48 protein-coding genes (2 of these 48 cut by a window edge) are annotated in these 56,785 nt (G+C 70.4%); 22 read left to right on the plus strand and 26 right to left on the minus strand.

The genetic code is table 11. The features are described from left to right. From ABZX61_RS21550 to ABZX61_RS21560, 3 genes are all read right to left on the minus strand, one after another. Window positions 1-833, minus strand: the 5' portion of a protein-coding gene (locus ABZX61_RS21550) for a cytochrome P450 (protein WP_355196966.1). 379 nt of this gene lie to the left of the window's left edge; only the first 833 of its 1,212 coding nucleotides appear in the window; it begins with the start codon at window positions 831-833; the stop codon falls past the left edge of the window. A 30-nt stretch (window positions 834-863) separates the two neighbouring features. Beyond that, window positions 864-1,511: a helix-turn-helix domain-containing protein gene (locus ABZX61_RS21555; protein WP_355196967.1), complete on the minus strand. Its 648-nt coding sequence runs from the start codon at window positions 1,509-1,511 to the stop codon at window positions 864-866. 111 nt (window positions 1,512-1,622) lie between these two features. Continuing rightward, window positions 1,623-2,273, minus strand: a complete 651-nt coding sequence (locus tag ABZX61_RS21560; protein ID WP_355196969.1) for a helix-turn-helix domain-containing protein — start codon at window positions 2,271-2,273, stop codon at window positions 1,623-1,625. A gap of 193 nt (window positions 2,274-2,466) precedes the next feature. Here ABZX61_RS21560 and ABZX61_RS21565 point away from each other — a divergent pair, with 193 nt between their 5' ends. Both ABZX61_RS21565 and ABZX61_RS21570 read left to right on the plus strand, forming a co-directional pair. After that, window positions 2,467-2,667 (plus strand): ferredoxin, encoded by a 201-nt coding sequence (locus ABZX61_RS21565; protein WP_355196971.1) that lies wholly within the window; start codon window positions 2,467-2,469, stop codon window positions 2,665-2,667. Next, window positions 2,664-3,848, plus strand: coding sequence for an FAD-dependent oxidoreductase (locus ABZX61_RS21570; RefSeq protein ID WP_355196973.1), 1,185 nt, complete (start codon window positions 2,664-2,666; stop codon window positions 3,846-3,848). Before ABZX61_RS21565 ends, ABZX61_RS21570 begins: the two co-directional genes overlap by 4 nt. 60 nt (window positions 3,849-3,908) lie before the next feature. Here ABZX61_RS21570 and ABZX61_RS21575 read toward each other — a convergent pair whose 3' ends face one another. Genes ABZX61_RS21575 through ABZX61_RS21585 form a run of 3 tightly spaced genes read right to left on the minus strand, consistent with a single transcriptional unit; the run spans window position 3,909 to window position 7,192 of the window. Continuing rightward, window positions 3,909-4,736, minus strand: a complete 828-nt coding sequence (locus ABZX61_RS21575; protein ID WP_355196975.1) for an alpha/beta hydrolase — start codon at window positions 4,734-4,736, stop codon at window positions 3,909-3,911. A gap of 37 nt (window positions 4,737-4,773) precedes the next feature. Continuing rightward, window positions 4,774-5,448, minus strand: a complete 675-nt coding sequence (locus ABZX61_RS21580; protein ID WP_350741239.1) for a response regulator transcription factor — start codon at window positions 5,446-5,448, stop codon at window positions 4,774-4,776. Further along, window positions 5,441-7,192: an ATP-binding protein gene (locus tag ABZX61_RS21585; RefSeq protein ID WP_355196977.1), complete on the minus strand. Its 1,752-nt coding sequence runs from the start codon at window positions 7,190-7,192 to the stop codon at window positions 5,441-5,443. Before ABZX61_RS21585 ends, ABZX61_RS21580 begins: the two co-directional genes overlap by 8 nt. A 134-nt stretch (window positions 7,193-7,326) precedes the next feature. Between ABZX61_RS21585 and ABZX61_RS21590 the strand changes: the two genes are divergently transcribed. Then, window positions 7,327-8,667 carry a serine hydrolase gene (locus ABZX61_RS21590; protein WP_355196979.1) on the plus strand — a complete coding sequence of 447 codons (1,341 nt, stop codon included), beginning with the start codon at window positions 7,327-7,329 and terminating at the stop codon, window positions 8,665-8,667. 9 nt (window positions 8,668-8,676) lie between these two features. On the opposite strand, the gene ABZX61_RS21595 is transcribed toward ABZX61_RS21590, so the two are convergent. After that, window positions 8,677-9,519 carry an NAD(P)H-binding protein gene (locus ABZX61_RS21595; protein WP_355196981.1) on the minus strand — a complete coding sequence of 281 codons (843 nt, stop codon included), beginning with the start codon at window positions 9,517-9,519 and terminating at the stop codon, window positions 8,677-8,679. A gap of 84 nt (window positions 9,520-9,603) precedes the next feature. On the opposite strand from ABZX61_RS21595, the gene ABZX61_RS21600 reads away from it, so the two are divergent. Next, window positions 9,604-10,461 (plus strand): helix-turn-helix transcriptional regulator, encoded by an 858-nt coding sequence (locus ABZX61_RS21600; RefSeq protein WP_355196983.1) that lies wholly within the window; start codon window positions 9,604-9,606, stop codon window positions 10,459-10,461. A gap of 6 nt (window positions 10,462-10,467) precedes the next feature. Here the strand turns inward: ABZX61_RS21600 and ABZX61_RS21605 are convergent, their stop codons facing one another. The 5 genes from ABZX61_RS21605 to ABZX61_RS21625 form a co-directional block, all read right to left on the minus strand. Continuing rightward, complete coding sequence (locus ABZX61_RS21605; RefSeq protein ID WP_355196985.1) at window positions 10,468-13,728, minus strand: DUF2961 domain-containing protein; 3,261 nt, start codon at window positions 13,726-13,728, stop codon at window positions 10,468-10,470. 11 nt (window positions 13,729-13,739) lie between these two features. Further along, a complete protein-coding gene (locus ABZX61_RS21610; protein ID WP_355196987.1) occupies window positions 13,740-15,773 on the minus strand; it encodes an N-acetylmuramoyl-L-alanine amidase in 2,034 nt (677 codons plus the stop codon). Between the two features lie 14 nt (window positions 15,774-15,787). Further along, the gene (locus tag ABZX61_RS21615; protein ID WP_355196989.1) at window positions 15,788-17,260 is read right to left on the minus strand and encodes a VCBS repeat-containing protein; all 1,473 of its coding nucleotides are present in this window, start codon (window positions 17,258-17,260) and stop codon (window positions 15,788-15,790) included. Window positions 17,261-17,273: 13 nt separating this feature from the next. Next, entirely contained in the window at window positions 17,274-18,746 is a 1,473-nt protein-coding gene (locus ABZX61_RS21620) for an FG-GAP-like repeat-containing protein (protein WP_355196991.1), read from the minus strand. 75 nt (window positions 18,747-18,821) lie between these two features. After that, a complete protein-coding gene (locus ABZX61_RS21625; RefSeq protein ID WP_355196993.1) occupies window positions 18,822-21,422 on the minus strand; it encodes an FG-GAP-like repeat-containing protein in 2,601 nt (866 codons plus the stop codon). Window positions 21,423-21,728: 306 nt separating this feature from the next. Between ABZX61_RS21625 and ABZX61_RS21630 the strand changes: the two genes are divergently transcribed. Continuing rightward, entirely contained in the window at window positions 21,729-22,706 is a 978-nt protein-coding gene (locus ABZX61_RS21630; protein WP_350741225.1) for a LacI family DNA-binding transcriptional regulator, read from the plus strand. Here the strand turns inward: ABZX61_RS21630 and ABZX61_RS21635 are convergent. The 6 genes from ABZX61_RS21635 to ABZX61_RS21660 are packed head-to-tail and all read right to left on the minus strand — an operon-like array spanning window position 22,703 to window position 31,543. Further along, window positions 22,703-24,142 (minus strand): FGGY-family carbohydrate kinase, encoded by a 1,440-nt coding sequence (locus ABZX61_RS21635; protein ID WP_355196995.1) that lies wholly within the window; start codon window positions 24,140-24,142, stop codon window positions 22,703-22,705. The two genes, ABZX61_RS21630 and ABZX61_RS21635, sit on opposite strands and share 4 nt — an antisense overlap. Beyond that, window positions 24,142-25,113, minus strand: a complete 972-nt coding sequence (locus ABZX61_RS21640) for a substrate-binding domain-containing protein (protein WP_355196997.1) — start codon at window positions 25,111-25,113, stop codon at window positions 24,142-24,144. Before ABZX61_RS21640 ends, ABZX61_RS21635 begins: the two co-directional genes overlap by 1 nt. Further along, window positions 25,110-26,165, minus strand: coding sequence for an ABC transporter permease (locus ABZX61_RS21645; RefSeq protein ID WP_355196999.1), 1,056 nt, complete (start codon window positions 26,163-26,165; stop codon window positions 25,110-25,112). The genes ABZX61_RS21640 and ABZX61_RS21645 overlap by 4 nt, the downstream gene beginning before the upstream one ends. Next, the gene (locus tag ABZX61_RS21650) at window positions 26,162-27,667 is read right to left on the minus strand and encodes a sugar ABC transporter ATP-binding protein (RefSeq protein WP_355197001.1); all 1,506 of its coding nucleotides are present in this window, start codon (window positions 27,665-27,667) and stop codon (window positions 26,162-26,164) included. The genes ABZX61_RS21645 and ABZX61_RS21650 overlap by 4 nt, the downstream gene beginning before the upstream one ends. Beyond that, a complete protein-coding gene (locus tag ABZX61_RS21655) occupies window positions 27,664-30,138 on the minus strand; it encodes a glycoside hydrolase family 172 protein (protein WP_355197003.1) in 2,475 nt (824 codons plus the stop codon). Before ABZX61_RS21655 ends, ABZX61_RS21650 begins: the two co-directional genes overlap by 4 nt. Next, the gene (locus ABZX61_RS21660; protein ID WP_350741214.1) at window positions 30,128-31,543 is read right to left on the minus strand and encodes an L-fucose/L-arabinose isomerase family protein; all 1,416 of its coding nucleotides are present in this window, start codon (window positions 31,541-31,543) and stop codon (window positions 30,128-30,130) included. Before ABZX61_RS21660 ends, ABZX61_RS21655 begins: the two co-directional genes overlap by 11 nt. Before the next feature lie 1,420 nt (window positions 31,544-32,963). On the opposite strand from ABZX61_RS21660, the gene ABZX61_RS21665 reads away from it, so the two are divergent. The 5 genes from ABZX61_RS21665 (at window position 32,964) to ABZX61_RS21685 (ending at window position 38,597) form a co-directional block, all read left to right on the plus strand. Next, window positions 32,964-34,313, plus strand: coding sequence for a sugar ABC transporter substrate-binding protein (locus ABZX61_RS21665; protein ID WP_355197005.1), 1,350 nt, complete (start codon window positions 32,964-32,966; stop codon window positions 34,311-34,313). 406 nt (window positions 34,314-34,719) lie between these two features. Continuing rightward, entirely contained in the window at window positions 34,720-35,667 is a 948-nt protein-coding gene (locus ABZX61_RS21670; RefSeq protein WP_355197007.1) for a sugar ABC transporter permease, read from the plus strand. Next, complete coding sequence (locus tag ABZX61_RS21675; protein WP_355197009.1) at window positions 35,657-36,454, plus strand: carbohydrate ABC transporter permease; 798 nt, start codon at window positions 35,657-35,659, stop codon at window positions 36,452-36,454. Before ABZX61_RS21670 ends, ABZX61_RS21675 begins: the two co-directional genes overlap by 11 nt. Before the next feature lie 11 nt (window positions 36,455-36,465). Continuing rightward, window positions 36,466-37,557 carry a glycoside hydrolase family 172 protein gene (locus ABZX61_RS21680; RefSeq protein WP_355197011.1) on the plus strand — a complete coding sequence of 364 codons (1,092 nt, stop codon included), beginning with the start codon at window positions 36,466-36,468 and terminating at the stop codon, window positions 37,555-37,557. A 38-nt stretch (window positions 37,558-37,595) separates the two neighbouring features. Beyond that, complete coding sequence (locus ABZX61_RS21685) at window positions 37,596-38,597, plus strand: LacI family DNA-binding transcriptional regulator (protein WP_355197013.1); 1,002 nt, start codon at window positions 37,596-37,598, stop codon at window positions 38,595-38,597. A 4-nt stretch (window positions 38,598-38,601) separates the two neighbouring features. Here ABZX61_RS21685 and ABZX61_RS21690 read toward each other — a convergent pair whose 3' ends face one another. The 4 genes from ABZX61_RS21690 to ABZX61_RS21705 form a co-directional block, all read right to left on the minus strand. Next, entirely contained in the window at window positions 38,602-39,027 is a 426-nt protein-coding gene (locus tag ABZX61_RS21690) for a nuclear transport factor 2 family protein (protein WP_355197015.1), read from the minus strand. Window positions 39,028-39,112: 85 nt separating this feature from the next. After that, a complete protein-coding gene (locus ABZX61_RS21695) occupies window positions 39,113-39,250 on the minus strand; it encodes a hypothetical protein (RefSeq protein WP_355197016.1) in 138 nt (45 codons plus the stop codon). A gap of 13 nt (window positions 39,251-39,263) precedes the next feature. Beyond that, entirely contained in the window at window positions 39,264-40,019 is a 756-nt protein-coding gene (locus ABZX61_RS21700; protein WP_355197018.1) for an SDR family oxidoreductase, read from the minus strand. Between the two features lie 143 nt (window positions 40,020-40,162). Next, window positions 40,163-40,804: a TetR family transcriptional regulator gene (locus ABZX61_RS21705; RefSeq protein WP_350741196.1), complete on the minus strand. Its 642-nt coding sequence runs from the start codon at window positions 40,802-40,804 to the stop codon at window positions 40,163-40,165. 300 nt (window positions 40,805-41,104) lie between these two features. On the opposite strand from ABZX61_RS21705, the gene ABZX61_RS21710 reads away from it, so the two are divergent. The 4 genes from ABZX61_RS21710 (at window position 41,105) to ABZX61_RS21725 (ending at window position 43,872) form a co-directional block, all read left to right on the plus strand. After that, window positions 41,105-42,325, plus strand: coding sequence for a cytochrome P450 (locus ABZX61_RS21710; protein ID WP_355197020.1), 1,221 nt, complete (start codon window positions 41,105-41,107; stop codon window positions 42,323-42,325). A 14-nt stretch (window positions 42,326-42,339) separates the two neighbouring features. Further along, the gene (locus ABZX61_RS21715; RefSeq protein WP_350741192.1) at window positions 42,340-42,534 is read left to right on the plus strand and encodes a ferredoxin; all 195 of its coding nucleotides are present in this window, start codon (window positions 42,340-42,342) and stop codon (window positions 42,532-42,534) included. 57 nt (window positions 42,535-42,591) lie between these two features. Next, complete coding sequence (locus ABZX61_RS21720) at window positions 42,592-42,798, plus strand: aldehyde dehydrogenase family protein (RefSeq protein ID WP_355197022.1); 207 nt, start codon at window positions 42,592-42,594, stop codon at window positions 42,796-42,798. 108 nt (window positions 42,799-42,906) lie between these two features. Then, complete coding sequence (locus tag ABZX61_RS21725) at window positions 42,907-43,872, plus strand: metallophosphoesterase (RefSeq protein WP_355197024.1); 966 nt, start codon at window positions 42,907-42,909, stop codon at window positions 43,870-43,872. Between the two features lie 38 nt (window positions 43,873-43,910). Here ABZX61_RS21725 and ABZX61_RS21730 read toward each other — a convergent pair whose 3' ends face one another. After that, a complete protein-coding gene (locus tag ABZX61_RS21730) occupies window positions 43,911-44,909 on the minus strand; it encodes an oligopeptide/dipeptide ABC transporter ATP-binding protein (protein WP_355197025.1) in 999 nt (332 codons plus the stop codon). Further along, window positions 44,893-45,894, minus strand: coding sequence for an ABC transporter ATP-binding protein (locus tag ABZX61_RS21735; RefSeq protein WP_355197027.1), 1,002 nt, complete (start codon window positions 45,892-45,894; stop codon window positions 44,893-44,895). Before ABZX61_RS21735 ends, ABZX61_RS21730 begins: the two co-directional genes overlap by 17 nt. 129 nt (window positions 45,895-46,023) lie before the next feature. Here ABZX61_RS21735 and ABZX61_RS21740 point away from each other — a divergent pair, with 129 nt between their 5' ends. Genes ABZX61_RS21740 through ABZX61_RS21770 form a run of 7 tightly spaced genes read left to right on the plus strand, consistent with a single transcriptional unit; the run spans window position 46,024 to window position 53,639 of the window. Next, window positions 46,024-47,232 (plus strand): membrane dipeptidase, encoded by a 1,209-nt coding sequence (locus ABZX61_RS21740; protein WP_355197029.1) that lies wholly within the window; start codon window positions 46,024-46,026, stop codon window positions 47,230-47,232. Then, on the plus strand, window positions 47,232-48,800 hold the full coding sequence (locus ABZX61_RS21745; protein WP_355197030.1) for an ABC transporter substrate-binding protein: 1,569 nt from the start codon (window positions 47,232-47,234) through the stop codon (window positions 48,798-48,800). The genes ABZX61_RS21740 and ABZX61_RS21745 overlap by 1 nt, the downstream gene beginning before the upstream one ends. A 5-nt stretch (window positions 48,801-48,805) precedes the next feature. Then, entirely contained in the window at window positions 48,806-49,759 is a 954-nt protein-coding gene (locus ABZX61_RS21750) for an ABC transporter permease (RefSeq protein ID WP_355197032.1), read from the plus strand. After that, window positions 49,756-50,610 carry an ABC transporter permease gene (locus ABZX61_RS21755; protein ID WP_350741179.1) on the plus strand — a complete coding sequence of 285 codons (855 nt, stop codon included), beginning with the start codon at window positions 49,756-49,758 and terminating at the stop codon, window positions 50,608-50,610. The genes ABZX61_RS21750 and ABZX61_RS21755 overlap by 4 nt, the downstream gene beginning before the upstream one ends. Next, a complete protein-coding gene (locus ABZX61_RS21760) occupies window positions 50,607-51,776 on the plus strand; it encodes a Xaa-Pro peptidase family protein (RefSeq protein WP_355197034.1) in 1,170 nt (389 codons plus the stop codon). The genes ABZX61_RS21755 and ABZX61_RS21760 overlap by 4 nt, the downstream gene beginning before the upstream one ends. An 11-nt stretch (window positions 51,777-51,787) precedes the next feature. Beyond that, window positions 51,788-52,627, plus strand: a complete 840-nt coding sequence (locus ABZX61_RS21765; protein ID WP_355197036.1) for an alpha/beta hydrolase — start codon at window positions 51,788-51,790, stop codon at window positions 52,625-52,627. A gap of 19 nt (window positions 52,628-52,646) precedes the next feature. Beyond that, the gene (locus tag ABZX61_RS21770; protein ID WP_355197038.1) at window positions 52,647-53,639 is read left to right on the plus strand and encodes an Lrp/AsnC family transcriptional regulator; all 993 of its coding nucleotides are present in this window, start codon (window positions 52,647-52,649) and stop codon (window positions 53,637-53,639) included. 92 nt (window positions 53,640-53,731) lie between these two features. Here ABZX61_RS21770 and ABZX61_RS21775 read toward each other — a convergent pair whose 3' ends face one another. After that, on the minus strand, window positions 53,732-54,715 hold the full coding sequence (locus tag ABZX61_RS21775) for a hydroxyacid dehydrogenase (RefSeq protein WP_350741171.1): 984 nt from the start codon (window positions 54,713-54,715) through the stop codon (window positions 53,732-53,734). A 37-nt stretch (window positions 54,716-54,752) separates the two neighbouring features. Next, a complete protein-coding gene (locus ABZX61_RS21780) occupies window positions 54,753-55,790 on the minus strand; it encodes a LacI family DNA-binding transcriptional regulator (RefSeq protein ID WP_355197040.1) in 1,038 nt (345 codons plus the stop codon). A gap of 197 nt (window positions 55,791-55,987) precedes the next feature. Between ABZX61_RS21780 and ABZX61_RS21785 the strand changes: the two genes are divergently transcribed. Then, window positions 55,988-56,785, plus strand: the 5' portion of a protein-coding gene (locus tag ABZX61_RS21785) for an ABC transporter permease subunit (protein ID WP_350741167.1). Its footprint extends 177 nt past the window's final position; the window shows 798 of its 975 coding nt (coding positions 1-798); it begins with the start codon at window positions 55,988-55,990; its stop codon lies off the right edge, out of view.

The following is a 56,785-nucleotide window of genomic DNA, read 5'->3' on the forward strand; positions in this document are numbered from 1 at the left end:
ACGGTGGAGGCGACGAGCTTCGGGTCGTCGCCGTCGCACAGCAGGGCCAGCTGGCCGGGGTGCCGCAGCAGCGTGAGAGTGCCCAGGGCGATCATGTTGGCGGTGGTCTCGTGGCCGGCGATCAGCATCAGCGCGCCCATCCGGGCGGCCTCGTCCTGGGCCAGCTCGCCGGCCTTGACCCGCTCGGCCAGCCCGGACAGCAGGTCGTCGCCGGGATTGGCGAGCTTCTCGCCGACCAGGCCGTCCAGGTACGCGTGCAGCGCCTGGTGGCCCGCCTGCCGCTCCTCGGGGGTCGAGGTCCGGTTGATGATGGTCTTGCTGGTGTCCTGGAAGAAGTCGTGGTCGGCGTACGGGACTCCGAGCAGCTCGCAGATCACCAGCGACGGCACCGGCAGGGCGAACGCCTCCACCAGGTCCACCGGCTTCGGGCCGGCCAGCAGGTCATCGATGAGGTCGTCCACGATCTTCTGCACGGACGGGCGCATGGCCTCGATGCGCTTGATGGCGAACGGCGCGGTGACCATCCGGCGCAGCCGGGCGTGCTCCGGGTCGTCCATCCCGATGAAGCTGCGCTTCACGCCACCGGCGGGCAGCGGCACCGTGGCGGGGTAGCCGGGGTTGCTGAGATCGGCGCTGACTCTGGGGTCCGCCAGCACGGCGCGCTGTTCGGCGTAGCCGGTGACCAGCCAGGGGGTGCTGCCGTCCCAGAGCCGGACCCTGGTCAGCGGGCCCTGCTCGCGCTGGGCGTACAGGCCCGGGGCCGGGTCGAACGGGCAGCGGGCCTCCCGCGCCATCGGGAACTCCGGCACCTCGGCCAGGCTTTCGGTCGTCATAGGAGTCGGTCCTTTCCATGAATCTTTCGCTTATGGCAGGCCGGTCACGCGGGCCCGCCAGAGTCCGGCGATCGCGTCGATCAGGCTGGAGGCGAGGTCGTCCCAGCTCGGATGGAGGGTGGGAGTGCCCTCGGCGAGGGCGCGTTCCCGCTTGACGCACATCTGCGCGATCAGGTGACGTGCCATGACGGATCGTTCGTCACGCACGAAGGGCGGCAGGCCGGGCACGCACCGGTGCAGGCCGCCCACGAGCATCCGCAGCGAGGCGGACGTGAGCGCCTCTTCCATCATGATCTGGTGGAGGGCGGGGTCGCTGGTCACCTGGACGCAGAACCGCGCGTACCAGGTGGGGCTGCCCAGGGCGGCCAGATGCCCGGTGAACGGGCGCACCAGGCAGGCCACCCAGTCACGCACGTCCGTCGAGCCGGCGGCGTCGGCGACCATGGTCACCCGCAGCCGCTCCATCTCGCCGGTGTGCCTGCGCGCGATGGCGCGTACCAGGTCGGCTTTGGCGCCGAAGTGGTAGCCCACCGCGGCGCTGTTGCCCTGACCCGCCGTCTCGCTGATGTGCCGGTTGGACACCGCGTGGATCCCGCGTTCGGCGAACAACCGCTCCGCCGTGGCCAGGATCACGTCACGCGTCCCACTGCCGCGTTCCTGCCGCATCGCCTTGCCCACGACCGTTCCTCTGCTCGGCGGCCTGTCCGTGCCACATAGTGAATCACATGATTTAATCTGGTCAATCACGTGATTCACTATGTGACACAGAACGACGGCGAGGCCCCGGGCTTACGGGCGAGGCGTCACCGGGGCCTGCCACAGGCCGACGATCGCGTCGATCAGACTGGAGGCGAGGTCGTCCCAGCTGGACTGGAGAGTGGTGGCGCCCTCGGCGAGGGCGCGTTCCCGTTCGACGCACATGTGCACGATCACGTGACGCGCCATGGCCCAGCGCTCCTTCTGCACGGTGGCCGGCAGGTCGCTCAGACACCGGTTCAGGCCGTCCACGAGCAGCCGCAGCGAGGGCGACGGCAGCGATTCCTCGACCGTGATCTGGTAGAGCGCCGGATCGGCCATCACCTGCGCGCGGAACCGGGCGTACCAGGTGGGGCTGCCCTGCGCTTCCAGATGCCGGGTGAACGGGCGCACCAGGCAGGCCACCCAGTCACGCACGTCCGTCGAGCCGGCGGCGTCGGCGACCATCCACACCCGCAGCTGCTCCATCTCGTCGGCGTGCCTGCGCGCGATGGCGCGTACCAGGTCGGCCTTCGTGCCGAAGTGGTAGCCCACCGCGGCGCTGTTGCCCTGACCCGCGGCCTCGCTGATCTGGCGGTTGGACACCGCGTGCACCCCGTGCTCGGCGAACAGCCGCTCCGCGGTGGCCAGGATCACCTCCCGCGTCGCGCTCCCCCGCTCGGGCCGCGCACTCCCGCCCGCCATCACCCTCTCCTCCCCGTGGCCTTCACCGCATCGTAGGGAACCTCACATCCACCCAACTCAATCATATGATTTAATTAAATCAAGCGACTGACTTACCCATCTCGCGGCGAAGGCTCCTGCAGCGCCGTCCTGGCGCCACCGATGACCCAACCCAAAGGCCGCCTGACCCATCCCCCTAAAGGAAGACGAAACCATGAAAGTCACCATTGACCGGGACAAGTGCTGCGGCGCCGGCACGTGCGTGCTCGTCGCGCCGGACGTGTTCGACCAGCGAGACGACGACGGGATCGTGATCCTGCTCAACGAGCGGCCGCCCGCGGAGCTCCACCCCGTCGTCCGCGAGGCCGCCGACGTCTGCCCCGGAGCGGCGATCTTCGTGAGCGAGGACGCATGAGCACCCCCGGCCACGTGCTCGTGGCCGGCGCCTCCGCCGCCGGCCTGGCCACCGTGGAAGCCCTGCGCCGCAAGGGATACGAAGGCCGGGCGACCGTGCTGGGAGCCGAACCCCACCTGCCCTACGACCGGCCACCGCTGTCCAAGCAGATCCTGTCCGGCAGCTGGGAACCCGAGCGAGCCCAGCTGCGGCCCCCGGCCACGCTGGCCGCGCTGAACGCGGAGTTCGTGCTCGGCGACCCGGCGACCGGGCTGGACGTCTCCTCCCGTACCGTGCGCACGGCATCGGGACGCGTTCTGAGCGCGGACGCGGTGGTGGTCGCCACCGGACTGCGCCCCCGCACACTGCCGGACCAGGCCGGGCTGGCCGGCGTCCACGTGCTGCGCACCCTCGACGACGCGCTGGCGCTGCGGGCCGACCTGCTGTCCTGCACGCGCCTGGTGGTCGTCGGGGACGGCGTGCTCGGCGCCGAGATCGCCGCCACCGCGTGCGGCATGGGCGTGAACGTCACCCTGGCCGGCCCTCAACCGGCGCCGCTGGCCTGCCAGCTCGGCCAACCGGCCGCCGGGCTGCTCGCCGACCTGCACACCGAGCACGGGGTCGAGCTGCGGCTCGGCGCCGCCGTCAGCGGCCTGACCGAACGGCACGGCCACGTCACCGGGGTACGCCTGGAGACCGGCGACGTGCTGCCGGCCGACGTCGTCGTGGTCGCCTTCGGCGCCGCCCCGGCCACGGACTGGCTCGCCGGCAGCGGGCTCGACCTGGACAACGGACTGGTGTGCGACTCCCGCTGCCGCGCCGCGGAAGGCGTCTACGCGGTCGGCGACGTGGCCCGCTGGCACCACGAGACCCTGGGCAGGTCGCTCCGGCTGGAGAACCGGACCAACGCCACCGAACAGGCGATCGCCGTCGCCGGCAACCTCCTCGGCGACGACCGCCCCTACACCCCGATCCCCTACTTCTGGACCGACCAGTTCGACGCCAAGATCCACGTACACGGGATGCCGTCACCCGACGCCGAGGTGTCCATCGCGGAAGGCTCGGTGGCCGAACGCCGCTTCGTCGCCGTCTACCGCCACGACGGCCGGGCCACCGCCGTACTCGGCTGGAACATGCCCAAACAGGCGCGTCAGCACCGGCAGGAGCTCACGGCGACTTCCCTCCTCGCTGGATCGGCCTGACCGGCAGGCCGCGGCCACTTTGAGAGACCGGCGTGGCCGCGGCTTCCGACCCCGGCGCCTTTACATTGTAGATTCATGCCGGGTGAGCCAGGCGCGGATCTCGTCCATGAGCGGGACGGGCGCGTCGTGGTGGACCAGGTGACCGGCGGCGTCGATCAGCGAGAGCTCCGCGGCGGGGATCAGGCCCTGCAACCGCCGGCCGATCTCGGTGGGGATCCACGCGTCACAGGAGCCCCACAGGATCCGTACGGGGATGCTGATGCGGCCCAACTGTTCCTCGTTCTCTTCGAGGAAGCGCTCGTCATAGTGGGCGATCTGCCGGTAGAAGGCGGGCTGGCCGTCCTCGCCCGTCCACGGCCGCACGAGGGCGTCGAGATCGTCGTCGCGCAGGCCGCGATGGCTCGCGCCCTGAATGTAGGCGCGCACGATGGCGGTGTGGATGTACGCCGGCAGCTGCCCCAGGACGTCAGGATGGTCCTGCACGAACCTGAAGAAGGGTGAGCCGCTGGGCGGGATGGCCACGACGTCGACGAGCATGAGCGAGGCGTAGCCGACGCCCAGGATCAGGTGCGTGCGCAGCGACACCGCACCGCCGAAGTCGTGGGCGATCACGTGCGGCCGCTCCAGCCCCCAGTGCGCGAGCAGCGCCGCGAACGCATCGGCCTGCGCGCCGAAGTCCACGGGATGCTCGGCATGCTTGGACGAACGGCCGTATCCGGGCATGTCCCACAGGTAGACGGTGAAGTCGCGGCTCAGGGCCTCCGCGAACGGCTGCCACAACGCCGACGAGAACGGCGTGCCATGACAGAACACCACCGCCGGCCCGGCGCCCGCGCGCCCCCAGGCGATCTGCCTCCCACGCCACTCGAATCGCTCCGTCAACTCCATGACCACCCATGGTAGTCAGCGGTCGAGCATGTAGCGCCTATCGATCGGGGCCGAGGTAGGCGAGGACCGCCGCGACCCTCCGGTGCACGTCCCCGCTGTTCTCCAGCCCCAGTTTCGTGAAAATGGCGTTGACGTTCTTCTCCACCGACGAGATCGACAGATGAAGCGCCCTGGCGATGGCCGAGTTGGAGCGGCCGCGTGCCATCTCCCGGAGCACGTCGCGTTCGCGGCCGGTCAGCGCCTCCTGCTGGCCGCGGACGTCGCGCCTGGCCAGCAGGCCCTCCACGACCTTCGGGTCGATGACGGAGCCGCCGCAGGCCACCGCCCTGATGGCCCCCAGCAGCTCGTCCAGGTCCCCGACCCGGTCCTTGAGCAGGTAGGCGTAGCCTTCGGTGCCGTGCTTGAACAGCTCGAACGCGAACAACGCGTCCGCGAACTGCGACAGCACCACGACCCCCACCCCTGGATGCGCGGTCCTGATGCGGTGGGCGGCGTCGATGCCCTCGAAGCCGGGCCGCCAGTCGCCGCCCGGCATCCGGATGTCGGTGACCACGACGTCGGGGCCGAGGCGGCGGACGGCGTCGAGGAGTTCGTCGGCGTTGCCGACCGCGCCGACGACCGTGATCTCGCCCGACATGTCGAGCAATTGGCGGGTTCCTTCGCGTACGAGGTAGTGGTCGTCGGCGACCACCGTACGGATCAGCTCACCCATCGACCGGCACCCACGCCTTCACCCGTGTCCCCTTTCCCGGCGAGCTGTCGAGGTCGAGCCCGCCGCCGAGCGCGTCCAGCCGGTCGGACAGCGTGGCCAGCCCCCTGCGGGCGGCGGCCTCCGGGTCGAAGCCCTTGCCGTCATCGGCGACCGTGGCGCGCAGGCGGCCGCCCGCGTGCGACAGGCCCACCTCTATGGTGGCGGCACCCGCGTGTTTGAGCGCGTTGGCGAGGGCCTCGTTGACGGTGAAGTACATCGCGCCCTCGACCTCGTCCTTGAACCGCCTGGTTCGCAGCCCGGGGTCCGAGGCCACCGTCGTGTGCACGGGCAGGCGGGAGCAGCGTTCCTCCACCGCCTCCACCAGGCCGCCCTGGCTGAGGGCCGACGGATGGATGCCGGCCGCCAGCTCGCGCAGGTCGGCGAGCGTCTGACGGGCCTGTTCGCGCAGGTGGGCGAGCATGTCGGGGCTCGCGCCGGTGGAGCGGGCCAGCTCCAGACCCGCGATGAGCGCGACGAGCTGCTGCTGAACGCCGTCGTGGATGTTGCGTTCGATGCGCCGGCGTTCCGCCTCCTGGGCGTTGACCAGGCGGGTGGCCAGGCCGGCGCTCTGGATGGCCAGCCCGGCCGGCACGGCCAGCGCCTCCAGGAGCCGCCGGTCCACGCGCGTCAGCCCGCCCACGCCTCGGGGACCGCACTCGATCCGGCCGAGCCCTCCGTGCACCGGCACCGTCAGCGTCGCCGGGCCCTCCTGCCGGCCGGCGACCACGCGGGTGCCGTCCGCCAGCGTCACGGCCGCCCAGGTGGCCTCCAACGCGGTGCGCACGGCCGCGGCCACCCGGCCGAGCTGCTCCGCGGGCTCGGGCGCGTCCTCCAGCGCGGTGCCGAGGTCGGACAGCACCTCGTCCACCGTCGGCCGTACGTCGAAGATCAGGTGCAGGCGGGAGCCCCGGATGCCGATCCCGATGTCGAGCAGCCGGTGGCGGACCACGGTGACCCCGATCGCGACGGGCAGCGCCCCCGTCATGGCCATCGTCCCGAACAGCGCGAGCATCGGCAGCCTCGCGAGGAACACCATCTGGACGACGCCGCCCAGCAGGCTCACGGCCACGCCCCCGACCATCCAGGTGTACTGCCGCCGCTCGACCCGCGCGCTGCGCCGCCGGCGGAGAACGAGCCCGCAGAACCCGATCGCTGCCATAATCCACGTGATGAGCTGGCCGGCGGCCGACATCAAGAGCCCGACCAGGGTGAGCGTCGACTCCATGACCAGCGTCGGCTCGCGCGCGGCGCCGCCGCTCAGGGTGCTCCCCACGGCGTGCAGGGCGATCGCGATGCCGGAGATCCACGCGAACGCGCGCCAGCGGCGCGACGGCAGCCGTCCTTCGGGGAAGAGCAGCGGGACGAAGATCCAGTTCAGGCCGTAGAAGACAGCGAGGACGGAGGAGAGCGGGGCGGTCAGCCAGAGCGGCACCGTGCCCATGATCGACAACCCCGCGCCGGTCAGGCCGACCCCCAGGAAGAGTGCGCAGAGCAGGAGCAGCCAGCCGTACCGCAGCTCGGGACGCCGGGTGGCCAGCAACCAGCCCAGCGCGGGCATGAGCAGCGCCACCACCATGTACACCCATTCGGTCACCGGGAGGGGGACGCCGCGGCTCGCCGTGATGCGGCTCGTGATGATCACGTTGGCCACGATGCCGGCGGCCGCGCCCGTCGCCAGTACCCCGGCCACCAGCCTCGAACCCATAAGCCCCCATCGTCGTGAGTGATCGGCGAGAGGGCTATGAGGTTATCCGCATATTTCGTACGGCGATCCCCACCAGCCAGAACGGTGGCTCCCATGGTGGCCCGCCATGACCCCGCCGCGATTGCCTGAGCACCATGAGAAACAACAAGCCCGTCCGCTTTCTGTCGGCGGCAGCCGTCGCGGCCACGATGACGGCGGTCAGCGTGGGTCAGACCGCGCCCGTGCAAGCCGCCGCCGTCGCCGCGCCCGAGATCCCCGACACGCCCGCGGGCCGGCAGTTGCGCTGGCTGCTCGACGCCGCCACGCGCCCGCCGATCCCGGAGAGCGAGCTGAGGCAGCACTTCGCCGCCGAGTTCCTCCAGAGCGTCCCCGCCGACCGGCTGAACCAGACCCTGACCGGCTTCAAGGGCATGCGGTTCCAGGAGCTCACCAGGTCGGAGAGCGCCCTGCTCGTCGCCACGGTCGAGGCGGCCGGCGTCCTGTTCGACCTGTCGCTCACGACGGACGGCGCCGGCCTCATCAGCGGCCTGCTGTTCCGGCCGCAGGTCTCCCCCGCGCCCAAGGACTGGGCGGAGCTGGACCAGCGGCTGAGCAGGCTCGCGCCGCAGGCCGGCTTCATCGCCGCCGAGGTGGCCAAGGACGGGGCCTGCCGCCCCGTGCACTCCGTCGCCCCCGGCACGGCGCGCCCGCTCGGCTCCATGTTCAAGCTCTACGTGCTGGGGGCCGTGGCCGAACGCATCGCGAGCGGGGCGTTCGGGTGGGACACCCGGCTCACGATCACGCCGGAGCTGAAGAGCCTGGGGTCGGGCGAGCTGCAGAACCGCCCGGACAACAGCGAGGTGTCAGTGCTGGAGGCCGCCAAGCTGATGATCTCCATCAGCGACAACACCGCCGCCGACCTGCTCATCCACCGGGCCGGCCGCAAGAACGTCGAGCGTACCGCGCGGGCCTGGGGCGTCCGCGACCGGCGCGACACGCCCTGGCTCACCACGCGGGAGATGTTCGTGCTCAAGGGCGCCGGCTACCCGCGGCACGCCAAGAAGTACCTCTCGCTGGGAACGGCCGGGAAGCGGGCCTACCTGGACAGGGTGGTCGCCAAGGTCCCGCTGTCCCGCGTCGCCGGGTGGACCGCGCCGCGCCGGCTGGACACGATCGAGTGGTACGCCTCCCCCGCCCAGGTGTGCCAGGCCTTCGCCCGGCTGTCGAAGCTGCCCGACAAGCACGTCGGCGAGGCCCTGTCGATCGACGACGCGGGGCTCGCGCTGGACAGGGCCCAGTGGCCGTCGGTCTGGTTCAAGGGCGGGTCGGAGCCCGGGGTGAGCGACCTGGGCTACCTCGCCAGGACGGCGGACGGGAGGTCGTTCGTGGTGACGACCCTGGCGATCGATCCGAAGACCCCGTTCGACCAGGCGCGGGCGCTCTCGGAGCAGCTGGGGCTGACCCGTGGCGCGTTCGCGCTGGTCAAGGGCTCCTGAGGGCCACGATCACGAGGGCTCGTCGCGGAAGTCCTCGGCGTGGTCGCGGGCCCACTCGCCGTACGCGCGGGCGGGTCGGCCGGTGACCTTCTCGACCGTGTCCGTGGGGGGCAAAGGCCGGTCGACGGCGGCGGCCGACTCCTTGATCACCACGTCGGCGACCTGGGGCGTCGTCCAGGCGCTCAGCTCCGCGCGGTACTCCTCCAGATCCTGGACGACGAAGCGGACCGGGCGGCCGATGGCCTCCCCGATCAGCTCGGCCTGGCGGCTGCGGCTGACCAGCTCCGGCCCGGTCAGCGGGTAGGTCGCACCTTCGTGTCCCGGTTCGGTCAGGGCGAGGGTGGCGACCGCCGCGATGTCCGCCTCGTGCACGGGGGCCGAGCGCGAGTCCGGGAACGGGTCGCGGACCACCCCCTCGGCCCGGACCGACGGCGCCCACTGGAGCGTGTTGGTGGCGAAGGCGCCCGGGCGCAGGAACGTCCAGGCGATTCCCGAGCGGGCCACGGCCTGCTCGGCGTCGCCGTGCAGGCGGCCGATCGCGTCGGTCGAGGCGGGGTCGGCGAGCAGCGCGGACAGCAGGACGATGTGCTCCACCCCGGCGGTCGCGGCGCGGGTGACGAAGTCGTCCAGGCCGCGTCGCTCGGCGTACAGGAAGACCTTGGTGACGCCGGCGAGCGCGGCGTCGAACGTGTCCGGGTCGGCGAGGTCGCAGAGCACCGTTTCCACCCCGGCGGGCAGGCGGGCCGCGCCCGGGTTCCGGCCGGCCGCGCGGACGGGCTGTCCCGCGGCGAGAAGTCGCTGTACGAGGCCGCGCGCGACGTGCCCGCGCGCCCCGGTCACCAGAATCGTCATGCCACCAGGTTGGCCGCGCGGCCGGGACGGCGGGTAGGCCCCCGTGGGCCTGGGACTCGTGATACCAGGCCATGATGGAAGACGATGAACAAGGACGAGCTGGGCAGTTTTCTGCGGAGCAGGCGCGAGCGGGTCAGGCCGGAAGAGGCGGGGCTGGCACCCGGCCGCCGGCGCCAGACGCCGGGCCTGCGCCGCGAGGAGGTCGCGCTGCTGGCCGGGATCTCGGTCGACTACTACATCCGGCTGGAGCAGGGCCGCGGGCCGCAGCCGTCCGCGCAGGTGCTCGCCGCGCTGAGCCGCACGCTGCGGCTGACCGGCGACGAGCACGACTACCTGCTGCGGATGGGCGGCCAGGCCCCGGTCCGGACCGGCACCGCGCCGGAGGTTCCCGAGCACGCGCTGCGCCTGCTGGATCGCCTCGACGAGTATCCCGCCGTGATCGTCAACGTCTGCTGGGACCTGCTCGCCTGGAACCGGATGCTGGTCGCGCTCATCGGCGACCCGGCGGCCAGACCGCCCCGCCGGCGCAACACGCTGCGCTGGCTGTTCGGCGGCGCTCCCGCCCTGCTGAGTGACCACGCCGACCATGCCCGCCAGGCCGTCGCCGATCTGCGGGCCAGCGGCCGCTACCCGGACGATCCCGACGTACGGGAGATCGTGGATGAGCTGACGGCGGCCAGCCCGCTGTTCGCCGAGCTGTGGGCGGCGCAGGACATCGAAGTGCAGCGGACCGTGACGAAGCGAGCCATGCACCCGGTGGTGGGCGTGATGGAGCTCGATTGCGACGTCCTGCCCCTGCCCGGCGGGGAACATCGCATCGTCCTCTACACCGCCGTCCCGGGCTCGCCTTCACACCGCGCGCTCCAGCGCCTGCGAGCACTCAGCGACGGTAGCTCGATGAGCCCGCTCCCGGAGGGACGGGAGCGGGCTCGGGTGCCGTGAGGCAGGTCAGCGGATCTGGCTCGGTTGCGGCCACTCCGTACCGGCGGCGAAGTGGTCGTGCCACTTGATCGGCGTCGGCTGGAAACGGCCGGTCTCCGAGGTGGCCACGAACACGTCCGCGGCGTCGCCCCGCGTGAAGGCGATCACGTCGGCCTTGCCGTCGGCGTTGACGTCGCCGACGCCCGGGACCTGGTCGCCGCCCGCGAAGTTGTCGTGCCACTTCCAGGCGTTCTCCACGAACCTCCCGCCGTCGGACAGCGACACGAAGACGTCGGCCGCCGCACCGCCGGTGAAGGTCGCGATGTCGTCTCGCCCGTCGCCGTCGAAGTCGCCGACGGCGGGCGTCTCGGAGCCGACGGCGAAGTTGCCGTGCCAGCGCCACCCGTCGTGCCGGAAGACGCTGCCGCTGGACAGCGCCACGAACACGTCGGCGGACGTGCCCCGGGTGAAGGCCGCGACGTCGTCCCGGCCGTCGCCGTCGAAGTCGCCCACGGCCGGGAGCTCGTCGCCGATCACGAAGCGGTCGTGCCACTTGCGCGACGCCCCGAACCCGGACCCGGTCGACAGGGCCACCCAGACGTCACCCGAGTCGCCCCGGGTGAAGGTCGCGATGTCGTCGCGGCCGTCGCCGTCGAAGTCGCCCACGGCGGGGAGCTCCGTGCCGGCGGCGAAGTAGTCGTGCCACTTCCAGCCGTTCTGCACGAGTTTCGTGCCGTCCGACAGCGACACGAAGACGTCGGCGGCGCTCCCCCGGGTGAACGTCGCCGCGTCGTCGCGGCCGTCGCCGTCGAAGTCACCCGTCAGGGCGATCTCCTGGCCGACGGCGAACGAGTCATGCCACTTCCACCCGTCCTGCACGAACCTCGTCCCGTCGGAGAGCGAGGCGTACACGTCGCCGGTGCTCCCCCGGGTGAAGGTCAGCACGTCGTCCCGCCCGTCCTTGTCGAGGTCGGTGCGGGTGGGCGTGCCGGTGCGGCCGGAGACGACCGGCCCGGCGGCGGCCGTGCGGCCTGACAGGTCCACCGCCTCCACCCGGTAGTACCAGGTCGCGCCGGCGGCCAGCGGGCCGTGGGTGAAGCCGGGCGCTCGGGTGGTGCCGAGCAGCGTGTTCTGCGCGGACGGCGAGGTGGAGCCGTACACGCGGTATTCGCGGATGCCGAGGTCGTCGTCCGGCTCGCGCCACGTGAGGTGCAGCGCGTGCCTGTCGCCGCCGACCAGGGACGGCCCTTCAGCCGCCGTGGGCGCCCGGTCGTCGGCGTGCTGCGCGGGGACGAGGCTGTCGGCGGCGTACCGGGCCGCGGTCCACGGGGGCGCGCCGGCCGTGGGCCGCAGCTCGACCCTGATGGAGGACTTGCCCGCGGTGGCGCTCACCGGCAGCGCGAACGTGTCCGCCAGCCAGCGCTGGGTGCCGTTGCCGAGCGGCTGCCGCCACTCGCCGACGTCCACCCCGTCCACCAGGACCCGGGCCGCCTGGCCGGCGGCAGCCTGGTCGGAGGTGCGCCGCAGCAGCACGCCCGCGTTGCCGGCGTCCACGCCGAGCTGGAACGACACGGGGCTCGACGTGGACCGCGTCACCCCGCGCACGGTCTGGTGGTCCTCGTCCCCCTCGTACACCGAGGCGAGCGTGGCCTGGGTGGCGGCGCCGCTCTCCCGGTAGTCGTGCGCGGCCCTGCCGGCCGCGTCGCCGACGTCGAGCACGCTCGTGCGGTGCGTGCCGAAGGTGGGCTGCGAGTAGAGGAACGCGGTGGAACCGTACGTGGCGGGCTTGTCGTTCTGCGGGCCGTGCTCGATGCCGAACCTGAGCGCGGAGGAGAACTCCACGCCGTCGGAGAGCATGAGCCGGTACGCGGCGTCGCATTCGTACGGGCAGCCGCCGCCGGCCTTCTCGTGCGCCGGGTTGCCAGCCAGCGGATCGTTGAACTCACCGCGGTTGAAGTACCAGCCGGACTCGTAGAAGTCCTCGGTCCCGGAGCCGTGGAGCTGCGGCGTCAGCGCGCCGTCCACGTATGCGCGCTCGTCGCCCTCCAGGTACTCCCGCGTGAGACCTTCGGAGATGAGCCCGTTCATGGTGTGCGAGACGCCGACGAACTTGCCCCGTCCCGTGCGGTCGGAGAACAGCCAGTCGGAGTCACGTACGACCGAGCCGCGCCGCGACTCGGTGGCGAAATAGCCGGCCTGGCCGCCGGGCGCGAGCGCGTCCGCCCAGGAGGCGTCGGCCGCGGAGGTGACCTGTACCTCCAGGTCGTCCAGCGTGCGCCCGGCACCGTTGACCAGGCTCACCCTGGCCTCGGACCGGTACGGCATCGGCCACCACGTCGTGTACCAGCCGCCGCCCGCGGTGTCCACGGCGAACAGCAGCGACTTGACCGGGTACTCGCCCAGACCGGCGCCGAAGAACTCGCCGACCGGAGAGTCGACGGTGGTCCGGCCGTCGAAGTCGAGCCGCAGCCGTAGCCCGGCCAGGGTGTCGTCGGTGGCCGACGCGTCCGGGACCCGCACCCGCAGCGCGGAGATCGCGCCGGAGCCGGTCACCCGGGCGAACTCGCGCTGCTGCCCCGCCGTCAGGCTCGCCTTCTGGGTGACGGTCTGCGCGCCGGGCCGGGCCGGCTTGGGGTCGCCGGTGCCGGACGCCTTCAGCAGGTTGACGACGTCGGAGGCGTTCTCTGCGGGGTCGAACCGCCGCACCCCTTCCGCGTCGGGGAAGTGGCGGTAGGTGACGTGGTAGAAGAGCGGGTTGTGCTGCGTGTACACCCGCATGGAGTGGCGGTACGGCATCGGCACCTTGATGTAGACACCGCCCGAGCTCTGGTCGGCGTTGGCCACCAGCGGGAAGACGAACGGCCCGCCGACCTGCCCGTTGACCAGGCTCTGCAGCGGCGCGCTGACGACCACGGCGCCGTCGAGCTCGATGGTGATCGTGCCGGTGGCCGACACGTCGCCGCCGTCCCTGGTGAACCAGATCGAGGAGATCTCGCCGGCGCCCGTGTCCTCGGCGATCACGCACTGGCTTCCCGAGGTGCGCAGGCAGGAGTACACGCCGCCGAACCCGTCCTGGAAGTTGGCGCCGGCCCGGTCGAAGCTGGAGAACTGCCGGGTCTGGGTGCCGGGGCTCAGGTACGGGAGCCGGTCGAGGCGCCGGAAGACGTCCCAGCCGATCGGCCCTTTGTCGGCCCCCGCCGCCGCGACAGCGGGCTGCGCTGTCACGGCGACGGGGGCGGCCACGAGAAGCAGGCTCGTCGCCAGCGCGGCGAGCAGCTTTCGCATCATCCGCGTGCCTTTCACAGGGTGGTCTCGCCGTTGAGGCCGAAGAAGTCGTGCCACTTGACCCCGGTCCCGAAGGCGGAAGCGCCGTTCGACAACCCCACGAACACGTCGTTCGTGGTGCCCTTGGTGAAGGTGACGATGTCGTCCTTGCCGTCACCGTCGAAATCACCGGTGTAGGGGAACTCGCCGTTCGGGGCGAACCAGTCGTTCCACTTCACGCCCGGACCGAAGCCCTGACCATTCGAAATCGCGACCCACACATCACCGAGATTGTTGTTGGTGAACGTGACGATGTCGTCCTTGCCGTCACCGTTCACATCTGCGACCCGGGGCTGCTCACCGGCGAGCGCGAAATTGTCGTGCATCTTCACCGAGGCGTTGAAACCCGTCCCGGTGGACGTCGCCACGTACACGTCATTCGTCGAACCCTGAGTGAAGACGATGATGTCGTCCTTGCCATCACCGTTGACATCACCCACCGCCGGGAACTCGCCGTTCAAGGCGAACCAGTCATGCCATTTGACGCCGGCGCCGAATCCGTGGTCGTTGGACAACGCCACGTACACGTCGTTGGCCGTCCCACGGGTGAACGTGACGATGTCGTCCTTGCCGTCACCGTCGAAGTCGCCGACCGCCGGCACCTCACCGCTCGGCGCGAAGAAGTCGTGCCACTTGGCCGCAGCCCCGAAGCTGCTCCCGGTGGACGGCGCCACGTAGACGTCGGCGTTCGCCCCCTGGGTGAAGGTGACGATGTCATCCTTGCCGTCGCCGGTGAAATCCCCGGTCAGCGGGACCTCGCCGCTCAACGCGAAGTAGTCGTGCCACTTGACCGACGTGCCGTCGAAGGCGTTGCCGGTCGACTTCGCCACATAAACGTCGGCGTTCGCGCCGTGCGTGAAGGTGACGATGTCGTCCTTGCCGTCGCCGTCGAAGTCCGCCGGAGAGCCGCCCAGGAGCGAGCCGCCGCCACCGTTGACGAGGGACATGTAGTAGTCCCAGTTCCAGTGCGGGCCGGGGTCGGTGTGGTCGTTGCCGGGGAGCTCGTTGTGGCCGACGATGTTCGCGCGGGTGCGCGGGATGCCCCACTTGTCGGCCAGGTAGCGGGTCAGGGCGGCCGAGGAGCGGTACATGGCGTCGGTGAACCACGACGGGTTGTCCACGAAGCCCTCGTGCTCGATGCCCAGGGCCTCGGCGTTCGAGGACCGTGCGTGGTAGGCGGTGTCGGTGTCGCGCACCATCTGCGTGACGTCGCCGTCGGACGAGCGGATCACGTAGTGGGCGCTGACCTGCGCGGACGGGTTCTGGAACCAGCTGATCGTACCGGCGTAGGAGCCCTGGGTGACGTGGATGACGATCTTGCGGATGGGGCTGGAGCGGCCGGGCGAGTAGTTGTTGCCGTTGGCGGGGACCCAGTGCGCCGGCGGGTAGTCGGTGCTCAGGATGCCGGCCTGGGGTTCACCGGTGGTGGCCGCCAGGGGCTTGACCTTCTCGTACGTGCCGCGCTCCGGCCTCACCTTGCGCGGCTGGACGACGACCTCGGCCTTGATGCCCTGGGCGAGCAGGCCGTAGACGGTGTCGGCGTACAGGCGGGCCACCTGGTCATCGGCGGCGCCGCCGTAGCGTGCGACGACCGGGTACCAGGCGTTGACGTCCTTGCGCTTCGACGTGTCGAGCCCCGCCTGGTCGGCGAGAGCACGCAGGACCGCCGCGCCGCCGCGGATGTTGGCCGCGGTGTCGCTCTTCAGGTCGGCCTCGGGCTCGCCGGTGAGCTTGGCGGCCTGTTCGAGGGTCTTGTGCTGCGGATTGCTCACCAGGTGCATGACGCCGTAGCCGTTGTCGCTGCTGGGTGCGCCGTTGTGGCCGTCGAGATGCGTCTCACCGTAACCGACCGCCACGAGCAGGTCCTTGGGGACCTGGTATTCCGCTGTCGCGTCGGCGAACGCCTTGTCCAGCCCGTCCGCCTGGGCGGCGACGGCGGGCCTGGCGGTGAGCAGCAGCCCGCCGACGGCCGCGCATAAGGCGGCCTTACGCACATGCTTCCACTGCATTGTTCCGGCTCCTTCTAGAGGGTGGTTTCGCCGTTGAGACCGAAGAAGTCGTGCCACTTGACCCCGGCGCCGAAGGCCGAAGTGCCGTTCGACAGGCCGACGAAGACGTCGTTCGTGGAACCCTTGGTGAAGGTGACGACGTCGTCCTTGCCATCGCCGTCGAAATCACCGGTGTAGGGGAACTCGCCGTTCGGAGCGAACCAGTCGTTCCACTTCACGCCCGGACCGAAGCCCTGACCGTTGGAAATCGCGACCCACACATCGCCGAGGTTGTTGTTGGTGAACGTGACGATGTCGTCCTTGCCGTCGCCGTTGACGTCCGCGATCCGGGGTTGCTCACCGGCGAGCGCGAAATTGTCGTGCATCTTCACCGCGGCGTTGAAACCCGTCCCGGTGGACGTCGCCACGTACACGTCATTCGTCGAACCCTGGGTGAAGACGATGATGTCGTCCTTGCCATCGCCGTTGACATCACCCACCGCCGGGAATTCGCCGTTGAGGCCGAAGAAGTCATGCCATTTCTGGCCCGCGCCGAACCCGTTCCCATTGGACAGGGCCACGAAGACGTCCTGGGTCGTCCCGCGGGCGAAGGTCGCGATGTCATCCTTCCCGTCGCCGTCGAAGTCGCCGACCGCCGCGATCTCGCCGCCGGGCGCGAAGAAGTCATGCCATTTCGCGGCGGGACCGAAGCCCGTGCCGGTGGACGGCGCCACGTACACGTCGCCGCTGGAGCCGTGCGTGAACGTGACGACGTCGTCCTTGCCGTCACCGGTGAAGTCGCCGGTGTAGGTGGTCTCGCCGCCCAGCCCGAAGAAGTCGTGCCACTTCACCGACGTGCCGTTGAAAGCGGTGCCGCTCGAGGTGGAAACGTACACGTCGGCCGAGGCGTTCTTGGCGAAGGTGATGATGTCGTCCTTGCCGTCGCCGTCGAAGTCGGCCGGCGAGCCCGCCTGCATGCCGTGCATCCAGGCGGCCTCGTTCAGGAGCGAGCGGGCCTTGGCCTCGGACTGGTCGTAGCGGTCGGGGAAGGCGGAGCGCTGGACGCTCTGGGCGAGCTGCCCCGGGGTGTAGCCGGGGTTGGCCGCGTCGTTCCTGATGGCCCGGGTGAAGAAGGAGTTGGCGGCGAAGCTGACGTCGAGGATCTGCTCAGGGGTGCCCCAGCCCTGGCTCGGACGCTGCTGGAAGACGCCGAGGGAGTCCTTGTCGCCGCAGTTGAGGTTGTTCATGTGGGACTCGACCCAGCCGGTCTCGAACGCCGCGAGCATCACCTTGTCGTTGGCGTTGAGGCTGCGGCCGACCCGGTAGACGGCGGTCGTCACCCACTGGTCGTGGGTGGCGGGGACGGACGGGCAGGCGAGGAGGAGTTCGGCGTTGGAGCGGTGCTTGCCGGGGTCGGGGGCCGCCTGGGCGGGCATGGCCGAGGCAGCGGCGATCGCCAGCGCGCCCGCGGTGACGGATAACGCGCGGCCGATTCGGGACTTGCGCATGATGGCTCCTGGATCAGAGGGTGGTTTCGCCGTCGAGGCCGAAGAAGTCATGCCATTTGATGCCGGTGCCGAAGGCGGAAGTGCCGTTCGACAACCCCACGAACACGTCGTTCGTGGCGCCCTTGGTGAAGGTGACGATGTCGTCCTTGCCGTCACCGTCGAAATCACCGGTGTAGGGGAACTCGCCGTTCGGAGCGAACCAGTCGTTCCACTTCACGCCCGGACCGAAGCCCCGGCCGTCGGAAACGGCGACCCACACATCACCGAGGCCGTTGTTGGTGAACGTGACGATGTCGTCCTTGCCGTCGCCATTGACGTCCGCGATCCGGGGCTGCTCACCGGCGAGCGCGAAATTGTCGTGCGCCTTCACCGCGGCGTTGAAACCCGTCCCGGTGGAGGTCGCCACGTACACGTCATTCGTCGAGCCCTGGGTGAAGACGATCAGGTCGTCCTTGCCGTCGCCGTTGACATCGCCGACGGCCGGGAACTCGCCGTTGAGCGCGAACCAGTCGTGCCATTTCACGCCCGTGCCGAAACCGGTGCCGGTCGACAGCGCCACGTACACGTCGTTGGCCGTGCCACGGGTGAAGGTGACGATGTCGTCCTTGCCGTCGCCGTCGAAATCGCCGACCGCGGGAATCTCCCCGCTCGGCGCGAAGAAGTCGTGCCACTTCCCGGCGGCGCCGAAGCCCGTGCCGGTGGACGGCGCCACGTACACGTCGGCGTTGGATCCCTGGGTGAACGTGACGATGTCGTCCTTGCCGTCGCCGGTGAAGTCGCCGGTCAGCGGGACCTCGCCGCTCAACGCGAAGTAGTCGTGCCATTTCACCGACGTGCCGTCGAAGGCGTTGCCGGTCGACTTCGCCACGTAAACGTCGGCGTTCGCGCCGTGCGTGAAGGTGACGATGTCGTCCTTGCCGTCACCGTCGAAGTCCGCCGGAGAACCGCCCAGGAGCGGGCCGCCGCCACCGCAGTTGCCACTGGTGTGCTTGGCCGCGGCTTCGCTGTAGCGGAGAGCCACGCCGTCGATGACGATCGGCTGGTTGCCGCCGTCGGCCTCCTGCTCGTAGTGCAGGTGCGGGCCGGTGGAGTTGCCGGTGCTGCCGACCTTGCCGAGTTCGGCGCCGTAGTCGACCCACTGGCCCCTGGTGGCCGTGATCCGGTCCAGGTGCGCCACGAGGCTCGTCCAGCCGCCGCCGTGGTCCACGCGGACGTAGTTGCCGTAGCCGGGGTGGCCGGTGACCGTCTCGATCACCGTGCCGGGCGCCGAGGCCAGAGCGGGGGTGCCGAGGTCGCCGGAGCCCGCGATGTTGAAGTCGATGGCGTTGGCGACCTCGGTGGAGTGGTGGTAGTAGTCCCGCACCTGTCCGCACGGCCACGGGGCGCGGAAGTCGGGGCGGGGCCCGGCCGCGGCGGCCGGGGCGGGCGGGATGAGGAAGACGCCGGCCGACAAGGCCGTCACCGATAACAGGATCCTGCTTCTCACGGGGTTTCTCCTGTCTGGAGGCGTGACGCGGCCGCGCGGCGCGAGGGTTGCCGTGCCGCGCGGAGGATTACCGGGTCAGAGGGTGGTCTCGCCGGGCAGGCCGAAGAAGTCGTGCCACTTGCCGCCGCCGGCGAAGGAGGTGCCGGTCGACAGGCTCACGCGCACGTCGGCGGACGGCGTGTGGGTGAAGGAGACGATGTCGTCCTTCCCGTCGCCGTCGTAGTCGCCGACGTACGGGAACTCGCCCGCCGGGGCGAAGTCGTCGTGCCATTTCGTGGCGGCCCTGAATCCGGCGCCGTCCGACAGGGCCACGGAGACGTCGGCGGCGGGGTTGTTGGTGAAGGAGGCGATGTCGTCCTTGCCATCGCCGTCGAAGTCGCCCACGCGGGGCTGGTCCGCGCCGGGCGCGAAGCTGTCGGCCACCTTGGTCGCGGGGCCGAAGCCGTGGCCGGTGGACATGGCCACGTACACGTCCGCCGTGGAGCCCTGGGTGAAGACGATCAGGTCGTCCTTGCCGTCCCCGTTGACGTCACCGACGGCCGGGAACTCGCCGTTCAGGCCGAAGTAGTCATGCCATTTCTGGCCGGCGCCGAACCCGTTCCCGCTGGACAGGGCCACGTAGACGTCCGCGGCGGCGCCGCGGGTGAAGGTGGCGATGTCGTCCTTGCCGTCGCCGTCGAAATCGCCCACCGCCGGGACCTCACCGCTCGGGGCGAAGAAGTCGTGCCATTTCACGCCCGGTCCGAAGCCGTTGCCGGTGGACGGCGCCACGTATACGTCGCCGGTGGTCCCTTGGGTGAAGGTGATGATGTCGGCTTTCCCGTCGCCGGTGAAATCGCCGGTGTAGGGGAGCTCACCGCTCGGGGCGAAGAAGTCGTGCCACTTCGCGGACGCCCCGAAGCCCGTGCCGGTCGAGGCGGCGGCCCACACGTCCGCGCTCGCCCCGTGGGTGAAGGCCACGATGTCGTCCTTGCCGTCACCGGTGAAATCCGCCGGCGAGCCGCCGAACATGGTCCCGCTGGTGCCCGTGTAGTACACCTCCAGCTCGGCGACGGAGGTGAAGGTGCGGGTGCCGCCCGGGGCGCCGATGACGCGCACGCCGTCGCCGTCCACCGGGTTGAAGCCCAGCTCGTACGTGCGGTTCGGGCCCGCCGTGTTGTCGTACGGGTAGTCAGGCGTGATGCGCAGCCCGGTGACGTTCACCCATTCGTGGTTCCTGCGGACCTGCACCCGCAGATCGCTCGCGAACCAGCCGCCGTCGCCGAAGATCTGCCCGCTGGTGAAGGCGACCTTGTTCATCAGGTATTCGCGCGGCCAGGTGTAGCCCCACCAGCTCGCGCCCTTGCGCTCGTCGTTCCAGTCGTCCTCGCTCTGCGCCTTGTTGCCGTCGTTGTAGAAGCCGACGTTGCCGAAATGCGCCACCCGCTCGACGCCGGTCGTGCCCGGCTCGCGGGCCAGGTTCCTGGCGCCGTCGGGCGTGTTGGCCGGGGTGGTGTCCACGTGCGGCTCCAGGCGCATCTTGCGCAGCGAGAACGTGTACGCCCAGTGCTGCCCGTCGGGGAAGCCGCCGCCGCACGGGCAGACGTTCGACTGCAGCCACATCGACTTGCCGTCGGCGCTGATGTACTTGGACGGGATCGTGGTGGCGTAACCGCCGTGCTTGGTCGTGGTCCACGGGTAGCCGCCGAAGTCCTTGCCGGAGAAGTGCTTCCACGGGCCCCACGGCGTCGGCGACTCGTAGAACTCGAAGGTGTACTCCGTCCAGGACGTGTAGAGGTAGCGGTTGAGCGGCTTGTTGTACACCACGCCGCCCTGGCTGAGCACGGTCAGGTTCTTGGCCCGGTTGGCGGTGTAGACGTCCTGGTAGATGCGCCGGTCGTCGTGCATGACCGCGACCCGGCGGCCGATGTCCGCGGACCAGGTGGGCGCGCCGGAGGCGGCGAAGCCGCTGACGAACTCCCAGGCCGACCGGTTCTGCACCTGGTCCTTGGGCACCCGGGCCAGCCACAGGTCCACCGGGTCGGGCACCCGGTTCGCGAAGGAGTCGCGCCAGTTGTGGTCGAGGCCGTAGGCGTAGACGTAGCCGTCGGGGGCGTTGCCGTACGCCTTGCCGTAGTCCAGGAACATGATCGTGGTGAACACCCCGTTGCCGAACATCGGCCCCGACCTGTCCCAGGTCCACGTCCTGCCGTGGTCGGTCGACTTCGCGATCGTCGCCGCCGGGGCGTCGTCGAAGTCGAACGCCAGGTCCTGCACGGCCAGGTAGAGCGTGCCGCCCACGCAGGCCATGCCGGTGGGCTTGCGCGTGTGGTTCGCCGTCCACACCTGGCCGACGTTGTCGCCGATCGGCAGCTGCGCGCCGGTCAGGTTGTCGGGCATGCCCGAGATGCGGGCCACGCCGATGTCGCTGTACGTGCCCGCGAACCCGATGCCGTCACCGTAGGCGGTGTAGACGTTGTCGTCGTCGGACCAGCAGTTCGGCCACAGGTCGCCGTGGTTGCGGTTGTCGCCCGCGGCGGGCGCGCCGACCGTCGCGCCGGAGTCGATCTGCACGGTCGAGAAGTACGGGCTGGGCGGCGGCGAGGCGGCGGCCGTCGCCGCCGGGACGGCGGTGATGGTCATCGTGAGCAGCGTGGCCAGGCCCGCGCCCAAACATCGTCGAACGATCGAGAACATGACTTCTCCTGGCGGTGCGGGCCTCCTGAGCGCATGGCAGTCAGGAGGCCGTGAGGTGGGGGTGAAGGGAGAAGAGATCTGAGCAATCGATTTCTGGATGAACGTACAATCGCGGCCTGACAGCCGTCAAGCCCTGATTTGTCAGGATTTGAGTCGAGCATTTGCCCAGGTAAACCACCACATTTCAATATTTCAGGAAATGTGGAAGTATGATCATGACCGGAAAGCGATTCCTGGACCAGGACCTCGACCCCAACCTGCGGCGAGGAGGGGCGCGGGGCTCCGCGATGGTAGAAACTTGGTGCGATGCCCACTATCTACGATGTCGCACGGGAGGCCGGCGTGTCCGCCGCCACCGTTTCCCGCGTGCTCAACGGCGCCCAGACCGTCGACCCCGCCATGGTCGCCCGGGTGCTCACGGCGGTCCGCGAGCTCGGCTACCGCCCCAACGCGGTCGCGCGCAACCTGCGGCGCAGCCGTACGTCACTCTGGGCCGTGATCATCTCCGACATCGGCAACCCGTTCTTCACCTCCATGGTGCGCGGCGTCGAGGACGTCGCACAGCAGGAGGGCTACTCGGTCGTGCTGTGCAACAGCGACGAAGACCCGGCCAAGGAGGAGACCTACGTCGCGGCGGCGCTGAGCGAGCAGATGGCCGGCGTCATCATCTCCTCCTCGGGCAGCGTCAAGGCGGCCAAGACGCTCATCGACTCGCCCGTGCCCGTCGTCGCCGTCGACCGCGAGCTGCCCAGGGGCGCCGTGGACACGGTGGTGGTCGACAACGAGAGAGGCGCGCGCACGGCCACCGAGCACCTGCTCGCGGCCGGATACCGGCGGATCGCGTGCATCGCGGGGCCCGAGGGCGTGAGCACCGCCGACCTGCGCCTGCGCGGCTACACGACGGCGCTGCCGGGTGACCCTGTGATCGTCCGCGCGGACTTCCGCGAGCAGGGGGGTTACGACGCCATGGCCGCACTGCTGTCCTCTCCCGAGCCTCCCGACGCGGTCTTCGTGGCCAACAACCTCATGACGGTGGGCGCGCTGCGCTGCCTGACCGAGCGCGGGGTGGACGTGCCCGGGCAGGTCGGCCTGGTCGGCTTCGACGAGATCCCGTGGGCGGACCTGGTGCACCCGTCGCCGTCGACGGTGACGCAGCCGACGTACGAGCTGGGCCGCATGGCCGCCCGCCTGCTGGTCGACCGCATCGCCACCCCGGCCGCCAAGCCCGCCACGATCGTCCTGCCCGCCGAGCTCCATCCCCGCGAGAGCTCCACCCCCCGTTAACGGCTCGCGAGCTCGTGGGCGATGTGGGAGGTGGAGTCGTACAGGTCCCGGTAGAGCCCGTACAACCGCGCGTAGTCCTCGGCGGCGGCCGGGTCGGGCGCCACGACGGACGCCACCGGGTTCCAGCCCGCGCACGAGACGCCGCAGGCCTGGGCCGCCAGCATGGCGTCGCCGAAGGCGGCGCCCACCGTGTGGGTGGACAGGACCTGCTCCTGCTGGAGCACGTCGGACACGATCCGCGTCCACAGCCCGCCCTTGGTGCCGCCGCCCACCGCGACCAGCCGCTTGGCCGACCCGCCCGCTGAACGCATGGCCTCCAGATTGTGCAGCACGCCGAAGGCGGTCGCCTCCAGCGCGGCCCGGTACAGGTGGCCGCGCCCGTGCCGCAGCGTCAGCCCGATGAGGGTGCCGCGCGCGTCCGGGTCGAAGAGAGGCGTGCGTTCTCCCGCGAAGTACGGCAGCATCAGCAGCCCCTCCGCCCCGCGCCCCACCGCCGCGGCCTCGGCCGTGAGCGACTCGAACGAGGCGCCGGTCAGGTCGCGCAGCCATCCGGTGACGGCGCCCGACGTGGCCATCCCGGCCGCCAGGTTGTACGTCCCCGGCGAGACCCCCACGGTCCCCCACAACTGCGGCGAGACGGCCCGCGAGGCCAGCACCTCGACCAGGAACATCGTCGTCCCGTACATGAGCATGACGTCGCCCGGCGAGGTCGCCCCCACGCTCAGCGCCTCGGCCCACGCGTCGATGGTCCCGGCCACCACCGGGATCCCCTTCGGGAGCCCGGTGGTGGCAGCGGCCGCCTCCGTCACAGTGCCGACGACGTCGCCGCTCCACGCGAGCGCGGGCAGCTCCAGCTCGGGGAAGAGCTCCCAGTCGTCGATCCACTCGTGGGTACGGGTGTCGTACAGGGGCGTGCACTGGCTGGCCGCGTGATGGTCGAGCACGTACGCGCCGGTCAGCCGGTACGCCAGCCACGAGTGCGCCATGAAGATCCGCCGCGTCCGTGCCCACACCTCGGGCTCGTGGGTGCGCAGCCATTCCAGCTTCGGCCCCACCGCCTGGGAGGTCAGCGGCGACCCGCACCGCTCCAGGATCGCGGAGGCGCCGTACCGGGAGGTCTGCGCCGCGATCTCGGCGGTGGCCCGGGTGTCCACCCCGTAGAGGATCGCGGGCCGCAGCGGCGTGCCGTCCTGCGCGCAGGGCAGCACGCACGGGCCGATCCCGCTCAGCCCGACGGCGGCGACGTCCGGGCGGGCCAGCTCCGCCAGGATCGAGGTGAAGTCGGCCCACCAGACGTCCTGCGCCGAGTGCTCGAACCAGCCCGGCCGTGGCGAGGCGGTGCGGTGCTCGCGGACCGCCGTCGCCACGACCGTGCCGTCGGCCGCCACGAGCACCCCCTTGGAGCTGGAGGTGCCGATGTCGACTCCGAGGAACATCAGTTCTGCCCCGACAGGTCGAACTGCTTGTAGAGCTCGGCCGCGTTGTCCTTGGTGACCTGCGTGGTGCCGAGCACCTGCTTCTTCTCGACCTGCCGGCCGTGCAGGATCTTGTTGACGGTGTCGGCCGCCTCCTGCGCGCCCGTCGGGTAGATGAACGTGGCCGAGAGCTGGCCGAGCTGGACCGCGCGGATGCCGCCGTCGGGGATGGCCAGGCCGTCGATGCCGATGAACTTGATCTTGTCGGCCTTGCCCGCCGCCTGGGCCGCCAGGTACGCGCCCAGCGCCATCGGGTCGTTGTGCCCGTACACGAGGTCGATCTGCTCGTGCTGGGCGAGCCACTGCTGCATGATCGGGGTGGCCTGCTCCTTCACCCACTTGCCCTCGCGGTCGGCGATGATCTTGATCTTGGGGTTGGCCGCGACGGCCTCGCGGAAGCCCTTGTCGCGGTCGATCTGCGGCTGGTTGGACATGATGCCGCGCAGCTCGACGATGTTGCCGCCGTCCGGCAGCAGCCTGACCGCCTCCTCCCCCGCCTTCCTGCCGATGAGCACGTTGTCGCCGCCGATGAAGGCGGTGTAACAGTCGGTGTTCACGGTGCGGTCGAGGACGATCACGGGGATCTTGGCGTCGCAGGCCTGCTGCACGGCCGCCGTCAGCGGCGCGGGCTCGGTGGGCGAGACGATGAGCGCGTCGACCTTCTGGGTGATGAAGTTCTGGACCTGGGAGACCTGCGTGGCGCTCGACTGCTTGGCGTCGGCGATCGGCAGCAACTCGATGTCCGGATATTTCTTGAAAAAGTGCTGCAGCTGCAGGTTGAGCTGGGCCCGGTACGGCTCGGCGTTGTTCGACTGCGAATAGCCGACGACGAACTTCTTCTTCTCACCTGACGACGCCGACGGCGCGGGCGCCTTGGACGCGCACGCGGCGGCCAGGAGCGCGCACAGCGCGATGGTGATGGTCTTCTTCATGATCGAGACCCTCCTCGGAAGATCTTGAAGAGATCGGGACGCTGCAGGACGACCGCCACGACGACGATCAGTCCCTTGATGACGAGCTGCCAGTTGTCGCTGACCGCGTTGAGGCCGAGCACGTTGTCCAGGAGCGTCAGGATGAGCGCCCCCACGAACGTGCCGGCGATGGTGCCCTTGCCGCCCGCCAGCGACGCCCCGCCGATGACGGCGGCGGCGATGGCGTCCAGCTCGAACGACTGCCCGGCCTGGGGGTCGGCCGAGGCGCTGTAGGCGGCGTCGATCGGCCCGGCGAAGCCGGCGAGCATGCCGGACAGGGTGAAGACGGCGATCGTGACCGCCGTGACGTTGACGCCGGACAGCCGGGCCGCGGTGGGGTTGCCGCCGACGGCGTACACGTGCCGGCCGAACCGGGTCTTCGTCAGGATCAGGTGGAAGACAACGCAGACCACGATGAAGGCCAGCACCGGATAGTAGATGCGATCAAAGAGGTTGTGCCCGGGGGTGCCGAACAGCTGGAACGCCTCAGCCTGCGGCGTCAGCTTCCCGTCGGCCGCGGCGATCTGGGTGCCGACGCTGACGTTGTCGCTGACCTGCCGGTCGAGCCCGCGTACGACCGAGAGCATGGCCAGGGTCATGACGAACGACTGGATGCGCAGCCAGGCCGTGCCGGCGCCGTTCAGGAACCCGAAGAGGGCTCCCACCGCCATGCAGATCGGCACGATCTGCCACGGCTCCAGCGAGAACTTGGCGAGCATCATCGCGGCCGTCATCGACGCGATGCCCAGCAGCGAGCCCACGGACAGGTCGATGCCGCCGGTCAGGATCACCAGCGTGACGCCGACCGCCAGGATGCCGCGGGAGGCGAAGGCGCCGATGGCGTTGGTGAGGTTGGTCTCGTTCAGGAACATCTCGCCCTTGGTGGCGATCCCCACGGCGAGGATCAGCACCAGGCCGATGTACGCCTGCGCGGCCCCGAGGGCGGAGAGCGTGCGCCGCATCCGGCTCTCCCCCGGCGCCCGCACGGGCGGCGCGGTCTTCGTGGTTGTCATAGGGTCACCTGCTGTCTTGCCATGGCGGCCTCGAGGATCGCCTCCTGCGTCGCCTGGCCTCTCGGGAACTCGGCGGTGATGCGGCCCTCGCAGAGCACGAGGATCCGGTCGCACATGGCGAGCAGCTCGGGCAGCTCGGAGGAGGCCACGAGCACGCCCTTGCCCTCGGCGGCCAGCGACGACATGAGCGCGTGGATCTCCGCCTTGGCGCCCACGTCGATGCCGCGCGTGGGCTCGTCCATGAGGATCAGCGAGGGCGCCGTGAGCAGCCACTTGGCCAGCACGACCTTCTGCTGGTTGCCGCCCGAGAGGTTGCCGACGGTGAAGCGCAGCCCGGGCGTCTTGACCCGCAGCGCGCGCACCTGCTGCTCGACGGCCGCGCCCTCGCGCCGCCGGTCCACGGTCCAGAACCGCAGGTAGCGCCTGAGCGATGACAGGCTCGCGTTGAAGGCCACGCTGTTGCCCAGCACGAGGCTCTGCGCCTTGCGGTCCTCGGCGACCAGCGCGACACCGCGCTCGATCGCCTGCTTGGGGCTCCTGGGACGGTACGGCGCGCCGTGCAGGCTGATCGATCCCTCCGACGGCCGGTGCACGCCGAAGATCGATTCGAGCAGCTCGCTGCGCCCGGCGCCCATGAGCCCGGCCACGCCGACGATCTCCCCGGTGCGCACGGTCAGCGAGATGTCCCGTAGCGCCGTGCGCCCGGTGTCCCGGTCCCCCGGCACGCGGAGCCCCTCGACCCGCAGCAACTCGTCACCTTCGGTGGCGCCGTCGGCGCGCGGGAACATCTCGCCCAGGGGGCGGCCGACCATCATCTGGATGAGCTCGTCCCGGTTGATGCCGGTGCGCTCGCCGATGTACTGGCCGTCGCGCAGCACGACGACCCGGTCGGCGATCTCCTCCAGCTCCTCCAGCCGGTGCGAGATGTAGATGACGGCCACGCCGCGCCCGGTCAGGTCGCGGATGACCTCGTACAGCCGCTGCACCTCCGCGTCGGCCAGGGCCGAGGTGGGCTCGTCCATGACCAGGACGCGGACGTTCTGCGACAGGGCCTTGGCCACCTCGATGAGCTGGCGTTCGGCGATCTTGCACTGTTTGACGAGTGTGCGCGGCGACAGGTCGAGCCCGAGGCCGCGCAGCAGCTCGGCGGTGCGCGCCTCGGTGACCTTGCGGTCGAGGAGCGCGCGTTCCCGGCCGAGGAAGATGTTGTCCGCGACGGACAGCTCGGGCACCAGGTTGAGCTCCTGGTGGATCATGGCGATCCCGTGCCGCCGCGCGTCCTTGGGCGAGTGGATGCGCGCCACCTCGCCGCCGATCTCGATCTCGCCCTCGTAGTCCTTGAACACCCCGGCCAGGATGTTCATCAGCGTGGACTTGCCGGCGCCGTTCTCCCCGAGCAGGGCCACCACCTCGCCCTCCGCCACGGTGAGCGACACCCCGTCGAGGGCCCGCACGCCGGGGAAGGACTTGCCGATGGCCCGCATCGCCAGGACGGTGGTCACCGGAGGCTCCACGCCGTGTAGGAGGCCGCCGACCAGGGGGTCTTCGGGGCCAGCTGGACGGTGATCTCCCGCTGCCCGCGGGTGACGCCCGCCGGGATCTGGTAGACGTCCTCCAGCCACCTGCGGGTCCGGTTGCCCAGCGGCTGCACCCAGTCGGCCAGCCGCCGCCCGTTGACGGTGACCTCGGCGTGCTGTCCGGCGACGCTCTGGTCACTCGTACGGCGCAGCTCGACGCCCTGGTTGTTCCGGTCGATCGTGAGCCGGAACGTGACCGGGGCCTGCGTGACCCGCTGGGTGGCCCTGAGCGTGACGGGGTTCCTGAAATCGCCCTCGAACGCGGACTCCAGCGTGGTGACCTCACCCTGGCCGGTGTAGCCGTGCTGGCGCTCGCTCGCCGGGTCGCCGACCGTCAGCGAGTCCGTCTGCGCCGTGGCGCTCCGGTCGGAGCCGTACCAGTAGGCGGTGGAGGAGTAGACGCCTTCGACGTCGTTCGTCCAGCCGTGCTCGATGTCGAACGTCAGCGAACCCGCGAACGGCACGGCGTCGCCGATCATCAGCCGGTACGCGCCGGTGCAGTCGTTCTCCGCCGGGCAGCCGGTCGCCGGGGCCAGGTGGGCGGTGTTGCCGTGGAACGGGGTGCTGAAGGTCTCGCGGTTGAAGTACCAGCCCGCCTGGTAGAAGTCCTCGGTGCCGGTGCCGTGGATCTGCGGGGTGCGCGAGCCGTCCACGTAGACGCGCTCGTCGCCTTCCAGGTAGTTGCGGTTGGTCGGGCCGCGCATGGTGTGGCTGATCCCGACGAACTTGCCCTGCGCGCCGGAGACCCGAAGGAAGGGCCAGCTCGTGCCGGGGGTGGTGCCGCCGGCGCGGGACTGCGTCCTGAAATAACCGACATTTCCTGATACGGGGCGGTTGGCTGACGTGACCGTCGCCCGGCCTTCGATCGTGCGGCCGGAGTCGTTGAACAGCTCGACCGTCGCGCCCGTCCGGTACGGCATCGGCCACCACGCGCTGAGCGTGCTGGTCGCGGCGTCGACCGCGTACATGAGCGACTTGACGGGCAGCATCGCGTGCCCGCTGCCGAAGAACTCGCCGGCCGGCGAGTCGACCGTGCGCCGGCCGTCGAACGTGATCCGCAGCCGCAGCCCCTGAAGGATCTCCTGCGCCGTCCTGATCTTCGCCAGCTGGGGCTGGTCCATCGGGAAGGCGAAGGTCCGCTCGCCCTGCCACGTCTGCGCGACGATCGTGTAGTGGTGCGCGGCCTCGTCGGCCGCGTCGCCCACGTCCACGGTGTCGGTACGCTTGCCGGCGCTGTCCACCCAGTACGTGAACTCGTTGTAGTCGAGGTCCGACGAGGCGAACACGTTCTTGATCGTGATCTGCGACTTGCCCTTGGTGGCACTGGCCGGCAGGTCCACGACCTCCTCGGCCCACATCCCGGCGGCGCCCAGCCTGCTCGGCGGCCACTGGGCCACCTGCTGGCCGTCCACCAGGACCTTGGCGACCTGCCTGCCGATGGCGGGGTCGATGCGCCTGGTCAGCCGCACGCCGTCGTTGGCGGGGTCGATCTTCACCGTGAACTCGCTGGAGCCGTTCCGGCCGAACGCGCGGCCCTCGTCGGCCTCGGTCTCAGGCAGCACCTGCTCGGCCTGGGGCAGCTTCAGCTTGATCGCCGACAGCAGGCCGGCGCCCTGGGTGCGCGCGACCCGTACCGACTGGCCGGGCGCGAGGCGGATCGCGGCGTCCTGGGAGCGCGCGCCCGGGACGGCGGGCTTGGGGTCGCCGCCCGCCTTGAGCCGGTCGATGACGTCCTGCGCCTTGTCGGCCGGGTCGAACGTGCTCACGCCCTCGGCGTCGGCGAACGTGCGGTAGCTGACATGGTGGAAGAGCGGGTTGTGCTCGGTGGTGATGCGCATCGAGCGGGTGAACGGCATCGGCACCTCGACGTAGACGCCGCCGGAGCTCTGGTCGGCGTTGCCCACGAGGGGGTAGGCGAAGGGGGCGCCGAGCTTGCCGTCCACCAGGTCCTGGAGGCTCGCGTCCACCACCTTCCTGCCGTCGAGCTCGACGGTGATCCTGCCGGTCCTGCTGACGTCGCCGCCGTCCCTGGTGAACCAGATGGCCTGCACCTCGCCGGCGCCGGTGTGCTCGGCGATCACGCAGCCCTGCTCGGTGGTGCTCAGGCACGAGTACGTGCCCTCGAACCCGTCGTTGTTGTCGCCGGTGCGGTCGAAGCTGGAGAACTGCTTGGTCTGCACGCCGACGGGCAGCTCGGGCAGCCGGTCGAGCCTGCGGTAGACGTCCCACCCGACGGGTCCCTTGGCACTCGCCTGCGCCTGCGCCGGTGCGCTGGGGCCTTTGGCGCTCGCGTGCGCCGGTGCGCTGGGGCCCTTGGCGCTCGCCTGCGCCTGCGCCGGTGCGCTCAACCCGCCCAGGACGAGCGCGGCCGCGAGGAGGAGAGGACTAAGCCGCATCGCCGAACCCCTCGAACTCGACGCCCAACTGCTTGCAGACCGCTTCCAGCTCGGCGATGTAGTCGCCGGGGACCGCATGGATGTGGTTGGAGCCGAACCGCCCGAGGAACTCGGTGGCCGGCACGTGCAGCCTGGTGAACGCGTGCGGCCACTCGAACGTGGACTGCCGGGCCATCGCCTCGTTGGTGGCGTCGTCGTACAGCTCGAAGTCGCCGCGCATCACGTGCATGCGGTACTGACCGTCCCTGCGGGTGAGGCGGGCGAACGTGGCGGCACCGGGCGCGGCGAGGTGGTGCACGCTCGCGCCGCCCGCCGGGAAGAAGAACACCTCGGGGTAGAAGTGCGTCCTGGCGAGGTTCTCCTCGGGGTCGTCGGACCTGGCCGCGTACCAGGTGGCGTGCTGGCCGGAGTTGCACAGGTCCCAGACGTCCTTGTCCGCGTGGTAGTGGCGGACGTCGGCGAAGAGCACCGGGTCGCCGCTCAGCAGCTTCAGGATCTGCATCGTCAGCGCGCCGTCCATGTCGGCCTCGGTGGCGCAGACGTGGGTGTCCTTCGGGCCTTCCCAGTCGTACGGGTCGTTGAGGAAGGCCTCGGCGAGGTCCATCGTGCAGAAGTGGGTGGTCAGCTCGGGCTGGCCCTTGATGCCGGAGAAGTCCAGGTTCCACTCGTCGATGAGCTCGCGCATCGCGTAGTACGTGCGGATCTGGCGTTCGAGCAGGTCCGGCGTGAGCTGCTTGCCGTCGTAGTGCACGTTCCCCTTGGCCTCGAGCCACTGGCGGGCCTGGGTGACCCGCGCCTGGGAGGCGTTCTCACTCCGCCGGACGATCTCCCACTGGTCGATCTCCTCGACGTCGACGCCGAACGTACGCATCCACTGGTCGGTGTTGGCGACGGCGGTGTACATGCCCATCGGCCGGCCGCCGATCCGGCCGAACGTCGAGCCGCGCAGGCCCCGGACCGCCTGGGCGGCCCGCACCTCGGTCAGCACGCGCTCCCTGACGGCGGGGTCGTCGATGTCTCCCCAGGCGCGGGCGTGCACCCGGCCGATCTGGTCCAGGCCACCGCCGCCGGCGAGCATGCCGACCATGCCGGGCTGCGCGGGGTCGATGTTCGCCATGAGCAGCAGCGGTCCTGGGGTGGACTCGGCGGCCAGCATGGTGAAATGCGGGAAGGCCCAGACCGCGTAGTTGAAGATGGTCAGATCGGGCCGGCGATCGGCCAGCCACCGCGCCTGCGACGTGGCCAGCTCGTTGGTCCACACGATCTCCGGCGCCACGATGACCTCGTGGCCCTCCTTGCGCAACGCCTCCGCGAGGGCGGTGGTGGCGTGGGTGATGTGCTCAACGAGATCGCGGGCGACGAAGTCCCGCCCGTCCGAGATGCTCAGCACTCCGATACGTGCCACGGGTTGTCCTCCATGCGAGAAATCGATTGCTCAGAAATCGATTTCCCTCAACCTAGATCCGACCTTTTGACCCGTCAATCCCGCTTCACATCACAGAATCACAACGGTGAACCGATTTCTCAAACCCGACGCCGCGGCCCCACCGGCTCACCGTCGCGGACGACCAGCAGCCGCCACATCTCACCCCAGCGCCCCGTCCACCCGAGCCCGACCGCCAGCACACCGGTCACTCCCCGACGCCGGCCCGGACCTCCCGCACGCCGGGCACCCCCAGCGGCGGCCCCGGCCTTCGCACGTCGGGCACCTCGCTCACTCTTCCCCACCTCGCGGCTTCCCCCGCTTCCATCACCTCGCCCGGCTTCCATCACCTCGCCCGGCTCCCGCGCTTCCCCGCCTCCGCCGCCTCGCGCCTCCCGCGCTTCCCTCACTCGCGCAGCTCCCGCGCGCCCCCCGTCTCCCATGCCTCCCCCGTTCGGCCACCTCACGGGCCTTCGCCTCCTACGCTTCCTGCACCTCCCGCGCTTGCCGCGTCACACCGCGTCCGCGCCGCCCCGGCACCCCCCGCCGAGGGGTCGGTGCGGCGAATCGGCGGAGCTCGGCCCCTCGCATCGCCGGGCATGCGCGTGCACCCGCCCCCGTCGACTCAGCACCGCGACCGACACCCTCCATGGCGACCCGCTGGCGACCGGTGCCAGCCCGGTCGGTTCGCTGGGAGCCGGGGCCGGCGAGACGGCGGAGCTCGGTCGCGGCGGTCGGCTGCTCAGCGGATTCGGCGCCATCGGGTCCAGGCGCCATCGAGCCCAAGCGACGTCGAGCCTAAGCGGCCACGAGTCCAGGCGGCGTGGGTCCAGGCGCCATCGGACCCAGGCGCCGTCGGATTCACGCGGCGTCGGATTCACGCGGCGTCGGATTCACGCGGCGTCGGACCCAGGCGGTTTACGGGAGCAAGCGGCTACGGGAGCAGCGCCGTCGCTTCCCGCGAACAGCGCCGCACCACCTCGCCCTATCCGGGCACCCTCCAGGGCATGTCGTGCCGCACCGCCCGACAGCCCTCCTCGCCGCGCAGGCATCCGCTCCCGACGGCGGCCCGCACCTCGGCGCCTGAGCCCCGTCGCGACGGCATCAGCACGACGGGCGGGAGGCCGGGCGGGAGGCCGGGCGGGAGGACGGGCGGGAGGACGGGGGGTCGCCAGCCGGTTCTCGTGGAGGGCGGCGGTCGCGGTGTTGAGCCGACAGGGGGACGCGCCATCGTGGCGGCGGTTGCCGACCGGAGCGGGGTTGCAGGTCTCGGGGAGATATCGATTCCCGGATTCGGCAAGCTGTAGCAGGAACTTCTTGACGCTGGCCGCACCGACGCCTACCTTTCTGGGAAATCGATTGCTCACCCCCCGAGCTTTCTGCAAGATCAGGAGGATGCGACATGTCGGCTTTCGAGAGGGTGACCCGCCGATCTCTGCTGCGTGGCGGCGCCGTCGTCTTAGGGTCGGCGATGGCGGCACCGCTGCTGTCCGCGTGCGGGGGCGGCGGGAAGACCGGCAACGCCAAAGAGCTGACGTTCTGGAACTTCTACGGCCCCAACCCGCAGGCCGACGCGCAGAGCAAGTGGTTCACCGACCTGGTGACGGCGTGGAACGCCAACAACGAGGTCAAGGTCAAGCTCCACTACCTGCCCGTCTCCGAGTACCTCGCCGGCACGGCGCTGCAGACCGCGTTCTCCGCCGGTCAGGGGCCGGACATCTTCCTGCTCAGCCCCGGCGACTTCCTCCGCTACCACAACGGCGGCGTACTGGCGGATCTCACGCCGCACCTCAAGCCCGACCAGATCGCCGACTTCGACGGCGGCGTGCTCGACACGCGCAAGGTGGACGGCAAGATCTACGGCCTGCCGATGGAACAAGAGCCGCTGGCCATGTACTACAGCATCGACGCCTTCGAGAAGGCGAAGCTGGCCGAGGGTGACCTCCCCCAGACCTGGGACCAGCTGCTGGACGTGGCCGCCAAGCTGACCACCAAGGACCAGTTCGGCATCCTCTTCGAGACCATCCCCGGCTACTACCAGAACTTCACCTGGTACCCGTTCATGTGGATGGCCGGCGGCTCGGCCGTGCCGGGGAGCGGCGGGGCCGGGTTCAACGCGCCCGGCGTACACCAGGCGCTGAAGCTCTGGCAGGACGCGGTCAACAACAAGGTCGCGCCGCGCAAGCCGCAGGGCGACGGCGCGGGCAACGCCCCGGCGAACCTCGCAAGCGGGTCCGTCGGCATGCAGCAGAGCGGCATCTGGTCGGTGTCGCAGCTGGAGCAGGAGAAGAAGGACTTCAAATACGGGGTGTTCCGGCTTCCCGTTCCCGAAGGCGGGACTTACACCACCGACATCGGCGGGTGGGCGTTCGTCGCCAACGCCAAGGGGGCGAATCCGGAGGCGGCTGCCAAGTTCATCGCCTGGGCGCTGGGCGCCACCGACGCGGCCGGCGTCGAGCGCGGCCGGCAGTGGAACATGGTCGTCAAGACGAACCTGCCGGCCCGCAAGTCCGTCCAGGAGGCGGCCAAGGCGGCGGGGGCGTTCGACAAGCCGGCGCTCAAGGTGTTCCTGGAGCAGGTGGTGCCGGGCGGCCGGGGCGAGCCCCGCTACACGCCCGAGGTGTACAAGGCCGTCTCGGACGCCATCCAGGCCACCCAGCTCGGCGGGGTGGACCCGGCCAAGGCTGCGGCGGACGCCGCCGCCAAGATCGACACCTTCCTGAAGGGCTACAAGGGTGCGGCCATGCTCTGACGCCCTCGCGGGCGCCACCCCACGGCCACAACTGTCCGGCCGGGCGATGGACGCGCGGCCATGCTCTGCCACCCGCACGGGCGCCACCCCACGGCCACTACCGTCCGGCCGGGCGATGGGCGCGCGGTCATGCTCTGCCACCCGCACGGGCGCGACCCCACGGCCACTGCCGTCCGGCCGGGCGATGGGCGGAAGATCATGCTCTGACGCCTTCGCGGGCGCCACCCCACGGGCCACAACTGTCCGGCCGGGCGACGGACGTGCGGTCATGTTCCAGCCGGGCCTCGGTGACGCGGCCGGAGGGTCGCGCCGCGACAGTCCGGTTGGGGGCAGGCGCCCGCGTGTCCCCAGTAAAAACGCGCCGGAGGTACCCGGCGACCGGCCCTCTGAGCGAAAGGCGGTAGTCGTGGCCACATTGGTCGACCCGGGTACGGCGGTCGCCGGCGAGGCCGTGCCCCGCGTGTGGTGGACCCGGCGCAGGAGAGAGGCCCTGGCCGCGTACGCGTTCGTCGCGCCCGACCTGCTCGGCCTGCTCGTCTTCGTCGGCCTCCCCATGGTGCTGGCCGTCGGCGTCTCGCTGTTCAGCGTGGACGGGTTCGGCGGCTACACGTACGTCGGCCTGGACAACTTCCGCCAGATGGCCGAGGACGCGCAGCTCTGGCAAAGCGTCAAGGTCACGCTGACGTACATGGTGACCTTCGTCCCCATCGGGTTCGTCGTCAGCCTCGGGCTCGCGCTGCTGGTCCGCGACCACTTCCCCGGCGTCGGCCTGGTGCGCACGATGTTCTTCCTGCCGCACGTCATCAGCCTCGTCGTGGTCGGCGTGGTGTGGCAGTTCCTGCTGGCCGACAAGCAGGGCGCGGTGCCCGCGCTGCTGCGTCCGGTGGGCCTGGGCGACGTGTCGTTCCTGGGCAACCCCGCGCTGGCGCTCGGGTCGCTGGTGGTGATCAGCATCTGGTTCCTCATGGGGTATCAGATGCTGATCCTGCTGGGCGGGCTCAAGGACATCCCCAAGGAGTACGAGGAGGCGGCGCGCGTCGACGGGGCCACCTCGTGGCAGCGCTTCCGCCATGTCATCTGGCCGCTGCTCCGGCCGACCAGCTTCTTCGTGCTGGTCAACTCGACCGTCGGCGCGGTGACCGGCCTGCAGGCCTTCGACCTCGTCTACGTGCTGACCAAGGGCGGTCCGGCCAACAGCACGTCCAGCGTGGTCTTCTACATCTACCAGCAGGCCTTCACCTTCAACAACTACGGCTACGCGGCGGCGCTGACCACGGTCGTGGTCGGGTTCCTGGTCGTGGCCACGGGGCTGATGTTCGGGCTCACGAAGGGAGGCAGGTTCGATGTCGGTTAGGCTGCGCGCCCTCGTCGGGTACGTGCTGGCGGCCGTCACGGTGGCGCCGCTGGTCTGGCTGCTGGTGACGGTGCTGAAGCCGGCGGACGAGCTGTTCGAGGTGGCGCTGCCCAGCCGCTTCACCCTGGACAACCTGCTCTACGTGCTGACCGAGGTGCCCATCGGCAGGTACATGCTCAACAGCCTCGTCGTCTCCGTGGCCGTCACGGTGGTCGCGCTCGTGCTGCACTCGATGGCCGCCTACGCGCTGGCCCGGCTGCGCTTCCCCGGGCGGCAGATGATCTTCTCGATGATCGTCTCCACGCTGCTGGTGTCGCTGCCGGTGATCCTCGTCCCGCTGTTCCTGGTGGCCAGGCAGCTCGGGCTGCTCGACACGTACGCGGGGCTGATCCTGCCGGCGATCTTCCACGCGTTCGGGATCTTCCTGCTCCGGCAGTACTACCTGACGATCCCGCGCGAGCTCGAAGAGGCTGCAGATCTCGACGGATGCGGATATTTCCGGCGCTGGTGGCAGGTGGTCGTGCCGCTCAGCCGGCCTGTGCTCGCCTCGCTCGCCGTGCTGTTCTTCCTGGCCAACTGGAACGCGTTCCTCTGGCCCTTGACCGCCACCCGCGACCCCGAGCTGCGCATGGTGCAGGTCGGCATCGCCACCCTCCAGGGCCAGTACGGCTCGGCTTGGAACTACGTCCTGGCCGCGACGGTGATCGCGGCCGTGCCCACCTTGATCGCGTTCGTGCTCGGCCAGCGCCGCCTGGTCGAGGCGATCAAGACCTCCGGATTGAAGTGAATGAGGATCATATGAGCTACGGAAACCACGGCAGCAGCCTGCGTGACCTGCCCCGCCTGCGGTCGTCCAGGCGCAAGCGGGTCTCCAGCTACGACCGCACGGGCGGCAACGAGGACCGGCTGACCGTCGAGGCCGGCACCACCGTGACCCTGGCCGACATCGAGGGCCCCGGCTCGATCAACCACATCTGGTGCACGGTGGCGCTCCCGCTGAAGGACGTGCCGGACGCGGTGGACGTCGACTACCTGCGCAGGCTCGTGCTGAAGATCACCTGGGACGACCAGGAGCACCCCAGCGTGCTGGTGCCGCTCGGCGACTTCTTCGGCATGGGCCACGCCAAGACCGCGAACTTCGTCTCCGCGCCGCTGCAGATGAGCCCGCAGGACGGCAAGAGCTTCAACTCGTGGTTCCACATGCCGTTCGCGAGCCGCGCGAAGCTGGAGCTGATCAGCGAGCTGTCGGCCGAGCCGGTCTTCTTCTACTACTACGTCGACTACGAGCTGTTCGACTCGGCGGCCGAGGACCTCGGCTACTTCCACGCGCAGTGGCGGCGCGAGCGGCCCACCGACGGGGTTCCGCAGGGCACGCAGAGCAACCGCGAGTACCAGGTCGAGGGCATCAACGACACGGGCGACGGCAACTACGTCATCCTCGACGCCGAGGGGCGCGGCCACTACGTGGGCTGCGTGCTCAACATCCGCAACCTGCGCGAGACCAGCGACTGGAACTGGTACGGCGAGGGCGATGACATGATCTTCATCGACGGAGAGCCGTTCCCGCCCTCGCTGCACGGCACCGGCACCGAGGACTACTTCAACACCGCCTGGTGCCCGACGCAGACCTACCACGCGCCGTACCACGGCATCACCCTGCCCGGCGGGGACAACTGGAGCGGCGAGATCTCCCTCTACCGCTTCCACGTCGAGGACCCGATCACGTTCACCGAGTCCATCAGGGTGACGATCGAGCACGGCCACGCCAACAAGCGCTCGGACGACTTCTCCTCGGTCGCGTACTGGTACCAGACGCTGCCGCACAAGCCGTTCGGGCTCGCGCCGGTGGCGGAGCGGTTGCCGTTCCCGCCGCCGCCCGCCCTGGCGTAATCGATTTCTCCTGCCCGTGTCTCCGAGATCGGACGAGGTTGATCAAGATCCAAGATGTCGCGCGGCACGCCGGGGTCTCCGCCGCGACGGTCTCCCGCGTGCTCAACGGCCGTTCCACGGTCAACCCGGAACTGGCGGGACGGGTGCTCGCGGCCGTGCGGGAGCTCGGCTACCGGCCCAACGGGGTGGCGCGCAATCTCAGGCGCAGGCAGACGACGTTGTGGGCGGTGCTGGTCTCCGACGTCGGCAACCCGTTCTTCACCTCCCTGGTACGGGGGGTGGAGGACGGGGGCCGGCAGTTCGGGTACTCGGTGGTCCTGTGCAACACCGACGAGAACCGGGCCCGGGAGGCGGAGTACATCGCGGTGGCGCTGGCCGACAACATGGCCGGCGTGATCATCTCTCCGGCTGACGACTCGACGGACATCTCCGCCCTGGTCGCCGCCGGCACCGCCGTCGTCACCATCGACCGCGAGCTTGCCGAGACCGAGGTCGACGCGGTGATGGTGGACAACGAGAAGGGCGCGGAGATGGCGACCGCGCACCTGCTGTCGTCCGGTTACCGGCGGATCGCGTGCATCACGGGCCCGCGGCGGATGTCCACCGCCATGCGGCGGCTGCGCGGCTACCACCGGGCGCTGCGCGCGGCCGGCGTACCGGTGGATCGTGCCCTGGTGCGGCACGCGGACTTCCGGGAGGAGGGCGGCTACTCGGCCATGGCCGCGCTGCTGGACGAGGGGGTGGAGATGGACGCCGTGTTCGCGGCCAACAACCTCATGACGGTGGGGGCGGTGGAGTGCCTGACCGAGCGGGGGGTGCCGATCCCCGAGCGGGTGGGGGTGATCGGGTTCGACGACATCCCGTGGGCCCGGCTGTTCCGGCCGGGTCTGAGCACGGTCCGGCAGCCGACGTACGAGCTGGGGCGGGCGGCGGCGCAACTGCTGGCCAGCCGGATCGACAACCCGGCCCGGCCGGCGGCCCGGATGGTGCTGCAGACGGAACTGCACCCCCGCGAAAGCTCCCGCCCCCGGCACGACTGAGAGCTCAGGGCCGGCGGCCGCCGAGGGCTCGCGCGACCGTGAGGCTGTCCTCGTAGATGTGGTAGCGGGTGATGAGCCCGTCCTCGACGGTGAGGTGCAGCGCGAACGGCGAGGTGTACGCGACGCCACCGGCGCGTACCGTCTGCGCGATCTCACCGAGCACGACGGCGTGCGTCCCGTCGACCAGGATCCGCGCCACCGACGTGCCGTTCAGCTCGGGCACGTGGTGGGCCTCCAGCGAGCGGAAATGGTCCGCCACGTCGGCCCGGCTGGACCGAGGCCGGATCCACGGCACCGCGGGATGCCCCTCGGCAGGCCAGTCGAGCTGCCAGTCGACCGGCTCGGCGAACAACTCCGCGGTGCGGGGATGATCGCCCTTGGCCATCCTGCGCAGCAGCTCCTCCACGACGTCACGGGTGTCAGCACTCATGCCGCAACCCTCTCGGCAAAGACACGGGACGTCGATTACCTCCGAGATAATGGGCACGGCGGTCACCCGCCAGGCCGTCCGACCGTCAGCGCCGGGCCCCGACCGCGGCACGGGCCCCCTCCGCCGAGAGGGCCGGCGCGGCGGCCTCGCCGATGCCCGACGACGCTCCGGCGACCATGGCTCCGGTGACCAGGGCGACTTTTGCGTGCAACGGGTTGCTCACGTGCCTCCTTCGGCTATTTGCCGGTCGTGTTCCGGCCGAGCCAGTCGCGGTAGCTGATCGTGCCGAGGACGGCGCCGTCCTCCGGAACCAGCGACCGCTCGCTCAGCTCGCTGCCGAAGTAGCGCGCGTGCGGGTCGGTGACCACCTCGCGCGGATCGCCCCAGGCGGTCAGCGCCTGGCGGAAGAACTCGTCCATCCGGTACTCCTTGGGCCCGGCGATCTCGACCCTGCCGTTCAACGGCGCTCCGACCGCGGTCCGGCCGACCGCCTGGGCCACGTCGTCACCCGCGATCGGCTGGAACAGCACGGGCGCGATGTGCACCTTGCCATCCGTCGTGGCCTCGTCGGCGATGCCCCGGGCGAACTCGAAGAACTGGGTCGAGTGCACGAGCGAGAACGGGATGCCCGACTTCACGATCAGCTGCTCCTGAGCGATCTTCGCCGCGAAGTAGCCGTTGTCCGGCATCCGCTCCGTACCGACGATCGACACCGCGACGTGGTGGCCCACGCCCGCCGCCGCCTCCGCCGCGAGCAGGTTGCCCGTGGAGGTCTCGAAGAAGTTCAGCACCGCGGCCCGCTCGAACGACGGCGAGTTCGACACGTCGACCACCACCTGCGCACCCGCCAGCACCTCGGCCAGCCCTTCGCCGGTCAGCGTGTTGACGCCCGTGTTCGGTGCCGCCGCCACCGCCTCGTGACCGTGCTCGCCCAGCTTCGCCACCAGCTTCGACCCGATCAGGCCCGTCCCGCCGATTACCACGATCTTCATTGCGATCCTTCCGCTCCGCCGGGCCACCTCGTCGCCACCCGGTCGCCAGCTAAGACCGGACAGCCTCCGGGCTTGTGACAGCCGCGGCGAAATTCCTTCACAGCCGAGGGACGATCTCTCCGGTCAGCGTGGTGGAGAAGGAGCTACGGCGTGCCCCGGACGGGGGCCTGCCACATCGCGACGATCGCGTCGATCAGGCCGTCGGCCGTGTCGTCCCAGGTGGGCCGGAAGGTGGGCGCGTGTTCGGCCAGGGCCCGTTCCCGCTCGACGCACATCTGCACGATGAGGTGGCGGGCCATGGTGGTGCGTTCGCGGTGGAGGCCGGCGGGCCGGCCGGGCATGCACCGGGCCAGGCCGTCGCTGAAGAGCCGCAGCACCGGGGCGGCGGTCAGGGCTTCGTCCACCATGATCGCGTTGAACGCGGGGTCGGCCATGACCTGGGCGGTGAAGCGGGCGTACCAGGTGGGGCTGCCCAGGGTCTCCAGGTGTTCGGTGAGCGGGCGGACCAGGCAGGCGACCCAGTCGCGCAGGTCGGTGGAGCCGTCGATGTCGGCCATCATGCGTGCGCGGATGCGCTCGATCTGCTCGGCGTGCTTGCGCGCGATCGCGCGGATCAGGTCGGCCTTGGTGCCGAAGTGGTAGCTGACCGCGGCGTTGTTGCCCTGTCCGGCGGCCTCGCTGATCTGGCGGTTGCCGACGGCGTGCACGCCGCGTTCGGCGAACAGCCGCTCGGCCGCGGCCAGGAGCGCCTCCCGGGTCGCGCTGACCTGCTCGTCCCGTGTCATCTTGCTGATCATCGCCATTCACCGCACCGGGACTTTCGCGCAGCCCACCACGGCCCGGTCCCACAGGCCGCCGCAGGTCCTCGGCCGGGCCGGCGAGGCGTGACGGAAGGACAGCCTATTCAAGCGACGGACCGACGGTCGTCCCGTCGAGGGCTGCTCCGGCTTGACAGGCATCCGCCCCACGCTAGAGTTTAAATCAATCGGTTGATTTAAACCATCCGGCCGACGCGAGTGCGGGGATCGGCCAGGCCCGCGAGACGGCCCGTGAAGCTCGCTTGAAACGCGTTCCAGGAGGAAACAGTGACGACAATCCCGGAGTACGACATCGCCAGATCGGCGAAGTGCCCGCTGGACCCGGCGCCCGCGATGCGGGCGCGGCAGGAGGAGGGCCCGCTGTCCCGGGTCCGGCTGTGGGACGGCAGCGCCGCGTGGCTGGTCACCGGCCACGCCGAGCACCGCGCTGTGCTCGGTCACCCCAAGGTCAGCGTCGAGCCCGCGCGCGGCATCCCCCGGCTCTCCCCGGCGGAGGCCGCGACGATGGACAGCATGGCCAAGGCGGGCTCGGCGAGCCTCGGCTTCATCATGATGGACGATCCCGAGCATGCCCGCCTGCGGCGGATGGCGACCTCCGCGTTCACGGTCAAGCGGGTGGAGGCGATGCGCCCGGCCACGCAGGAGATCGCGGACGAGCTGATCGACCGGCTGCTCGCCGGCCCGAAGCCCGCCGACCTCGTCGAGGCGTTCGCGCTGCCGCTGCCCTCTCTGGTGATCTCCAACCTGCTCGGCGTCCCGTACGACGACCACGAGTTCTTCCAGGCCAACAGCAGGACCATCATCAACCGCAACTCGACCGCGGAGGAGCGCGGACAGGCCCAGCACCGGCTGGCCGAGTACCTGGACGGGCTGATCGGCGAGAAGCTCGCCAAGCCCGGCGACGACCTGCTGTCCGGGCTGGTCGAGCGGGTCAAGGCCGGTGAGCTGTCCCGGCAGGAGGCCGCCCGCATGGGCGTGCTGATGCTGTTCGCCGGCCACGAGACCACCGCGAACATGATCACGCTGGGCACCCTGGCCCTGCTGCAGGACCCCGACCAGCTCGCCCTCCTCCGCGAGAGCGACGACCCGAAGCTGATCGCCTCGGCGGTCGAGGAGCTGCTGCGCTACCTCACGATCACCCACGGCGGGCTGCGGCGGGTGGCGCTGGAGGACATCGAGATCGCCGGCCAGGTCATCCGGGCCGGCGAGGGCATCATCACGGTCAACGAGACCGCCAACCGCGACCCGTCCGTCTTCCCCGACCCGGACCGGCTGGACCTCCGGCGCAACCCCCGGCTGCACGTGACCTTCGGGTACGGGGTGCACCAGTGCCTGGGACAGCCGCTGGCGCGGATGGAGCTGCAGGTCGCCTACCCCGCCCTCCTACGGCGGATCCCCTCCCTGGCGCTCGCCGCCGAGCTGGAGCAGATCCCGTTCAAGCACGACGGGTTCGTCTACGGGGCCTACGAGCTGCCCGTCATCTGGTGACCGAGGAGGACGTCGTGAAAATCATCATCGAGCAGGACAAGTGCGTCGCGTCCGGTCAGTGTGTCATGGCCGCCGACGACGTGTTCGACCAGCGGGACGAGGACGGGGTCGTGGTCCTGCTGAACGACGACCCGTCGCCCGAGCGGCTGGCGGACGTGCGGCAGGCCGCCCTGGTCTGCCCCGCCCTGGCCATCACCGTCGAGGAGTGACCGAAGGCGGCCAGGGCCGATGCGAGTCCACCATCCCCCAGCAGGAAGGCAAGCGTCATGGACGATCGGCTGATGTACCGGCGTGAGTTCTACGTCGGAGGTGGGTGGGTCAAACCGGCGGGCGGCGAGGTGCTGAAGGTCGTCTCCCCGTCGAGCGAAGAGGTCGTCGGCGAGGTGCCGGTCGCGACCGTGGAGGACATGGACCGCGCCGTGGCCGCCGCCCGCGCCGCCTTCGACCATGGCCGTGGCGCCCGATCGGCCTGACCTCAGGATGGCCGGGATGAGGTCGGCCACGTCCATGTCAGCGAGCCGTTGGGGACTTGTCGACTTGGCGTAATGTCCGGGTTGTCGGGCTGTGCGGAGAATCGTCCCATGCGTAAATCTTCCGCTGCCGTCGCCGCGCTGATGGCAGCCCTGGTCGCCGGCACCGTCACTCCCGCGTCGGCCGATGCCCAGGAGACCGGCGGCCCGTCTCTCAGCTTCGCCCTGCTCGGCGACACTCCGTACGGCGCCGACCAGCGGGCGGCGTTCCCCGCGCTGGTCGACGCGGTGAACGCCGACCCGGACGTCCGCTTCGTCCTGCACGCCGGTGACGTCAAGGATGGCGCGTCCACCTGCGACGACGCGCGCTTCGCCGACCTGGCCAAGCTGTTCGGCACCTTCGACGACCCGTTCGTGCTGACCCCCGGCGACAACGAGTGGACCGACTGCCACCGCACCGCCGCAGGGGGCTATGTGCCCACCGAGCGGCTCGACGCGGTCCGCACGTTCTTCTACCCGAAGGCCGGTCACACGCTCGGCCGCAACCCGATCGGCGTGCGGACCCAGGCGTCCGACAGCCGGCACAGCGCCTACAGGGAGAACGTGCTGTTCCGCCGGCAGGGCGTCGTGTTCGCGACCGTGCACGTGGTCGGCAGCGAGAACGACCTGGCGCCGTGGTCCCAACTGCCGGGCGGCGACCGTCCCGACCTGCGACTGGCCGAGTTCACCGCGCGGAAGGCGGCGGCCCTCGACTGGATCGACACCGCCTTCGACACCGCACGGCAGACGAACGCGCCGGGTGTGCTGCTCCTGATGCAGGCCGAGCCGACCGACACTCCCGGGTTCTCCGAGATCCGCGCCCGGATCACCGACCGTGCCAAGGCGTACGGCAAGCCCGTCCTGCTCGTGCACGGTGACGAGCACGTGTACGAGGTGGAGCCCGGCTACGCGGGCGTCCCCAACCTGACGAGGCTGGAGACCTACGGCGTCACGGCGACCCAGTGGCTGCGCGTCACGGTCGAGCCCCGCTCGCGCGCGGTGTTCTCATGGCGGCCCCAGACGGTGCCCGCCTCCTGAAGGCCGCCGGCCCGGAGCACTCGCTCCGGGCCGCCGGCTCAGCCGCCCGGCCGTTCGGCATGGTGGCAGGCGGCGTAGTGGTCACCGACCGCCTCCAGCACGGGCTCGACCGCGGCGCACCGCTCGGTCGCCTTCCAGCAGCGCGTGTGGAAGCGGCATCCGGGTGGCGGCGCGACGGGGCTCGGCGGGTCGCCCGCCAGCATGATCCGCTGCCGGCCGCGTAGCCGGGGCTTCGGCACGGGCGCCGCGGAGAGCAACGCCATCGTGTACGGATGCGCCGGCTCCCCGTACACCCCGGCCGCGGGCCCGACCTCGGCCAGCCGCCCGAGGTACATCACGCCGACCCGGTGCGACACGTGCCGCACCACGGCCAGGTCGTGGGCGATGAACACCAGCGCCACGCCGAGCGTGCGCTGCAGCTCGGCGAAGAGGTTGACCACCTGCGCCTGCACCGACATGTCCAGCGCCGACACCGGCTCGTCGCACACGATCACGTCCGGTTCGGTGGCCAGCGCGCGGGCGATGCCGATCCGCTGCCGCTGCCCGCCGGAGAACTCGTGCGGGAACCGGTTCATCCGGTCGGGGGACAGGCCCACCAGCTCCAGCAGCTCGCCGACCCGCTCCCGCATGGCGCGCGCGTCCGGGCACAGCCGGTGTACCCGCAGCGGCTCGGCGACGATGTCATGCACCGTCATGCGGGGGTTCAGGGAGGTCAGCGGGTCCTGGAAGACCATCTGGACGCGCCGCCTGATGTCGCGCGGCACGCCGCCGCGGGCGAAGAACGGCCGGCCGCGGAAGGTGACCTCGCCCTGGTCAGGGCGTTCGAGGCCGACGAGCATGCGGGCCAGCGTGGACTTGCCGCAGCCCGACTCGCCGACGATGCCCAGGGTCTCGCCGGCACGCAGCTCCAGGTCCACGCCCGCGACCGCGCGCACGGCCCCGCCCCTGGACAGCATCCCGCCGCGGTAGGTCTTGTGCAGCCCGACGGCCTGCAACACGGGCTGGTCAGAGGCGGGCTGGTCAGACGCGGGCGGCATCGAGCATCTCCTCCGAGTGGTGGCAGGCGGCGTACCGGCCGGTGCCGGTCGGCAGCAACGTCAGTTCCGGGCGCGTGGTCGAGCACACCTCGCTCGCCCGCGCGCAGCGCGGCGCGAACGAGCACCCGGGCGGTACGCTCGCCGGGCTCGGCGGCGCCCCGGGGATGGCACGCAGCGACGCGGCCGGGCTGTCCAGGTCGGGGATGGCGGCCAGCAGCGCGTCGGTATAAGGATGGGCCGGCAGGTCGTACAGCTCGCCGACCTCGCCGCTCTCCACGATCCGCCCGGCGTACATCACCGCCACCCGGTCGCTGACCTCGGCCGCCACCCCCAGGTCGTGGGTGATGAGCAGCACGGCGGTACCCAGCTCGCGCCGCAGCCGGTCGATGAGCTCCAGGATCTGCGCCTGGACGGTCACGTCCAGCGCGGTCGTCGGCTCGTCGGCGATGATCAGGTCGGGTTCGAGCGCCACGGCCATGGCCACGAGGATGCGCTGGCGCATGCCGCCGGAGAACTGGTGCGGGTAGTCGTCCACGCGTGTGGCGGCGGCCGGGATGCCCACCAGGTCGAGCAGTTCGACCGCGCGGGCCCTGGCCTGCTTGCGCGAGGCGCCCCGGTGCACCCGGAACAGCTCCCCGACCTGGTCACCGACGCTGAGCACCGGATTGAGCGCCGACAGGGCGTCCTGGAAGACCAGCGTCATCGCGCTGCCGCGCAGGGCACGGCGCTCTTCGGCGGACATCGCCGTCAGGTCCCGGCCGCCGAGCCGGGTCGCCGCGGAGCGCACCCGGACGTTCGGGCCGTCGAGCAGTCCCATGACGGCCTTGGCGGTGACGGATTTGCCCGACCCCGACTCGCCCAGCAGCGCCAGTGTCTGGCCGCGTTCGATGGTCAGGTCCACGCCCCGCACCGCCGGGACCTCGCGTCCGTGGGCGGTGAAGGTGACGTGGAGGTCGCGGATCTCCAGGACGGGTGCCTCGCTCACTGCACCCCTTTCTCAGATGTGACGAAACTTGGCGTCGACTTAGCCGAAGTTGCCGAAAAACAACTCTCATATTGCCTTTCACGCCCGATCCTGGCAAGCTTCCTCGAAATCGGATGAAAGGGATTGCCAGTGCTGGAAGCCGCGAAGAGCTATAAGGGTTACCGTTCCTACGAGTACCTGGAAGCAGGCGTCGACTACCGGGAGTTCGACCTGGCGCCCGAGTTCGACAGGGTTCCGGCGTACCAGGGGCCCGAGCTCACCACCGAGCAGACCGAGCGCGTCCGACGCCTGCTCGTCGACAGCCTGGTCGTCTCACTGCACGACCACCCGTCGATCTTCCCCGACGACATCGGCCAGACCGTCGACTACAACCGCACCGCCCGCCACCACACCGGCTACGCCGGCCTGGCCCGCTCCGGCATGACGGTCGTCTTCGACAACCTCATGGACGGCACCTGCTGCATCACCAGCCAGGCGGGCTGGAAGTGGAACGACGTGATCGCCGACATCGGCATGCGCCTGTCGGACCTGGCCCACCAGGACTTCCTCATCAAGGTCGAGCGCCTGGCCGACGTGCGCGAGGCGCACGCCGGCGGCCGCATGGGCCTCGTGCTCGCTCTCGAGGCGGCCACGATGATCGAGAACGAGGTCGACAGGATCGACATGCTGTACGGCTTCGGCGTCCGCCAGATGGGCATCGCCTACAGCGAGGCCAACACCCTGGGCAGCGGCCTGAAAGAGCGCGGCGACGGCGGCCTGACCCTGTTCGGCGAGAAGGCCGTGCGCCGCATGAACAAGCTCGGCATCGCCATCGACGTCTCCCACTCGGGCGACCAGACCTCGCTCGACACGATCCGCCACTCGGCCAAGCCGATCCTCATCACCCACGCGGGCGCCCGTTCGGTCTGGCCGACGAACCGGATGAAGCCGGACTCCGTCATCAAGGCGGCGGCCGAGCGCGGCGGCGTGATCGGGCTGGAGGCGGCCCCGCACACCACGCTCTCGCCCGACCACCCCCGCCACAGCCTGGAGTCGGTCATGGACCACTTCACCTACTGCGTGGACCTCGTCGGCATCGATCACGTCGCCTTCGGCCCCGACACGCTGTTCGGCGACCACGTGGGGCTGCACGACACCTTCGCCGAGCACCTGTCGCTCAACGAGGCGCACGCGGGCACCCCGTACGAGAAGGTCGCCTACGTGGACGGCCTGGAGAACCCGGCCGAGTGCTTCTGGAACATCATCTCCTGGCTCGTCGCCCACGACTACTCCGACGACGAGATCACCAAGGTCATCGGCGGCAACGTCATGCGTGTGCTGGAAGAGGTCTGGTTCTGATGAGACGCTCCATCCTCGTCTTCGCCGCGCTGGCGATCGCGACGGCGGCCTGCGCTCCGAGCGTGCCGGGGCAGTCGTCGTCCCAGAGCGCGCCGCAGGCCAACGCCGACCGGCTGACCATCGGCACGACCGCCGACGTGGTCAACTACAACCCCCTGGTCGGCAACAGCCGTACCGACTCGTGGGTCACCAACCTCATGTACCCGCACCTGACCCAGATGGACGAGTCGGGCAAGCGCGTCCCGTACCTGGCCACCGAGTGGTCCTACTCCGACGACGGCAAGACCGCCACGGTGAAGCTGCGCGACGACATGAAGTGGTCCGACGGCAAGCCGGTCACCGCCGACGACGTGGTCTTCTCGGTGACGACGGTGCAGAAGGAGAAGTTCGGCGTGGTCGCCGGGCTCATCACCGCGCTGGACAAGGCCGAGGCCGTCTCGCCGACCGAGGTGCGATTCGCCCTCAAGCGCCCTGACGGCACCTTCCTCGACAACGTCGGCTTCTGGCTGCCGGTCGTGCCCAAGCACGTCTTCGAGAAGGCGCCCAGCGTGCAGAAGTTCGCCAACGACGCCGACTGGGTGAGCGCGGGGCCGTTCAAGCTCACCAAGGTCGAGCGCGGCCAGCGCTACATCATGCAGCGCGTGGACGACTTCGGCCCCGGCACGCCGGCCGTCAAGGAGATCGTCTTCCGGGTCTTCCCCGACGTGAACACCGAGGTCCTCGCGCTGCGCAACGGCGAGATCGACCTGATCGGCAACGTGCTGCCGCCCGCCACCGCGGCCGAGCTGAAGAACGACCCGAAGGTCACGTTGCAGCAGATCCCGTCGCTGGGCTGGGCGCACCTGCAGTACAACACCAAGCGCAAGCCGCTCGACGACGTCCGCGTCCGGCAGGCGCTCGCGCAGGCCGTCGACTACGAGGCCATCAGGAACATCGCGCTCAAGGGCTTCGCCAAGTCCTCCAACTCCAGCGTGCTCACCCCGTCGCTGCCCGACTACGCGGACCCGTCCTCGAAGGAGTACGTCTTCGACCCGGAGCAGTCCAAGAAGCTGCTGGCCGAGGCCGGGGTGACCGACCTCAGCCTGAGCATGGTCTACGACCAGGCCGACCCGAACATCGCCCGCTGGGCCCCCATGGTCCGCGACTCGGCGAAGAAGGCCGGGATCACGATCAAGCTGCAGGGCCTGGAGCGCAACACGTACCTGGACAAGACACTCAAGCGCGACTTCGACATCTACGCCGGCTCCTGGGCCGTGATGGACAACCCGCCCGCGAACCTCGGGCTGGCCTTCAAGACCGGCGGGTTCATCAACTACGCCCAGGTCAGCGACCCCAAGCTGGACGACCTGATCGACCAGGCGCAGCGGGCGCTCAGCCCCGCCGACGCCAAGGCGCCGATCCAGGAGGCCGCGCGGATCATCCAAGACCAGGTCTACGACAACGTCCTGTACGTGGAGACGTTCAACATCGCGCACTCCACGAAGTGGACCGGGTTCAAGCCGATGCCCAGCGAGCTGCTGTCCATCCTGAACCCGCTCTCCCTCGCCGCGGCCAAGCCGGCGGGCTGATCGCCATGCGGTTCATCGGCCTGCGGCTGGCCCGCGGCCTGCTCACCCTGTGGTTCGCGGTCACGGTCACGTTCTTCCTGGTGCGCCTGCTGCCGGGCGACCCGGTGCTGGCCGTGGCCGACCCGAACATGACCGAGGAGCTCCGCCAGAAGCTCCTGGCCGACTTCGGCCTGGACAAGTCGCTCGGCGCGCAGTACGTCGACTACCTCGGCCAGCTCCTGCACGGCAACCTCGGCATGTCGTTCCGTCAGTCGGTCCCTGTCACGACCGTGCTGATGGAGCGGCTGCCGTGGACGCTGATCCTGACCATCTCGGCCATGGTGGTGACGATCGCGCTGGGCATCCCGCTCGGCGTGCTCGCCGCCACCAAGGCCAAGGGGTGGCTGGACCGCCTGATCCAGGTCACCGGCGTCACCGCGCAGTCCCTGTTCGTGCCGAGCGTCGGGATCTTCCTCATGTACGTCCTGGGGGTCTGGCTCGGCTGGTTCCCCATCGGCGGCGCGGTCGACCTCGACGCCACCGGCTTCGGCGCCACGCTCAGCATGCTGCACCACCTGGTGCTGCCGTGCCTGTCGCTGGTCCTCATCCAGCTGGGCGGCTACGTGCTCACCATGCGCACCACGCTCATCGACGCGCTCGGCGAGGACTACGTCGCACTGGCCAAGGCCAAGGGCGTCCGCCCGGGGAAGGTCGTGTGGAAGCACGCCCTGCGCAACGCGCTGCTGCCGACCACCACGATCGCCGGGCTCCAGCTCGGCACGCTGGTCGGCGGCGCGGTGCTGACCGAGACGATCTACGCCTACCCGGGCATCGGCCGCGCCATCTACGAGGCGGTCGGCCAGCTCGACTTCCCCGTCCTGCAGGGCGCGTTCGTGCTGCTCGCGGCGGCCGTCGTGGCCGCCAACCTGATCACCGACGTGGCCTACGGAATCCTCGACCCCAGGGTGCGCACCTCATGACTGTGGCTGCCATCGAGCTCACGCCCAGGCAGCGGACCTGGAGCGCGTTCCGCCGCAACCCGCTCGGCCTGGCCAGCGGCGTCGTGCTGGCGCTGCTGGCACTGGTCGCGGTCCTCGCGCCGCTGATCGCGCCCTTCCCCGAGGGGTACGGCGCCGACACCTCCCAGCCGCCGTCGGCCGCCCACTGGTTCGGCACCGACGACATCGGGCAGGACGTGTTCGCCCAGGTCGTGTGGGGCACCCGGGTCAGCATGGCGGTCGGCGTCAGCGCCTCCGTGCTGGCCATCGTGATCGGCCTGCTCATCGGCGTCAGCGCCGCCTACTTCCGCCGCCTCGACACGCCGCTCGGCGTGCTGGTGGACCTGTCGTTGTCGCTGCCCGTGCTGCCGCTGATGATCCTGGTGGCGGCGCTGGCCGGGCCGAGCGTGCGCACGCTGGCCGTGGTCATCGCGCTGTTCAGCTGGCCCGAGGTGGCCCGCGTGGTCCGCTCGCAGGCGCTGGCGATCGTGCCCATGCCGTTCGTGTCGGCGGCCAAGGTCGTCGGCGGCTCGTCGCTGTGGATCGTCCGCAAGCACCTGCTGCCCGGCGTCATCCCCGTCGTCGGCGTGTCGGTCGTGCTGACCACCTCCCGCGCCGTGCTCGCCGAGGCCGGGCTCTCCTTCCTCGGCCTGGGCGACCCCAACAGCTGGTCGTGGGGGACGATCCTGCACAAGGCGCAGCAGTCCGGCTCGCTCGCCTCCGCCTGGTGGACCACGCTCTTCCCGTCGCTGGCCATCTTGCTGCTCGTCCTGTCCACGACGCTGCTGTCCGTGGCCTACAACGACGCCCGCAACCACAGGAGCGACTCATGACCTTCAGCCAGCGGCTCCCCGACGCCTTCTACGCCGGCGCGCTCGCCCGCGTCCGCGCGGAGATGGCCGCGGAGGACCTGTCGGCGCTGCTGCTCGACGACCCGCTCGACGTCGCCTACCTCACCGGCTTCCACCACTTCCCGAACGAGCGCCCGGTCGCCTGCTGGCTGCCGCTCGACGGCGACCCGGTCCTGCTCGTGCCGGACCTCGAACGCGAGTACGCCCAGGACCAGCGGGCCCGCGCCGAGATCGTGGCCTATCCCGAGTTCCCCGGCCGCCGCCCGCCGTTCGCGGTGCTCGCCGGCCACGTACGCCGGCCCGCGACCGCCGCGTACGCACCCTCCACCAGCGTCGCCCGCGCCCAGGCCCTGGCCGAGGCGTTCCCCGGCACCCGCTGGAGCACCTGCGAGGCCGTCGGCCGCGTCCGGCTGCGCAAGACGCCCGAGGAGATCACCCTGCACGAGGAGGCCGCGCGCATCGCCGACGCCATGCTGGAGGCCGGCGTCGAGCTGGTCAGGGCGGCCCTCGAAGCCGGCGGCGAGCTGCCCGCCGAGACGGAGCTGGCCTCCCACGTCATCAGCCACGGCGCCCGCCTCATGTACGCCAGGCACCAGGACGTCGTCGTGGTCCCCATGCTCACCGGCGGCCTCGTCTACGGCGGCCCCAACTCGGCCCAGCCGCACCGGCTGCCGGGCGGCGACCGGCTGCGGGCGGGAGAGACGTTCATGCTCTCGCTCGGCTGCGCGGTCGGCGGCCGGTTCGTCGAGAGCGAGCGCACGTTCGTGATCGGCGAGCCCACCACGCGGCAGGCCCGCTACTACGAGAGCGTCCGCGAGGCCCAGGAGACCGGTACCGAGGCCCTGATCGCGGGCCTGACCTGCGAGGAGGCCAACCGCCGCTGCCTGGCGGTGATCGAGGAGGCCGGGCTGGGCGAGTACATCCGCCACCGGCAGGGGCACGGCATCGGGCTCGGCTTCCACGAGCCGCCGTGGCTGTCCGACGGCGACACCACCGAGCTGGCCCCCGGCATGATCCTGTCCAGCGAGCCCGGCGTGTACGTGCCTGGGCACGCCGGCTACCGCATCTCCGACACCGTCCTGGTCACCGAGTCGGGGCCGCGCCGGCTCACGGCGTACCCGCGCGAGCTCACCGACGTCATCATCTGAAAGGCAGACACGTGTTCGTCGACATCAACGGCAACCCTCTGAACGTCGAGGTCCTCGGCGACGGCGAGGAGACGATCATCGCCCACCACGGCGCCCCGGGGCTCGGCTCGCTCGCCGAGCCCAAGGCAAGCTTCGGGCGGCTCGCCGACGCCTACCGGGTGGTCGTCTTCGACGCCAGAGGGTCGGGCAGGAGCGGGCAGAACGGGCCGTTCACGCACGAGCAGTGGGTCGCCGACGTCGAGGGCCTGCGCGAATGGCTCGGCGCCGAGCGCATCGTGATCGCCGGCGGCTCGTACGGCGGCTTCATCGCCATGGAGTACGCCGCCCGCCACCCCGACCGCATCAGCGCCGTCGTGCTGCGCGACACCTCGGCCGACAACGCCAACCAGGAGCTCGCCACCCGCAACGCCGCCGCCTCGTCCCGGGTGCGGATCGACCCGGCCAAGCTGGATCGGATCATGTCCGGCACCGTCCGCGACGACGCGGACCTGAAGGACTGCTGGCGGGAGATCCTGCCGCTCTACGACCACGACTACGACCCGGCCAAGGTCGAGCAGCGCGTGGCCGCCACCCCGTACCACTACCTCACCCACAACCACGCCTTCGCCGTCAACCAGCCGAACTACGACATCAAGCACCTGCTGCCCGGCATCACGGCCCCGGTCCTGGTGACCGTCGGCCGGCACGACTGGATCACGCCGGTCGAGTGCAGCGAGACCATCGCCCGCCTCATCCCCCAGGCCGAGCTGCGGGTATTCGAGAAGTCCGGCCACTCGCCGCAGGTCGAGGAGGCCGAGCTGTGGGAGGCGACCGTCCGCGACTTCCTCGACAAGGTGCGCGGGCGGCGCTGAACACGCGATGATGCCCCCGATGGAAGATCTCGACGACCTCGACCGGAAGATCCTCGCCGCGCTCCACGTGAACGGCAGGGCGAGCTGGACCGACATCGCCCAGTTGCTGGGCATCTCCACCAGCACGGTGGCGCGCCGGGCCCAGCACCTGTTCGCCGCGGGCCTGGCCCGCGTGGCGGTGCTGCCGCACCTGGAGCACGACGGGCCCGTGCACGTGTTCATCGTCCGGCTGTCGTGCGCGCCCGGCAGCCAGCTCAGGGTCGCCGGGCTGCTGGCCAAGAACCCCGACATCCGGTACGTCTCCATCGTCACCGGCGGCTACGACATCGTCTTCGAGCTCGTCGCACCCAAGGACCGCGACCTGTACTCGATGCTGGTCGACGTCGTGCACGCCATCCCCGGCACCCAGCAGAGCGTCGCCGACCTCGTGCTGCACACCTACAAGCGCAGCTACGACTGGAGCGTCCCCGTGGTCGGGGAGCAGGCGGCGCCGTTCGCGCTGGAGCCGCCCCTGCACACCTGCGAGCGCGGGCACCTCGACGACGTCGACCGCGCCGTGCTGGCGGCGATGCGCGAGGACGGGCGGGCCAGCTTCCAGTCGGTCGGCAACCGGCTGGGCATCAGCGAGAGCACGGCCAGGCGGCGCTTCGAGGCCATGGTCGAGCGCGGCTGCGCCATCACGGCCACGTTCATCCCGGCCGCCGCACTCGGCTACGAGGCGGAGCTGCTCTTCTGGCTGTCGGTCGAACCCAGCATGCAGGACGCCGTCGCCGAGCGGCTCGCGAACGAGCGCGGCGTGCGGATGATCGCCTCCCTGCTGGGCCAGACGTCGCTGATCTGCGAGGTGATCGTGCCGACCACGGCCGACATCCACCACTTCACCTCGCGCACGCTGGCCTCCGTGCCCGGCATCCAGTCGTGGACGGCGGGCGTGCAGGTGCTGACGGTCAAACGCGGCTTCCTCATGGTGCCCTGGGCGGAGGACCGGATCGCCGCGGCGCTGGCCGGCTGACCGGGCTGCGGGAAGAGAGCCCGGTTCCGGTACGGACACCGGCCGGCCGGCGCGGAAGGGGTTGTCACGCGCGAATGTCCGTACCGGGGTTTCTAGGCGATGCGGGCGAGGTCGCGCATGTGGATCGGGTACGCCGGAGGCAGCCCCTTGGCGTACCGCTCGAGTTCGTCGAGGGCGGCCTCGGCGAGGCGATGGACCTCCGTGCCCATGGCTCCGGCGATGTGCGGCGTGAGCTGCACGTTGGGCAGCCCGAACAGCGGTGAGTCGACCGGCAGCGGTTCGGGGTCGGTGACGTCGAGGATCGCGCTGAGCCGCCCGCTCACGCATTCGGCGGTGAGCGCGTCGGTGTCGATCAGGCTGCCTCGGGCGGTGTTGATGACCGTGGCGTGGTCGGGAAGCAGAGCGAGGCGGTCGGCGTCCAGCAGGTTGCGGGTCTCGGGCAGTGACGGCGCGTGCAGGGTCACGATGTCGCTGCGGCGCAGCAGGTCGGGCAGGGGCACGAGGGTCGTGCCGAGGTCCTCGGCGTCCGCCTCGGTGGCGTAGGGGTCACTCACGAGCACGGTGCGGTCGAAGGCCTGAAGCAGGCGTGCCACCCGCCGGCCGGTGTGCGACAGGCCGACGATGCCGACGACGCCGCCGTAGTTCGACCCGGCGCTCACCCGTTCCCGCCACGCGGAGTCGGCGCCCCGCCGCCGGTACGCCTCGGCGAAGGCGCTCACGCGTTTGCCGCTGTGCAGGATCGCGGCGAGGGTGTACTCCGCGACGGGCACCGCGTTGGCGTTGGCCGCGGAGGTGACGAGGATTCCGCGTTCCCAGCAGGAGGCGTCGGTCAGATGGGTCTTCACGGTGCCGGCCGCGTGCAGCACGGCGCGCAGCCGGGGAGCGGCATCGAGGACCTCGCCGGTCAGGAGTGGGCACCCCCAACCTGTGATCATGACTTCGATGTCGCGGAGCCGGGCGCGGCTTGACGGTGAGCCGAGCTCGGTCAGCGCTTCGGGGCGGTCGAGCCGGGCGAGGGTGTGTAGTCGCTCGAATCGTGCGTCGTCGAAGAGCTGGCGGATGGTGGGTTCGGACATGACCAGTGCTGTCACGGGCCGGCGGGTCATCATGCTCCTATTCGGTGGTGGCTGCGATCGCGACGCTGTCCCGTACGACGACGTGAGTGCCGAGCACGACCCGCTGGTCGACGGTGTCCGGCGCCATCGCCATCGTGGCGGCGAGCCGGCCCAGCTCCCGGGCGGGAATGTGCACGGTGGTCAGTCCGAGATCGGCGGCGAAGGTGGCGTCGTCGAACCCCACGACCGAGATGTCCTCGGGCGTGCGCAGCCCTGCCTCCCGCACGGCTTGCAGGACGCCGCTCGCGACGTGGTCGGTGTGGGCGAACACGGCGGTGAAGTCCGGCGGCCCCGCCCGCAGAATGTCGCGCATGCGGGCGTAGCCGGTCTCGCGGCTCCACGCGGGGCCCGCCTCCAGCCGGGGGTCGAGGTCGCCGCCGAGGTCGGCCAGGGCACGGCGGTATCCGTCCCGCCTCCGCACCGTGGTGCTGTGGTCCTGCTGGCCGCTCAGGAGCAGGATGCGGCGGTGGCCGCGCGACAGCAGGTGACTGGTCGCGGCGTACGCACCGCCCTCGTTGTCGTACTCGACCACGCCGGCGGGTACGTCCGGGCCGAGCGGGGGTCGGGCGCACAGCACCAGACGTGAGCCGGTCTGCGCGAGGGAGCCGGCGAAGGCGCTGGTCTCGCGCACGTATTCCGGGCTTTCGGTGACGGCGCCGATGAGGACGATGGCCTGCGCGTGCTGGGCGCTCATCTGCCGCAGCACGTGCAGCTCGCGATCGGGGTCGCCGCCGGTGGTGCCGATCAGGCAGAACCGCCCGGCGTCGGCGAGGGTGTTGGCGATGCTCTGGACCAGGCTCATGAGAAAGCCGTCGTCGAGCATCCGGACCACGATGGCGATCGTGCCGGTCTCCTGGTGGATCAGTGCGCGGGCGTGCGGATTGGCGACGTAGGCGAGGTCGCGGACCGCGCGCATGACCTTGTCGCGGGTTTCCGGCGCCGGCGGATAACTGCCGTTGAGGATGCGTGACACGGTGGACACCGAGACGCCCGCCCGGGCCGCCACGTCGCGGATGCTCGCCCGCCTGTTCTCCATGCCGTTCTCTACCTCCGTGCGCGGTTCCACGCTTTGTTAAAAGGGTTTACTCCAGAGCCTAGCCCGTGCCCGCGCGGCCGGTCCAGGGGAGCGACTCTATCTGCCTGTTTGCGAAGTGTGGGTCTTGACGTACGAGTGAAACCCTTTTAACGTGCCGAGGACCAAGCGCCATTACGTAGCTGTTTCCAGGAGGCAACGTGGCCGTCACCCTCGCTGACCGGCGGACGGACGATCCGCCCACCAGCGCGGCCGAGTCCGCGCGCCGGCGCGGCGGCCGGCGGCAGCGGCTGCGCCGCAGCCGCTTATTGCTGCTCATGATGGCACCGGGAGTGCTGTACTTCCTGGTGTTCCACTACGTCGCTCTGCTGGGCAACGTCATCGTCTTCCAGGACTACCTGCCGTTCGCGGGCATCGCCAACAGCCCCTGGGTAGGCCTGGACAACTTCCGGGCGCTGTTCGCCGACCCCGACTTCTGGCAGGCGGCGGTCAACACCATCAGCCTCGCCACGCTGCAACTGATCTTCTATTTCCCGGTGCCGGTGGCCCTGGCGCTGCTGCTGCACAGCCTGACCCGGGGGTGGGTGCGCAAGGCGGTCCAGAGCATCGTCTACCTGCCCCATTTCATCTCATGGGTGATCGTCGTCGCGCTGTTCCAGCAACTGCTCGGTGCGGCGGGCGTGCTCAACGGGCTGTTCGCCGACAACGGCTACCACCTGGTCAACGTCTTCAGCGAGCCGTCGTTGTTCAAGCCGCTGATGATCGCCGAGCTGATCTGGAAGGACTGCGGCTGGGGCACGATCATCGTGCTGGCCGCCCTGCACAACGTGGACGATCAACTCTACGAGGCATCCGCGATCGACGGCGCGGGGTGGGGCCGGCGGCTGTGGCACGTGACCCTGCCGTCCCTGCGACCCGTCCTCGTCCTGCTGCTGATCCTGCGGCTGGGCGACATCCTGAGCGTCGGCTTCGACCAGGTCCTGCTGCAGCGCGACGGG

Source organism: Nonomuraea sp. NPDC003709 (assembly GCF_040610775.1).
GTDB lineage: Bacteria > Actinomycetota > Actinomycetes > Streptosporangiales > Streptosporangiaceae > Nonomuraea > Nonomuraea angiospora_A.

What these genes read in the sequence shown, in the direction of transcription:
- ABZX61_RS21560 (WP_355196969.1), bottom strand. Translation starts at nt 2,273, where the DNA reads ATGGCGGGCGGGAGTGCGCGGCCCGAGCGGGGGAGCGCGACGCGGGAG.
- ABZX61_RS21565 (WP_355196971.1), top strand. Translation starts at nt 2,467, where the DNA reads ATGAAAGTCACCATTGACCGGGACAAGTGCTGCGGCGCCGGCACGTGC.
- ABZX61_RS21570 (WP_355196973.1), top strand. Translation starts at nt 2,664, where the DNA reads ATGAGCACCCCCGGCCACGTGCTCGTGGCCGGCGCCTCCGCCGCCGGC.
- ABZX61_RS21575 (WP_355196975.1), bottom strand. Translation starts at nt 4,736, where the DNA reads ATGGAGTTGACGGAGCGATTCGAGTGGCGTGGGAGGCAGATCGCCTGG.
- ABZX61_RS21580 (WP_350741239.1), bottom strand. Translation starts at nt 5,448, where the DNA reads ATGGGTGAGCTGATCCGTACGGTGGTCGCCGACGACCACTACCTCGTA.
- ABZX61_RS21585 (WP_355196977.1), bottom strand. Translation starts at nt 7,192, where the DNA reads ATGGGTTCGAGGCTGGTGGCCGGGGTACTGGCGACGGGCGCGGCCGCC.
- ABZX61_RS21590 (WP_355196979.1), top strand. Translation starts at nt 7,327, where the DNA reads ATGAGAAACAACAAGCCCGTCCGCTTTCTGTCGGCGGCAGCCGTCGCG.
- ABZX61_RS21595 (WP_355196981.1), bottom strand. Translation starts at nt 9,519, where the DNA reads ATGACGATTCTGGTGACCGGGGCGCGCGGGCACGTCGCGCGCGGCCTC.
- ABZX61_RS21600 (WP_355196983.1), top strand. Translation starts at nt 9,604, where the DNA reads ATGAACAAGGACGAGCTGGGCAGTTTTCTGCGGAGCAGGCGCGAGCGG.
- ABZX61_RS21605 (WP_355196985.1), bottom strand. Translation starts at nt 13,728, where the DNA reads ATGATGCGAAAGCTGCTCGCCGCGCTGGCGACGAGCCTGCTTCTCGTG.
- ABZX61_RS21610 (WP_355196987.1), bottom strand. Translation starts at nt 15,773, where the DNA reads ATGCAGTGGAAGCATGTGCGTAAGGCCGCCTTATGCGCGGCCGTCGGC.
- ABZX61_RS21615 (WP_355196989.1), bottom strand. Translation starts at nt 17,260, where the DNA reads ATGCGCAAGTCCCGAATCGGCCGCGCGTTATCCGTCACCGCGGGCGCG.
- ABZX61_RS21625 (WP_355196993.1), bottom strand. Translation starts at nt 21,422, where the DNA reads ATGTTCTCGATCGTTCGACGATGTTTGGGCGCGGGCCTGGCCACGCTG.
- ABZX61_RS21630 (WP_350741225.1), top strand. Translation starts at nt 21,729, where the DNA reads ATGCCCACTATCTACGATGTCGCACGGGAGGCCGGCGTGTCCGCCGCC.
- ABZX61_RS21635 (WP_355196995.1), bottom strand. Translation starts at nt 24,142, where the DNA reads ATGTTCCTCGGAGTCGACATCGGCACCTCCAGCTCCAAGGGGGTGCTC.
- ABZX61_RS21640 (WP_355196997.1), bottom strand. Translation starts at nt 25,113, where the DNA reads ATGAAGAAGACCATCACCATCGCGCTGTGCGCGCTCCTGGCCGCCGCG.
- ABZX61_RS21645 (WP_355196999.1), bottom strand. Translation starts at nt 26,165, where the DNA reads ATGACAACCACGAAGACCGCGCCGCCCGTGCGGGCGCCGGGGGAGAGC.
- ABZX61_RS21655 (WP_355197003.1), bottom strand. Translation starts at nt 30,138, where the DNA reads ATGCGGCTTAGTCCTCTCCTCCTCGCGGCCGCGCTCGTCCTGGGCGGG.
- ABZX61_RS21665 (WP_355197005.1), top strand. Translation starts at nt 32,964, where the DNA reads ATGTCGGCTTTCGAGAGGGTGACCCGCCGATCTCTGCTGCGTGGCGGC.
- ABZX61_RS21675 (WP_355197009.1), top strand. Translation starts at nt 35,657, where the DNA reads ATGTCGGTTAGGCTGCGCGCCCTCGTCGGGTACGTGCTGGCGGCCGTC.
- ABZX61_RS21680 (WP_355197011.1), top strand. Translation starts at nt 36,466, where the DNA reads ATGAGCTACGGAAACCACGGCAGCAGCCTGCGTGACCTGCCCCGCCTG.
- ABZX61_RS21690 (WP_355197015.1), bottom strand. Translation starts at nt 39,027, where the DNA reads ATGAGTGCTGACACCCGTGACGTCGTGGAGGAGCTGCTGCGCAGGATG.
- ABZX61_RS21700 (WP_355197018.1), bottom strand. Translation starts at nt 40,019, where the DNA reads ATGAAGATCGTGGTAATCGGCGGGACGGGCCTGATCGGGTCGAAGCTG.
- ABZX61_RS21705 (WP_350741196.1), bottom strand. Translation starts at nt 40,804, where the DNA reads ATGACACGGGACGAGCAGGTCAGCGCGACCCGGGAGGCGCTCCTGGCC.
- ABZX61_RS21720 (WP_355197022.1), top strand. Translation starts at nt 42,592, where the DNA reads ATGGACGATCGGCTGATGTACCGGCGTGAGTTCTACGTCGGAGGTGGG.
- ABZX61_RS21725 (WP_355197024.1), top strand. Translation starts at nt 42,907, where the DNA reads ATGCGTAAATCTTCCGCTGCCGTCGCCGCGCTGATGGCAGCCCTGGTC.
- ABZX61_RS21730 (WP_355197025.1), bottom strand. Translation starts at nt 44,909, where the DNA reads ATGCCGCCCGCGTCTGACCAGCCCGCCTCTGACCAGCCCGTGTTGCAG.
- ABZX61_RS21745 (WP_355197030.1), top strand. Translation starts at nt 47,232, where the DNA reads ATGAGACGCTCCATCCTCGTCTTCGCCGCGCTGGCGATCGCGACGGCG.
- ABZX61_RS21750 (WP_355197032.1), top strand. Translation starts at nt 48,806, where the DNA reads ATGCGGTTCATCGGCCTGCGGCTGGCCCGCGGCCTGCTCACCCTGTGG.
- ABZX61_RS21755 (WP_350741179.1), top strand. Translation starts at nt 49,756, where the DNA reads ATGACTGTGGCTGCCATCGAGCTCACGCCCAGGCAGCGGACCTGGAGC.
- ABZX61_RS21760 (WP_355197034.1), top strand. Translation starts at nt 50,607, where the DNA reads ATGACCTTCAGCCAGCGGCTCCCCGACGCCTTCTACGCCGGCGCGCTC.
- ABZX61_RS21770 (WP_355197038.1), top strand. Translation starts at nt 52,647, where the DNA reads ATGGAAGATCTCGACGACCTCGACCGGAAGATCCTCGCCGCGCTCCAC.
- ABZX61_RS21775 (WP_350741171.1), bottom strand. Translation starts at nt 54,715, where the DNA reads ATGTCCGAACCCACCATCCGCCAGCTCTTCGACGACGCACGATTCGAG.
- ABZX61_RS21780 (WP_355197040.1), bottom strand. Translation starts at nt 55,790, where the DNA reads ATGGAGAACAGGCGGGCGAGCATCCGCGACGTGGCGGCCCGGGCGGGC.